Raw genomic sequence first — 57,671 nt, 5'->3', positions numbered from 1 at the left:
ACTTATTCTTTCATAGAGTTTATTTAGAAAATGATGTTATTTTTTTCTTGAAAAAGTTAGCTAAACGTTTATCTTTGTCGGCATTATGGCAAAACAAGAAGATCAATTTAAAAAGGTATTATCGCACGCAAAAGAATACGGTTATGTATTTCAATCATCAGAAATTTATGATGGTTTAAGTGCTGTATACGATTATGCTCAAAATGGAGTTGAGTTAAAGAAAAATATAAGAGATTATTGGTGGAAAGCAATGGTGCAAATGCACGAAAACATTGTAGGTATAGATGCTTCTATTTTAATGCACCCAACTACCTGGAAAGCTTCTGGTCACGTAGATGCTTTTAATGATCCGTTGATAGATAATAAAGATTCAAAAAAGCGATATAGAGCAGATGTTTTAATAGAAGATTACTGTGCTAAAATTGAAGGAAAAATAGATAAAGAAGTTGTAAAAGCAGCCAAACGCTTTGGAGAGGCTTTCAACAAAGAAGAGTTTTTAGCAACCAATGGTAGAGTTTTAGGTTATCAAGAAAAAATAAATACCATTTTAGCAAGAATGGGTAAATCTCTAGAAAATGAAGATTTAGAAGATGTAAAATTGCTGATTGAAGAATTACAAATTGCAGACCCACTAACAGGTTCTAGAAACTGGACAGAAGTAAAGCAGTTCAACTTAATGTTTGGTACTCAAATTGGTGCCTCTGCAGATAGCTCTACGCAAGTATACTTAAGGCCAGAAACTGCCCAAGGTATTTTTGTAAACTTTTTAAATGTGCAAAAAACTGGACGTATGAAAATTCCTTTCGGAATTGCACAAACAGGTAAAGCCTTTAGAAATGAGATTGTTGCAAGACAGTTTATTTTTAGAATGCGCGAATTTGAGCAAATGGAAATGCAATTTTTTGTAAAACCAGGTACACAAAAAAAATGGTATGAAAACTGGAAAGAAACCCGTTTAAAATGGCATTTAAGTTTAGGGATGGGAGCAGAAAACTATCGTTTTCATGACCATGATAAATTAGCACATTATGCGGATGCAGCTGCAGATATCGAGTTTAAATTTCCATTTGGTTTTAAAGAATTAGAAGGAATTCACTCTAGAACTGATTTCGATTTAAAAGCACACGAAGAATATTCTGGTAAGAAATTACAATATTTTGATCACGAAGAAAATAAAAGCTACGTACCTTACGTAGTAGAAACTTCTATTGGTTTAGATAGAATGTTTTTAGCTGTTTTTTCTAATTCTTTACAAGAAGAAGCATTAGAAAACGGAACCACAAGAACTGTTTTAAAATTACCAGCAGTTTTAGCACCTTTTAAAGCGGCTGTTTTACCATTAGTTAAAAAAGATGGTTTGCCAGAAGTTGCTAGAAAAATAATGAACGATTTAAAATGGGATTTCAATGTTTTTTATGATGAAAAAGATGCTGTTGGAAAACGTTACAGAAGACAAGATGCAGCAGGCACACCTTTTTGTATTACAGTAGATCATGATACGTTAGAAGATGATTCTGTTACCATACGTCATAGAGATACTATGGAGCAAAAAAGAGTAAAAATTTCTGAGTTAAAAGAAATGATAAAACAAGAAGTTGAAGTAAAAAACTGGCTTCAGAAAATGTAAGTTAGTCTTTAAAATAAGCTTTCAACTTTGCTTATTTAGATATAAGTTGTTTTTAAATAAAAAAAATCCGTTAGAAAATTTCTAACGGATTTTTTTTATTTTGAGATTTCTCCACAAGGTCGAAATATCAAGTTGATGAATAAATAATTATTTTGCACAACAGTGAAATAATTATTCGAAGCGATTCGCTGTTTACATCATTCCTGGCATTCCACCACCCATTGGAGGCATTGCACCACCTGCAGGAGCATCTTCTTTAATATCTACCAAAGCACACTCAGTGGTTAAAATCATCCCAGCAACAGAAGCTGCATTTTCTAAAGCAACTCTAGTTACTTTTTTAGGATCTATAATTCCAGCTTCAAGCATGTCTACATATTGATCAGATTTAGCATCATAACCAAAATCTTTTTTGCCTTCTAATACTTTATTGATAACTACAGAACCTTCACCACCCGCATTTTCTACGATAGTTCTTAAAGGAGACTCAATTGCTTTGTTTACAATTTGTACACCTGTAGTTTCATCTAAGTTCTCTGTAGTTAACTTTTCTAATACTTTTTTAGAACGTACTAAAGCAACACCACCACCAGCAACAATACCTTCTTCAACAGCAGCTCTTGTAGCGTGTAAAGCATCATCAACTCTATCTTTCTTTTCTTTCATTTCTACTTCAGAAGCAGCGCCCACATACAAAACAGCAACACCACCAGCTAATTTAGCAAGTCGTTCTTGTAGTTTTTCTTTATCATAATCTGATGTTGTACTTTCTATTTGAGTTTTAATTTGAGAAACTCTTGCTTTAATGCTATCTGCATCTCCAGAACCATTTACAATAGTTGTGTTGTCTTTATCTATAGTAATACTTTCTGCAGTTCCTAATAAATCTAAAGTTGCATTTTCTAAAGAGAAACCTCTTTCTTCAGAAATTACAGTACCACCTGTTAAAATTGCAATGTCTTCTAACATTGCTTTTCTACGGTCTCCAAAACCAGGTGCTTTTACAGCAGCAATTTTTAAACCACCACGTAATTTGTTAACCACTAAAGTAGCTAATGCTTGCCCATCTACATCTTCTGCAATAATTAATAAAGGACGACCAGATTGTGAAACAGGTTCTAAGATTGGTAAAATCTCTTGTAAGTTAGAAATCTTTTTGTCGAATAATAACACATACGGATTTTCTAAATCTGCAATCATTTTATCTGCATCTGTTACAAAGTAAGGTGATAAATAACCTCTGTCAAACTGCATTCCTTCTACAACATCTACATACGTGTCTGTACCTTTTGCTTCTTCTACAGTAATCACACCTTCTTTACCTACTTTACCAAAAGCAGTTGCAATTAAATCGCCAATAACAGCATCATTATTTGCAGAAATAGAAGCTACTTGTTGTATTTTTTCTGAAGAATTACCAACTTTTTTAGTTTGTTTTTCTAAATCAGCAACAATTGCTTCTACAGCTTTATCAATACCACGCTTTAAATCCATAGGATTTGCGCCAGCAGCAACATTTTTTAAGCCTTCTTTTACGATTGCTTGCGCTAAAACAGTTGCAGTTGTAGTTCCATCACCCGCTAAATCGTTGGTTTTAGAAGCTACTTCTTTTACCATTTGAGCTCCCATATTTTCTAGCTCATTTTCTAACTCTACTTCTTTTGCTACAGAAACCCCATCTTTAGTTACTGTAGGTGCACCAAAAGATTTAGAAATAATTACATTTCTACCTTTTGGGCCTAAAGTTACTTTTACTGCATTTGCTAATGCATCAACTCCACGTTTTAAGCCATCTCTAGCTTCTATATCAAATTTTATATCTTTTGCCATTTTTATTATGCTTTATGCTAAAGGCTATATGCTGTATGCAAGAAAGCCAAAAGCTGATTTATTTTTTTAATTTTTGTTTTAATGAATAAATTTTTCTTTTAATGATATTAACTTCTTCATTTAAATTTATATGTGAATTTTCATTTATATAATTTAAATCTTTAGAAAGAATTATTAAGTACTCAACTTCTGATGCTGAGCCTAAAGCAATTGTTAAAAAACGATTAAATTCACTATCCGAATCTCTACCACAACCTTCGCAAATATTTGTTGGAATAGAGGAGGATGCTCTTCTTAATTGAGAAATTATTCCATAAATCTCATCTTTTGGATAGTGTTTGGTGATGTCATATACTTTTAAAGTGAATGAATGACTCAATTTCCAAATATCATATTTTCTAAAATCTCTCATAGCTTAAGGCTTACAGCATTTTGCTTAAAGCTTAGATAATTGCTAAAATATCAGATTCACGCATCATTAAATAATCTGTTCCTTCTAATTTTAAGTCTGTTCCACCATATTTACTATATAAAACAGTGTCGCCAACTTTTACAGTTAAAGGCTCGTCTTTTTTACCATTACCAATGGCAACAACAGTTCCTTTTTGTGGCTTTTCTTTTGCATTATCTGGTATAATTATTCCAGATGCTGTTTTTGTTTCTGCTGGAGCAGGTTCTACAAGAACTCTATCTGCTAAAGGTTTAATGTTTAATCCCATTTTATTATAAATTTTGATTAATTAAATTATTTTCTCTTTCAAAATAATCAGAAATTGTGCCAACACAATAAAACTGACAATTTTTCAAAGAAATGTTTTGGTTAGTATTTTATGATAAAAAAAAATGCCAACGTGTCATTTACGTTGGCATTTTTATTTTCTTGAAAAGAAAATTATTTTAAACTATCGTTTGTAGTAGTTTCTTCTGGTTGCGTTGTAGGTGTTGTTTCTACACCATCCAATGTATTATTTAATTGAAAGTTATCATCACCAGCTCTTGGAATAGCAAAGTTGGCTAATAAAATTAAAGCAAACATTGCAATTGCTAAGGTCCATGTTGTTCGGTCTAAAAAGTTGTTTGTGTTTTGAACACCACCTAAAGATTGTGCACCACCGCCACCAAAAGAAGAAGATAAACCTCCACCTTTAGGGTTTTGTACCATAACAATTAATATTAAAGCTACTGCTACAATCAGAATTAGAATTAAAAAAGCTGTATAACTCATGATTTATGTTTTTTGTAAAATTTGTATTCTTTTAATTTGGTCTGCAAAGAAACCACTTTTTTCTGGATATTTCAAACTTAAAATTCGATAAGCTTGTATTGCATTTTCGAACTTTTTTTGCTCTAGATAAACTTTGGCTAAAGTTTCGGTCATTAAAGCATCATTTTGCTTGTTATCTGCAATAGGTACTGTAATAGTTTTTCCTTTTTCTAAAGGTTCTAATTTAGGATTGGTTTCTATAAACTTATCTATTATTTCTAATGCCTTTGCAGTTTTTTTAACAGGCTTTTCTTCTGTATTTCTAACAATAGTTTTTTTAGTAGATAATTGTAGCCACTGGTGAAAAGAGTGACTTTCGTTTGCTGAAAAAGAAATAGGTTTCCCAATCGATAAATCTTTTTTAGCTTCTTCTATATCTTTCTTTTCTTCTTTTTTTGATGTTATTGCGACCTCTGCTTGCGAAGTAGTTGTATCAGCAGGTTTTTCTAAAGCTATTTTTTTTGATATTTCTTCATGAATATCCTTTTTAGAAGTAGTTGTTTTAAAGTTAGTGATATAATCGAATAAAATACTTCTGTCTGTTGAATAAGCTGCAGTAATTTTTAACTCATTATTATATTTAAAACTATCTTGATTTTTAAGTCCCTTTAAATACAGCGCTCTTGCATTTTGAAAATAAGGATATTTTTCTACAACAGCCTTTAATTGGGCAGTTTCTAATTGCTGAATTTCTTTTTTATTTTCTAATAAATCAATAAAACTGTTACTATCCAAAATTGTGTTTTTTTAAACGTCCAACTTTCTACCACTTTCCAACAGAGGCGTTAAAAATATCTTGTGTTATTCTGTCTATTATTTCTTCAAAAGCGGCTTCTTGCACTGCACCTGATAATTGTGATGTTGCTGGATAATCTGAATAAAATGAGAAAGATTTTTCGAAATCTTTCTTTTCATCTAACCTGTTTACATATCTTACATTTACAGTAATTGTAAGTCTGTTTTGCGCAGAGGTTTGGTTAGAAGATGCACTCATAGGCGCAATCCTATAACTTGTAATTTCTCCACTAAAATGCAAATCGCCACTATTAGAGTTTAGTACTAAATTGGTTTGTCTTGTAAATAAGTCTCTTAATTCTTCTGTAAATTGCTGACTTAAGGTGGGTTCTATTAATTGAGCTTGATTAGGGAAAAAATCAATTTGTATTGTTTTTGCATCACCAACATCACCACCTGTAAAAGAGTAGGCGCCACAAGCAACAATGCTTAATGAGGTTATAATAAATGCTACTATTTTAAGTGTTTTTTTCATTTGTGTTATTTAAAATTCAATACATGTAATTTTAAAAAGTTTTCATGAGAATTTTGATCAAAAATAGAAATTTCTCAAAATGATATTTTTTTAAGGATTACACACTTTTTTTACAAATCGTATTGTTTAATTTTTCTGTAAAGCGTTCTTTCAGAAATGCCCAACTCTTTTGCTGCCAATTTACGTTTATTATTATTTTTTTCTAAAGATTTTTTTATCATCTCTATTTCTTTGTCTTGTAAAGATAAAGATTCATCTTCTTCTATAGTCTCTATAAAATCATAATCTTTTTCTTTGCTAGAATTTTGTGGTATGTTTAAAACCTCAATATCATGGTCTTTTAATTTTTGATCGCCATAAATTTTTTGAAGCAAATCATGATTTTCTTCTTCCAATTCTTCTACACTTCCATTTTTCATTAAGTCTAGCGTTAATTTTTTTAAATCGTTGATATCATTACGCATATCAAATAAAATTTTATACATAATATCTCTTTCGCTAGAAAAATCGTTGTCTTTTTTACCTCCTATTATTGCTGGTAAATTGCCTGAAGCATTGGGTAAATATTGTTGAATTTTGTCAGCAGTAATTGTTCTGCTTTCTTCAATCACAGAAATTTGTTCTGCTAGATTTTTTAATTGACGAATGTTACCAGGAAATCTATAATTTAAAAGTACTTTAATGGCAGTTTCTTCTAATCTAATAGACGGCATTCTGTATTTTTGTGCAAAATCTGATGCAAATTTTCTAAAGAGCAAATGAATATCTTCATTACGTTCTCTTAAAGGGGGTAAACTAATTTCGACTGTGCTTAACCTGTAATACAAATCTTCTCTAAAACGCTCTTTTTGTATAGCCTCTTGCATGTTTACATTTGTAGCAGCAACAATTCTAACATTTGTTTTTTGCGTTTTAGAAGAACCTACCTTTATAAATTCGCCATTTTCTAAAACACGTAGTAAACGAACTTGTGTGGTTAATGGAAGCTCGCCAACTTCATCTAAAAAAATGGTACCACCATCTGCAACTTCAAAATAACCTTTTCTGTCTTGTGTTGCTCCTGTAAAAGAACCTTTTTCGTGTCCAAAAAGCTCACTATCTATAGTTCCTTCTGGAATTGCACCGCAGTTTACTGCAATATATTTTGCGTGTTTTCTGTGTGATAAAGAATGAATAATTTTAGGAATATTTTCTTTACCAACACCACTTTCTCCAGTAACTAAAACAGAAATATCTGTAGGCGCAACTCTTACCGCTTTTTCTAAAGCACGGTTTAACTGCACATCATTACCAATAATGCCAAAACGTTGTTTTATTGCTTGTAAATTTTCCATATTGCCCCTTTTAATTTCCCCCAAGGGGAAAAATACTCTTGTGTTATTTTTTTTCTCTAAACTATACTCTGTAAAATTTTTTTATCCCTAATATTGGAGTTCCTTCCCTTTGGGAAGGTTAGGATGGGCTGTTTTTAATTATTATCAGAATAGCCTACTGCAATTCCTTTTAAGGTTGCAGAGGTACAGTCTTCTACTTTTACCATTACAAAATCACCTAATTTATAGTGTTCTTTAGGGAACACAATAACTGTGTTTTGTGTATTTCTTCCTTTCCATTCATTAGGGTTTTTCTTAGAAGTTCCTTCAATTAAAACTTCTTCTGTTTTACCTAAATGTTGTTGTGTTCTATATAAAGAGTGTTCTTGTTGTAAATCGATTACTTCTTGTAAACGACGTTTTTTTACTTCCGCAGGCACATCATCATCCATTTTTTTTCCTGCTAAAGTTCCTGGTCTTTCAGAATAGGCAAACATAAAACCGAAATCGTATTTTACATAACGCATTAATGCTAACGTATCTTGATGATCTTGCTCTGTTTCACCACAAAAACCAACAATCATATCTTGAGAAAGTGCCATTTCTGGTACCATTTTATAGATATTGTCTACCAACTCCATATACTCTTCACGAGTATGTTGTCTGTTCATGGCTTTTAACATAGCATTACTACCACTTTGAACTGGTAAGTGAATGTATTTGCAAATATTTTTGTGTTTTGCCATTACATGTATCACATCTAAACTCATATCTTGTGGATTAGATGTAGAAAAACGAAAACGTGTTTTAGGGAATTTGGTAGCACACATATCTAACAATTCTGCAAAACCTACAGCCGTTGCTTGTGCTATTTCAGAAGCTTTTTTAAAGTCTTTTTTCAAACCACCTCCATACCAAAGAAAACTATCTACATTTTGCCCAAGCAAAGTAATTTCTTTAAAGTTTTTATCTACCATGGTTTGTATTTCCTCTAAAATACTTTTAGGATCTCTACTTCTTTCACGACCTCGTGTGAACGGAACCACACAAAAGGTACACATATTGTCACAACCTCTTGTGATAGAAACAAACGCAGAAACTCCATTTGAGTTTAAACGCACAGGAGAAATATCTCCATAAGTTTCTTCTTTAGATAAAATTACATTTACGGCTTCTCTACCTTCGTAAACTTCTTCTAAAAGATTTGGTAAATCTTTATAAGCATCTGGTCCAACAACAAGATCTACAATTTTTTCTTCCTCTAAAAATTTTTCCTTTAAGCGTTCAGCCATACAACCTAAAACACCAACCTTCATTTTATGATTAGATTGCTGTTTTACTCTATTATATTTTTGTAATCTTTTACGAACTGTAGTTTCTGCCTTTTCACGAATAGAACATGTATTTACCAAAACTAAATCTGCTTCTTCTAATATTTGTGTAGTATTGTAACCTTCTTTATCTAAAATAGAAGCTACAATTTCACTATCATTCATATTCATTTGACAACCATAGCTTTCTATAAAGACTTTCTTATTATTTGTAATCTCTTGATTATCAGTACTTAATAGTGATTTTGGATGGTGGGAACTTTGGTGGTATTTCAGTACTTCACCATTATATTCATTTGGATTTCTCTCTATTTTATCTGTTGTTAAACCTTTCATTGTTTTTAGAAATGGGATTTATGGTGTGAAAAATATTTTTTATTAGTTCCCACCATAATTAATACTCTAACATTTTTAATACAAAGATAATAAATATAAGACAATTTGTCAGGTTATTATTAATCAAATAAGAAGTATACATATTCCCTTTAATACAATCAAATAATTATTATTTATTGATATAGTATTAAGTGTTGATTGTTTGTTATGATCCTATCAAATTTAAATATGATATACTTTTAATTATTTAATCTATTAATCCCACATACTGATAAATTCATAAGAAGTATTGAGATTGAATTGTATTTTGATACATTTAATTATTGAGGTGGTAGAATAGTATTTTTTAGATTTAAATCTTGTTCCTTGTATGAGGTTTTCTCTCTCAAACTTCCATAAAGTTTTATAGCTAATTCCTAATATTTTTAATGTTTGTTCTCTTGTGTGTAGAGGTTCTTTGTTTAGTAGTTCGGTATTTACTCCTATTTTGTTTAGTATATCTTCCATAGTTAGTAAATTACTATTTCCTTATTTATTGTGTTTAGATTACTATTTTTTGTGTTGATATTTTTTTTAATACTTAATTCAATTTCATCTACACAAATTCTCCAACTTTCTAATTCTTCTAATAATTTATTTATATTTTCCTCATCCACATTATTGAGTTTATTTCCCATATTATGGATAATATCCAAATGGTTTTCAATAAATTTACAACTCTTGTTTAAGTGAGTAATAGTTGTTTTATCCATTCTATTATAATTTATATCAGATTAGTGTAATGTTTTATTAGTTAGTTTAAAATATTTATCTTCTTTTTCCATTAATTGATTAAATAATTTTTGATATCCTTCTTTATCTTTTCTTTTTCGATAAGGTTCTAGTTCTTTTGAGAAGTTTTTAATCAGTTCTGATTTTCTGATTAGTTCATTTATGAATTTTTTTGGATTTTCTTTTAACCACTCAATTGATTCAGTATCTAATTTACTTTGATTCATTCTTCATTAAATTTCTAAATTTATATATCACTTTTTTGTTTCTTTAAATTCTTATTATTCGAGGTTGAAATTTCTTTTTTTTATTTGTTACTGATTTGGTAATTGGAACCACCTTTCCCTTAAAAGGAATTTTACTTCCCATTAAGAATCTGTTCTGATTAGTATAACCATTCACACCCTATCCATCAATAGAAAAACTCTAATGAGTTTCATTCCTCAACGAACACCTAAACATACTCTTATGAGCCAAACTTGGTTGTACTTACCCACTCGTACCCATCGTTGATTGGTTTCTTACCAAGAAAATGGTAAAGGAATAGGAACATTATGTTGATGTTCCACTATTATAAATAGAGAGAAGTATCCCAAACGATAAAAAATTGTAAAAAAAAATCAAATTCTGTAAATTTTACTAACGATTTTAAGTGGTTTTAAGAGGGGTTAAATAAATTTTAATATAAGATTCCATTTCATTACTTTTACGTTTGTATGGTATATAAAAACAAACAAATAGGGGAGGTTGTTAGAGTTTCGATAGATTTAATTAAAGAAAATCCAATCAACTATCAGATATATTCTTCTAATCATTCAAAAGAAGATGAAGAATTGGAACAGAGTATAACACTTTATGGTCAGTTGGAACCAGTTCTGGTGAATAAAGAGAATAACCAACTTATATCAGGTCACAGAAGATACAACACAATTAAAAGATTGGGTATTAAAACCATAGATGTTATTTTTAAGTCTGTTGATGTTTTAGAAACTATTGAACTAATACAAAGTAATAAACATAGGGAAAAGAGTTTGGTTGAGAAAATCAACGAATACAGAACTCTTAAATCTCAAATGAAATCTCTTCCCTTGAAAAAAAGGAAAGAACTTATGGGTTCTCTTAAATTGAGAGAATACCTTCATAAAGAAATCGGTATATCTCAAACAAATGATGTGAGATTAAAACAGATTGAAGATAGTAAAGATGAAGAATTGTTAAACTCTGTATTAAGTGGTGAAATATCACTTAAATCTGCATTCAGAATATTAAAATCTATTGGTGATGATGATGAGGTTAAATCAAAATTAAAATATGAGATTAAAAAATCAGTTGAAAATGCAAAAGATAAATTATCTATCCACGATGTAATTTCAATTATAGATGAGATTTACTGGAGAAAGTGATAAATCGGTTTTCACTTTTGTTAAATTTCATTAAAATTTCAATTCTTCTCTATTAATAGAGTAAAGTTTCAGTATTTCATCATCTATTGTATCTTCTATTTCTTTAACTTTAAACTCTAAAGTTTTCTTTTTAACTAATAAATTGGTGATAAATTCTCTCCACTCAATATCCTCTGTAATTGGAGGAATTGATTGTTTGTTCTTCTTTAATACAGATATGAAATCTTCATAATCTTCATAATCAAACTCCTCAATCTGTTTAATTTTATTTAAAATAGATAAACGTGAGTAAATTGATTTAATTGAGTTAGATTTTAATTTATTCAGTTCTATTATTGATATTGAAATTTCATCAAATAGATTTTCATATAAATCACTATTTGTAGGAATTTTGATAGGTATATCCAATAAAGGTTCTTTATCAACTTGAAAAATAGAACCTTGCATTTTACCATTATATTTTAACCAAAACTCAATTAGTTTGGAGTTTAATAAACAAGTAAGAAATTTAAGATTTACCCTTTCTGTTTTAATTATATTATATGATTGAGAAACATATGTAGGGAAATCAGTAAATGTAAAAGTTGGTTCTATACATTTTCTTAAACTTAAAATCTTATCATTATTAAAAAATCTTTCATCCCTTGAACGATGTAATCCATAAGGTTTATTATCACTTGTAATAACAGATTTAAATTTATCTAAATGATTTTTAATAGTTGGGAACTTTTCAATTTCACTTTCAACTTTAAATTTAGATGATGTGTAAATAATCCATAATTTATTAGATTTATTTCCAACATATTTATTTAATTCAAATGATGTAAAAAATGGTTTTATAAGTTCTTTTTCATTTATTGGTATGTTTAGATTATCATATTCATTTTGGGTTAAATTAAAAATACCATCTCCTAAACTAAATCCTTCCCCTAAAATTGAAAGTGATTTTTTATTTATAAAATCTTGTGGAGGAACAATACCTTGTGCTATTTCATTTTTTGTAAGTTTAATTTCCCCTTCTTCTTTTATTCTATTGGATAAATCAATTATTTCTTTACGATTAAATTGTATATAACTATCGTAAAACTCATTCTTATTTATAGTTGAATTAAAAAATTCAAATTTTTGATTTTTTGATTTATTTAAAAATAACTTTACATCACTTGTTGAAGATTTCTTTTCAATCAATTCAGAATATGGGAAGTTATAATTATCATTTTCAGTAGAGGATTTCATTATATAAATCATTGTTTGAATTCCTGCATCCTCAAACACTTTGAAATCTCCAAAATCAACGTAATCAACTAATTTTCCTTTTTCTAAAAAGTAGTTTCTGAATTTGGATGCACCAAAATTTGTAATCCAATTTGTAGGTGCAATATAACCTACAAGACCTACATCTTTTTTAATCAATTCTAATCCTAACCAACCAAAGAAATACCACAAATCCATTTTTCCTTGGTAAATAGGATGTTCATGAAGATTATCAAAAGATGATTTATTAGTGTATTCTTTTACATAAGGGGGGTTACCTATTATCACATCAAATCCTCCTTTATCGAATACTTGTGGAAATTCATTTTTCCAATTAAAATGATTATCAACTTCTACGTTATCAACAAGAGAGTTTCCACATTTAATATTACTATTTAAATTGTTTAGTTTTCTGTTAGGTTGTGCAGTTCGTAACCAAAGAGAAAGTTTTGCAATCTCAACACTTTCTTCGTTTATATCAACTCCAAAAATATTATTTTCTAAAATACTGTTTTCAATATCACTTAAAATCATAGAATCTCCAAAAAGTTTAGATTGTAGTTCATCTATGTACTGATGTTCTAAAATAAGAAAATCTAAAGATTGGTTAAGAAAAGCACCACTTCCACATGCAGGGTCACAGATTGTTAATTGTAATAACCAATTTCTATATTCAGTTAGTTTATCCGATAAATTTTTAATTGTTTTCTTAATTCGTTTTTTATCTGTGGTGTAATCTTCATCATTGATTTGAAGTTCGTTTTTCTTTTCATTACAAAGTTTCCCAATAGTGTTATCTACAATGTATTTGGTAATATACTTTGGAGTATAGAACACACCATCTTTTTTTCTTTTGGTATTTGTTTTATCTACTTCACCATTCTTTAATTCATTTGAAATTTCTTCAATTTCATTTAAGGAGTTTTCAAAGATGTGTCCAAGAATATTTACATCAACTTCACTCTCAAAATCATATTCTGATAATTTTTTAGTGTGATTAAATAATAAAGTATCATCAATCAAAATATTATCTAAAATATTATCCGATTTAAACAATCCACCGTTATAAGGGAACACATCATACCTTTTACCTTTAAAACCTGTATTTAGGTATCCAAAATACTTTTTAAACCTATTATATAGAGGAATTTCCACATCCTTCTCAATTAAATCTTCCCAATCATCTAAAATTAAACGAACCGAGTTCGGTGGGAGTAAAAATTTATCTTCTGCAAAGAATAGAAATAGAAATCTATCTAAAAGTTTTTGAGATTTTTTAAACAATAAGAGTTTATCATAACCTTGATTTAACAAAATAAGATTCTGGTATAGTTCTCTTTTAAATAAGGAGTAATCTTTGTATAATTTTTTAGTAATTAAATCTTCTTGGGATATTGATTCGGATTTTAATTTAAGGGGTAAATCATTTTCAATACTATTTGAACTTAAACACAAATACATTAAGTTGAACTCATCTTGTGTAAGTTCAAATAAATTGAATTCAATAAATTCAGTAGCATCTTGGATATAAAATCTTAATTTTTCGAAATTAGATGTAATAACATACGTACAATTAGGTTGATTAGTTTTGTATGAAAATGCTTGAATCTCAACTTTTCCTAAATCAGTTGTGTTAGTTCCTTTGAGTTCAATTACACACTTAACCGTAGTATTAAAAACTAGTGCTCCATCTACTTTTCTACTATCTTTTACATTTTTTAGTTCTGTTACTAAATTGTAATTTTCATTTGGTGTTATTATATATCCAAATATTTTTACAAACAATTCTTTTAAAAAACCTTCTTGAAATTGTTCTTCCTTTAGTTCACGAATTCTATTCTGATTACCTTTATCATGAAAGAATTCTCTAAATAAATCCCACTTTGTAAGTAGTGAATCTTTACTTTGTACAGAAATATATTTTTTAATTATGGTGTTTTGAAACATAAATCAAATTTAGTGTTTTTTTATTTTTTGATAAACTTTAAGATTGGTTCAACCTTAATATATTTTCCTCTCTCTTCATCGTAATAACGATTATAAATCTTTTCTGTATCCAATCCCAAATATCTCTTCATTTTCATACCAATTTCGTACTTAAACTCAAACCCAATTTCTTCTAAAACACCAAGAGTATCTAATTCAAGAGGGAGTTGTTTTGTATCAGCAATGTTTAGGAGAAGAACCCCATTTGGTTTTAGTAAATCAAAACCGATTTGGAATGTTTCTCTGATATATCCATTTATCCAACTCTTGTAAGTGGGGTAAAGGTTATATGATTGTTCTTTATCTTGAGAATACTGTTCTTGATTAAAATAGGGTGGTGAAGTGAGGATTAAATCAATCTTACCTTTATATTTTTTATAATCATCGGTTTCATTAAATCTTGTGGAACTAATTTGATGAACTTTATAATTTGATTTCCTACCAATTTCTTCTTCAATAAACTCACCAATTCTTTCATAAGAACGATGTTGAAATATATTACTATTCACATCACAACCAATATAATTTATATTTTTATTACAACAAATCGATCCCATCAATCTACCACCCCAACCACTACAAGGATCATATACAATACCATTTTTTTGTGGTAAATACTTTTCAATTAAATATTTTGAAACGAGTGGGGAAAAGTTAATTGGAATATTTGAGAACCCTATACGTAGATTGTGAATAATATGTTTTATTATTCTTTCCTCTTTCTTAAAATATCTTAATACAAAGTGTTTTTCAGTTTCAATTTCTCGACCGAGATTTCTTAAATGGTAATCCTCAATAACGTTACTTTCTAATAATTTATAAATTTCATTTTTGGAAAAGGTTTGTTGAGATTCAAATTTTTGAGATTGAAGAATTAAACCATATTTATTTAAATCAATTTCTGTAAACTCATTTTTTGTTTTCATCAATTTGGAAACCATATACATTTTATCTTGTTTAAGATTTCTTGTAAAAGTTCTAATGAAATTTAATTCTAAAGAGGGTTCTTTTAATAAATCATACATTGAAATATTTGTTGCTCTTGTTTTGTTAATTGAGGGTTGAAACTGATTACAAGATGAACCGTAGTGAAAATCATTTGATATTATATATTCATATATATCATCTCCTTTCTTCCATAATCGTTCACAATCAAACTCAATTAAGTTTTCTATATCATTTATAATTCCTTTTTTATCCTTACCTATATAAGGAGGTATGTTGTTGGTATTCCATTCATTTAATAGAAATGTTCTAACTGATAGAATAAATCTCTTAAACTCCTTGTAATCCATTTTATTCACCTCATCAAAGGTGATATTGTACTTTGGGTTCTCTCCAATGGGGTTTTTACCAAATGGAAGGGTGTGTTTTATATCTAACTTACCTTTATCTATTCGAGTAGAATGGGTGATGTATTTTTTAGTTCCTTTTGATTTATATGTTTCAACATCTAAAATCTCACTTTGTGCACCTTCAAATGCTTCTTTTAATGAAATTTCCCCACTTTCATATAAATGGTGAATATGAGGATATTTAGAGATAAGTTTTATTTTAATTTTCTCTTCTACTTCTTTTTTCCTTTTTTTAAACTCTTTTTTATCCATCTTAGTATCTATATTCACCACCTAGGTTCCAAAAAAGAATTGAACCTTTAATTGTTTTTATATTTTCTTCTAACCATTTCCAACCCTTTCTATCCCAGAATTGGTTTGTAGGAAATGGTGTAATATAATCATCCATTCTATTAGAAAAATCATATTTAGATTTATAAATCTCTACATCGGAAAGTTCATATTTCCTCAATCTTTTACTTATGGTGTTCTCACTTGAAACACAGATTGAGATTACTTTTTGAGATTTTCTTTTCATAAAACCACGGGTTAATCCAATTAATGAAATCCCACTACCACTTGATACAATAAGATTATCAAAGTAATTATATTCTTTAACTCTCTCTTCAAATACAGAAATAAAATCTTCATGTTCAAATCCATAAGGAATTATTTGAGTTCCATTTTTATTACATTTTCCTTTTAAACCATTATACATTATTGAAGTCATATTTGGTTTTAAAGGATTCAATTTGATGTTAGGATACAATGAAACAACATCATCAAGTATATTTTTATTAAACTTTTTAGAGTTTGGAAATGAATAAATGTGTTCTATTCCTAAATCATTACAAATAGATGAAACAACCCATCCACTCCAGGATCCATCAACTGATAATGTTGTAAGAGGTTTAGTTTTATCTATATTATTATCTATATAATTTTTTAATAGCATAAATTTTACCCCATCGAGGTAACTTTATTCCATCTCCTTGTAAATCTTCTCTTTTAACAAAGATTTCTCTCCCAAACATCTCATACTTTTCTAATGGAGTATTTATCATAATTCTAATCTTAATTTATTCTTATGAAAACCAAATCTCTTTTTAAAATTATCTTCAACAACATATCTAAATTGAGTTCTGTTGTTAAAATTTATCTCTGAATCATTTAAAATTAAATCCTCAACAAAATCTTTAAAATTAGTTCCCTTTTGGAACGATCGTTTTTCTTGGAATCTTATTGAGTAAGGTAGTTCTTTAAAACCATTTGATAATGGTATCTTCCAATCTTTACCCTTTGAAATCAACTCATCAGAAAGATTAGTTGTAAAATTTAAAAAATCGGTATCGTAAAATGGACATCGTAGTTCAATAGTTCCATATTTCATAAAAGTATTATTACCTCTTAATAGATTTCCGTAATGTTGTTTTTTAAAAAGTTTTTTTCTTACATCAGACCAATCAGGTTTTTTACTTAACATACGAATCATACCATAAGAACCATAAGATTCATCAGAACCCTCACCACTAAAAGCTACTTTTACACCATCTAACTTCATCCGTTCAGCAATGAAAGATTGAAGTATACATACTTGGGATTGAACTGAAGATGGATATTCAATTATCTCTACACTTTCTAAAAATCTTTTTTTAATTAAATCACTATCTCTTGGAACTTTAACTTCAACAAGTTCAATTCCCATTTCAGAACTAAATAATCTTGATTGTTTCAAATCTTCTGAATCCTCATCAAAATTGATTGTGTATGATTTTATATTAGTTATGTGTTTAGATATCAAAAAAGTTATTATCGATGAATCTATACCACCACTCAAACAAGTTCCAATTGGAACTTCACCAATTATTCTTTTTTTTACTGATTTTTCAAGTAGTAATCTTGTGTGTTTAGAAACATCATCAATTGATTTTTGGTTTGGAACTTTATTAGAGAAATTAAAAAAATAGTTTTTCTCTATTACTAATTTTTTTGTTTTTGTATCTAAAACAGATAATGAGTTTGGGGGTATGATTCTACAAGGTTCTTTTGTTATTTTTTGGATAGATTTAATCTCACTAGCAATAATTGTATTTGATTCATTTATAAATAATGGAGTTTTCCCAACCCAATCTCTACCAATAATAAGTTTATCATTATCCCAAATAATAAAAGAAAACATACCATCTAATTTCTTTAAACTTTTATTTTCATAAAGAGGTAAAATTATTTCATTATCACTTTTTGATTTGAATATATAACCTTTAGATTCATATTCATTTTTCAATTCATTATAATTCCATATTTCACCATTACAAATTGAAAACTTATTATTTAATTTAAAGGGTTGATTACCGTTTTCAGTTAAATCACAAATTGATAATCGGTTATGTCCCAAAACAGTTGATGAACTTACTCTTTGTATAGTTTGGTTATCCATACCTCTATGAATCATTTCATCTAAAATGATTTTAACTTCCTTTTCAGATAAACTGATTGTTGAAACTATTCCACACATCCCAATAAAGATAATAGTTTTTTTGTTTTTTTTAACTCACCATTCATAGTTCCTAAATGTGAAGAACATGATAAAATTGATACTTTCCCTAATTCTAGATTTGATTGATTAGAAAGAAATTTACCTAATTCAACCATAGAATAAAAATCAGCGTATCCACTTTTTGAAACTCGGTTTGAACGAAGAATTGAAGTTAAATACAATTTTCCATTTCTTGGTTTTAAATCAATCATCATTAAACATGGTTGTGAATATGGGTTTTTTGAATCTCTTGATGGATCATAAATAATTAATTCACATCTTTTTACTGATCTACCATTTCTCAATATTTTTATCACATTCTCTACTTGATTAAATTCACCATTCCATTTAATCATTCTACCCCAATAAGTTTTGAACCATTTATCTTTAATGAATTCGTAGAAAATATATCCATTTAACTCTTTTGGTTTAACAAAAGAAACTGAGGATGCAAAATCAATTCTATCATCACCAAAAACACTTCTGAATTTTAAATCAAAATCTTTATCAAATTCAAAAGAATTGATTTCTAACATTAAGTTTAATTCTTCAATAATATTACCAACTCGGGTACCATTAGTTATGAGGTGATTACATACTTTAATCCATCCATTACTTACTGATTGAGATTCAATTAAAACCATAAAAACAAATTTAACGATTAATATTCGTTTTTCTAGTACTTAAAAATCTTTGATATAATTTTAGATAAAAGATAATTAAAACTTAATTTTAAATTTTAATTTTAAATTCACATTTTTAAAAAACTTAAAATATAAAAGTGTACTTCGGTTTTCACTTTTATCTAAAATGAGATTTAGTTTTTTTAATGATTAATTCAGTTTTTAATATTAATATAAAGAATTATATTTTTACAATTATTAAGTTAATTAGTATGTTTTTATCTAAGAGATAAAAAATCTACATCGATAAAAATTTAGATATGGTGTATCAAATACTAAATTGAAAAGTTGGAGCTACAAGAAACCTCTTAGTATATTATTTGAAAATCCTTTCTTTACCAACCATATCCTTTATGTTTTCAATATGTTGTTTTTGGTAATCAGTATTCTCACCCAAAGAAACTAATTGTTTTAATGTATCTACAACCTCTCTTTTATTGGTGTATTGGGTAGGTTCATTTTCTTTTTTAATCAAGTTAAGAACCTCGAAAACCCTATGAGATTTAACTAAATAAGTTCCCTTTGGAACATAGTTTATTTCCTTTAATTCACAATCACCAAAGAATACAATTAATGAGAAAAAGGGAATCTTTTCAAATTGTTTGAGTGTTTTTCTTAACTCTGAAATATGGTTGTTATTTTGTTTGATTGGATTGTAGAATTTATACTTTTTCCTACCATATGAAAGAACTTTTATCCAAATAGTATTGTTTCCACTTCCATATATCCATCCACTATAATCCCTTACTTCAATAACAATGATTCCCTCAGAGGTTACTAAAACTAAATCTATTTGTGAAAACTCACCATTATCTTTTTTAATGATTAAATCGTGGTAAATGGTTACAGGTGGAATTCCACTCTACAATAATTGTAATATCAAAAACTTTTCAGAAGGTGTTCCTCTACTCAATGATGTAACTGAACTAATAAGTTCTCTTTCCTTCTTTCTACGATTGGATTTTATAATACTCGAGATTATAAAAAAACCAATTACTATTGATATTACTATTGTAAGTTCCACGATTGAAAAATACTAAAAACTATTTTAACTACTGAATAAATCTTGAACCCCACCTCACTTCCCTTTAATTTATACAATAAAAGGTATCACTTTATTTGTTTGTCCGAATAAAAAGTGGTATCTTTAAGTGTTGAATATAAAAGGAATCAGTTATGGTAATAAAATACAATAGAACATCAACCATTAACCAAAAAGGTGAGAGGTTTAAGTTAGATAAAGAAAACTATGATTTAACCATCAATGATTTTGGTATAAGTGGTAAAATACCCTTCAATAGAAGAGAAGGTGGCTCTAAACTGATTGAGTTAGTTAAGGAAGGTAAAGTAACTAAGATAGTATTTGAGGATTTGTCAAGATGTGGTAGAACCCTAAAAGATTCCATTAACACATTAGATTACTTTTTTGAGAATAGTGTTATAATCAAGGTTAGAAACATTGGTATTGAATCTCACACTCCTAATGGTGAGAAGAATCCTATGTGGAATATCGTTACTTCAATCTTATCCTCAGTCTATGAGATGGAGAGAGAACGTATTCTTGAGATTACTGAGATGGGTAGAAAACAATATGTTCTTAATGGTGGTAAATTGGGAAGAAAGATTGGTTCTGAAGAATCTGAAATGGTATTCCTTAGAAAACCACAAACTAAATCCATCATTAAGTTTCTAAAGATGGGTAAAACAAATAGAGATATCATTGGGAGGTTGAATTGTTCTCCTAAAACTATAACTAAGGTTAGAAAACTTGTAGAATGTTAAGCAAAGAAAGAAAAAAGGAACTCCGAAGAATCTATGAAGAGAAAATCGGTAAGGAGTATTTAGAGGAGTTGGAGAAACAACCCTCAGTAAGTTGGTTTGAATATGTTGAACTAAAATCTAAGTAGATTGGTTATTTGGATACCGTATCCAAGTATCCATTTTATTTGAACTTTTTCAATAACTCCTTTTGTGATACTTCTTTGAAGTGATTGAATTTTTCTTTCATGTTATCACGGATATAGAATTTCTCCATTGTAACGATATTATGACCTGTGATTTGAGCTATCTGAAATGGTGTTCTATCACTTTTAGTTATTGAATCCGAAACGAAGAATCTTCTCAAATCATGAGAAGAGTTAATTCCCAACCTATCCCACTTGTTTACCAACACCATTTCAGTTTTGAATTCATTCATGTAGTATGTTTTACTTCGTTTTGAATTTGGTGAAGATTTATGATTTGGTGATGGAAATAGGTAATAAGAATCAGGGAATAGTTCCATACATATATCAATGAAGGGTGTATCCCAATATAATGGATTACCTTTTTTATCTAATACACACTCTGAAACTTTTAATAGTTCTTCTGATGGAGGTTTTACCCAAGTTCTAATCTTATCTGTGAAAGGAACACTTCTATCTTTATTTTTAGATTTCTTAATATAAATTACCCATCCATCTTCTTCTTTCTCCCAATAACTAGCCATTTCATTTGGATAGTTTGGGATATGAAAATCATTATAAACATCTCTATTTCTATATGAGTAAAATACTTCCGCCAATCGGAATCCCATTCTGATTTGTAAATACGAAATGAAATAAACAATATCCCTTCCAATCATATGAGGAGGTTGGTTTATTTTTCCATTCTTATCTCTGATTCTATCTAATTTCCCTTGATTTTCACAGTACCCTTGATATATATTCTGAAGTTTCTTATTACAAGTTTGGTAGGCTTCTTTGTAATATGAACTTCTGAATATTTTCACTTCTTTTGGAGTTGGGTCTCCAAGTTTCGTTTTTAGAAGTTCGTTTTGTAATTTAACTGTGATTGGATGGGATGGAAAAATATCAGCTCCATCTATTAACTTATCCATACATAACCAATCAAGGAAGTACCTAAGTGTTTGGATTTGACCTTTGATTGAGGATCTTTGTAAACCTTTATCTTTTAGATATAAGATGTATTTTAGATATACATCCTTCATATCATTGGTTGGAACAATATTTAATCTAATACCGTTCTTTTCACTCCACCTTCCAAATCTTTCAATAGTATTACATCTTCCAGATTTTACTGATGAGGTTAGTGTTTTACTTCCTTCTATATATCCTTTATATTGAGTAATATATGTGTGTAGATAGGATTTATTTCGAATACCCATCACGAATTTAGAACGAAGTTTTTCGGTTAAAACATTTGTAGCATATTCGAAAGAGGTTTCATTTGGTTCTAAATCTTTAGGTGTAACAGAACAAAGATATTTATCTCTCCCTTTAACATTAGTTGATAATCTGTAATACCAAAAATATTTTCCTTTATGTTTTCTCAACATAAAATAGCCTGGATAATCGGTTCTTAAAAGTGAATTTGTTTTGAGGGTAAATTTCTCTAAATCCTCACTCCAACCGAAACTTTCTTTAAGTTGTTTATTGGTTAATTTAACTTCCATCCATTATCTCTGTATAGACACAAAGATAAGTAAAAATTATAAATGGTGGGAACTTGGTGTGAACTATATTTTATAGGTACTTAACTTATTGATTATCAGTACTATTTTGACACAACTAACATCCTATAAAAAGCTTTTTAGTATTTTCCTTTTTATTTTCGGTTACAAGGGCTTTTCCTTGTATTTTTTCGTCTATTACCTTTTCAACTGTTTTCATATCTAAAAAATGAATTGCAAATATACAACCAAAAAAGAAATTTAATGACATATTGGCAGAAAACAAAAACTCCTTTTTAAAATAAAGTGAAATAAAATTTTTTATGTATTCATTCTTTTTTCGGCAGTCATTTATTTGATAATATTAAATTTGATGAAAATATTTGTTCATAAGAATTGTATTTTTGCTTTCTTGTAGATAAAAATTCTTATTCTTAAAAGTAATTATTGTTTTTAGTTTTCTAGAATTTTTACTAATAATTTAATTTAAAATGGCAAACATAAAATCAATACTTTTAACAACATTACTCGTAATAATTACTTTTTTTAATTGTAAAGAATCAGATAAAATGATGGTAAATTCTAGTTTAGATAATCGTATAGAACAAAAAGTAGATTCTGTTTTAAAATTAATGACGCTGCAAGAAAAAATTGGACAAATGGTACAATATGCTGCTGGAGGAGATTTGACAGGGCCATCATCATCTAGAAGTAATAAGACGAAAGCCGAAAAAATAAAAAAAGGATTGGTTGGTTCTGTACTAAATGTAGTTTCTGTTGAAGAAGTTAGAGAAGCACAAGAATTAGCAATGCAATCGCGTTTAAAAATCCCTTTAATTTTTGCTTATGATGTGATACATGGGTTAAAAACAATTTTTCCCATTCCCTTAGCAGAAACAGCTAGTTGGGATTTAGAGTTGATAAAAAAATCTGCATCAATTTCTGCAAAAGAAGCTGCAGCAGTTGGTTTAAATTGGACATTTGCGCCAATGATAGATGTTTCTAGAGATGCAAGATGGGGTAGAGTTATGGAAAGTGGAGGAGAAGACCCTTATTTAAATGCTGTAGTTGGTGTAGCAAGAATAAATGGTTTTCAAGGTGATGATTTATCAGATACAAATACAATTGCAGCCTGTGCAAAACACTTTGCAGGTTATGGTTTTGCAGAAGCAGGTAGAGAATATAATACAATAACTGTTGGAGAATTTGAACTACACAATTCAATTTTGCCACCCTTTAAAGCAGCGGCAAAAGCAGGTGTTGCTACTTTTATGAACGCTTTTAATGATATTGATGGCATACCTGCAACTGGGCATAAAATTTTACAAAGAGATATTTTAAAAGGAGATTGGAATTGGAATGGTTTTGTAGTTTCAGATTGGGGTTCTATTGGCGAAATGGTAATTCATGGTTTTGCAGCCAATAAAAAACATGCTGCAGAAATTGCCTTAAAAGCAGGTTCTGATATGGATATGGAATCTTATTCTTACGAAGGTTATTTGGAAGAATTAGTTTCAGAAAATAAGAGTTATTTAAATTATATAAATGATGCAGTAAAAAGAATTTTACGATTAAAATTTCAATTAGGTTTGTTTGATGATCCTTTTAAATATATTGATAAAGAAAGAGAAAAAAACAATATTTATACAAAAGAGCATTTAACAGTTGCTAGAGAAGCTGCAAAAAAATCGATAGTATTATTAAAAAATGACAACAATCTTTTACCTGTTTCTAAAAGCGTAAAAAGTATTGCAGTAATTGGCCCTTTTGCAGATGATAAAGATAATCCTATAGGTAATTGGCGTGGAAAAGGGGGTTACAATTCTGCTGTATCATTATTAGAAGGAGTAAAAGCAAAAGTGAGTAAAAATACAAAAGTTTATTACGAAAAAGGAATCGACTTAACCATACCTACTGTAAAACCTGGTCAAAATCAATTTATGATTCCACTTAAAATTAATACAGAAAATAAAACAGGAATTGACAAAGCAGTTGCCATTGCAAAAAAAGTAGAAATTGTTTTTTTGGTGATTGGTGAAGATGCTTATCAGTCAGGAGAAGGTAGAAGTGCCACTAATATTGGTTTTGCTGGTTTGCAAAAAGAGTTATTACAAGCAGTTTATAAAGCAAATAAAAATATCGTTTTAGTACTGGCTAATGGTAGACCTATGGATATTTCTGAAGCTAATAAAATTCTTTCTTCAATTTTAGTTACTTGGCATTTAGGCTCAGAGTCTGGTAATGCTATTGCAGATGTTTTGTTTGGCGATTATAATCCGTCAGGAAAATTGCCAGTATCTTTTCCAAGAAATGTTGGGCAAGAGCCTTTTTATTACAATCAAAAAAATACAGGAAGACCTTATAACGATAGGGACGTAACGTATTCAGGCTATACAGATTCTAAAAAAACACCTTTGTATCCTTTTGGTTATGGATTAAGTTACACTACTTTTTCTTATAATAATTTAAAAGTAGACAAAGAAACGATCACTGCAGATGGTACAATCATACTTTATGTTGATGTAAAAAATACAGGAAAAGTGGTTGGAGAAGAAGTTGTTCAGCTTTACATAAGAGATTTAGTAGCGAGTGTTATTAGGCCTGTAAAAGAATTAAAAGGTTTTCAAAAAATAAAATTAAAAGCAGGAGAAACTAAAACAGTTCATTTTACAATCGATAAAGAAGTGCTACAATTCTATACTATCAATAGAAAATGGGAAGTAGAACCCGGAGAATTTTTACTTTTTGTGGGCGGAAATTCGTCAACAGAGATGAAACAAAAGATAGTTGTACAGTAATTTTTGTCTTAAAATTCTTGTAAAAATTAACTAATAAAAAATTAATAAAAAAAAACTGCATACTTTTGCAGTTCAAAAACACGCAGTTTACACTGCCAGAATTACGACAAAAAAATATACATGGCAAAGAATTTAGTAATTGTAGAGTCACCAGCAAAAGCAAAAACCATCGAGAAATTTCTTGGAAAAGATTTTCAAGTAGAATCTAGTTATGGGCATATTGCAGATTTACCTTCTAAAGAATTGGGTATAGATGTAGATGGTGATTTTAGTCCTAAATATATAGTTTCTGAAGATAAAAAACCCGTTGTTAAAAAGTTAAGAACGTTAGCAAACAAAGCAGATATTGTATGGTTAGCAAGTGATGAAGATAGAGAGGGAGAAGCAATTGCGTGGCATTTAAAAGAGCAATTAAAATTAAAAGATGTCAATACAAAACGCATTGTTTTTCATGAAATTACCAAAAAAGCCATCTTAAAAGCAGTCGAAAATCCTAGAGATATAGACTACAATATGGTAAACGCACAACAAGCACGTAGAGTTTTAGATAGGCTTGTTGGGTACGAGTTATCGCCAGTTTTATGGAGAAAGGTAAAAGGAGGCTTGTCTGCAGGTAGAGTACAATCTGTAGCAGTGCGTTTAATTGTAGAAAGAGAACGTAGCATACAAGAATTTAAACCAGAAACACATTATAAGGTAGTTGCAGAGTTTTCAAATAAAGAAGGCAAATCGTTTAAAGCCACCATTCCAAAAAATTTCGACTCTAAAAAAGCAGCAGAAGATTTTTTAAAATCTTGTGCAAATGCTGATTTTTCTATTGCAGATTTAACAAAAAAACCTGCCAAAAAATCGCCAGCAGCACCTTTTACAACATCTACTTTACAACAAGAGGCGTCGCGTAAATTAGGTTTTCCTGTTGGAAAAACCATGCAAGTTGCACAACGTTTGTACGAAGCTGGTTTAATAACTTATATGAGAACAGATAGTGTAAACTTATCTGTAGATGCTAGAAACGAAGCAGAAGAAGAAATCACCAATTATTACGGAAAAGAATACAGCAAACAACGTGTTTTTAAGTCGAAAGCAAAAGGTGCACAAGAAGCCCATGAAGCAATTAGACCAACCAACATGAAAATGCATGCAATAGATACAGAGTATGACCAAAATAGATTGTACGATTTAATTTGGAAAAGAACTCTGGCTTCTCAAATGAGTGATGCACAATTAGAGCGTACTAATGTAAAAATAGAAAACTCAGAAAATAGTAAGCTTTTTACTGCGAATGGAGAAATGATAAAATTTGATGGTTTCTTAAAAGTCTATTTAGAAGGAAATGACGACGAAGATGGAGAAGAACAATCAGGTATGCTACCAAACCTAAAAGTAAAAGATCAATTAAATTATACTTTTATAAATGCAACACAGCGTTTTACAAGTCCACCGTATCGATTTACAGAAGCATCTTTGGTAAAGCAATTAGAAGAATTAGGTATTGGTCGTCCATCTACTTATGCACCAACAATTTCTACCGTACAAAGAAGAGGTTATATAGAAAAAGGGCAAAATGAAGGTATTGAAAGAGAATATCAACAAATTATTTTAAAAGATGCCAATGTTAAAACGCAAACGTTAACAGAAAAAACAGGTTCAGACAAAAATAAGTTGGTACCAACAGATATAGGTAACATTGTAAACGATTTTTTAGTAGCTAATTTTTCTAATATTTTAGATTTTGGTTTTACAGCCAAAGTAGAAAATTCTTTTGATGATATTTCTGAAGGTGATGAAAACTGGACAGAAATGATTAAAGATTTTTATACCAAATTTCACGACAATGTAGAAGATGTGAAAGAAAATGCTGATAGAGAAAGTGGAGAGCGTATTTTAGGCGAACATCCAAAATCGGGTAAAACAGTTTTAGTACGTTTAGGTAAATTTGGCCCAATTGCACAAATTGGGGCACCAGAAGACGACGAAAAACAATTTGCAAGTTTAAATAAAGATCAAAATCTTGGCACTATAACTCTAGAAGAAGCTTTAGAATTATTTTTATTACCAAAAAGTTTAGGAATTTATGAAGGAGAAGAAGTAATTGTTTCTAATGGACGCTTTGGACCTTACATTCGATTTGGAAAAATGTTTGTTTCTCTAGATAAAGGAGAAAACCCTATGGAAGTAGATTTGCCTAGAGCTCAAGAGTTAATTGTTGCAAAACAAAAAGCAGATGCACCCATAGCGCATTACGAAGATTTGCCTGTACAAAAAGGAGTTGGACGTTTTGGGCCTTTTTTAAAATGGAATGGTATGTTTATCAACGTAAATAAAAAATACGATTTTGATAATCTTACAGAAGCTGATATTGAAGAGTTGATAGAAACCAAAAAGCAAAAAGAAATCGACAAAGTAATTCATCATTGGGAAGATGTTGATATTCGTGTAGAAAAAGCAAGATGGGGTCGTTTTAATGTGTTAAAAGGTAAAATTAAAATAGAATTACCTAAAACTACAGCGATAGAAAAACTTACGAAAGACGAAGCTGTTAAAATGATTGAAGCAAAAACACCAAAGAAAAAAGCAACAAAAAGAAAAACATCAACAAAAAAAACCACTAAAAAGAAATAAGGATTTCTTATATTGCAGTTGTTTTATAATATTATATGAACGCAGACTTTTTATCCCCCATAAAAGATTCTGTTGTGGCGCATTTAGCATCACAGCAAGACAAATCTTTGGGTAATTTTATACGTTTTCATACAGAAGAAGGTGGTTTGCCAGATTTAGGAAATGTAGAAATTGCAATATTCGGTGTCCAAGAAGATAGAAATTCTCAAGATAATTTTGGATGTGGAGAAGACTTACACTTCATTAGAAAAAAACTATATCAATTATTTCCTGGTAATTGGCATACAGCCATTGCAGATTTGGGCAATGTAAAAAAAGGAAACACAGTTTCAGATACTTATTTTGCTGTAAAAGAAATAGTTACTACGCTTTTAAAACAAAATGTAATCCCCGTAATTATAGGTGGTGGACAAGATATCACATATGTAAATTATAGAGCTTATGATAGTTTAGAGCAAACCGTAAATATAACTACTGTAGATAGTAGATTCGATTTGGGTAATTTAGAAGACGAATTAACCTCACAATCTTACCTTAGCAAAATCATCATGCAAGAACCCAGTAATTTGTTTAATTATTGCAATGTTGGGTATCAAACATATTTTAACTCGCAAGAAGAAATAAATCTTTTAGATAATTTATTTTTTGATGCCTACAGGTTAGGAAATTCAAAAGAATTAGAAAGTGTAGAGCCCGCTTTTAGAAATTCAGATATTGTTTCTATAGACATTGGTGCAATTCGTCAAAGTGAAGCACCAGCAAATAATAACGCTTCTCCAAATGGTTTTTTTGGTGAAGAAATTTGTGCAATTGCAAGATATGCAGGTATAAGTGATAAAGTTTCGTCTTTTGGAATTTACGAGTATAACTCTAAACAGGATAAAAATCATCAAACAGCCCATTTAATAGCGCAAATGATATGGTATTTTATAGAAGGAGTTAATTTTAGAGTAAAAGATTATCCGTTTTCTGGTAAAGAAAATTATCAAAAATTTACCGTCTTGTTAGAAGATGACGATCCGCTTACGTTTTATAAAAGCAATAAATCTGGCAGATGGTGGATAGAAATAAATATTTTATCAAATAATAAATACAAAAGACATGCGTTAGTACCATGTACATATAAAGATTACACAGAAGCAACAAAGCAGGTTATACCAGAGAAATGGTATAAAGCAATGAAAAAAATGGTGTAATTGATTAAAAAATAAAATCCGATACGTTAAATGCGAATTCAACATTGTTTTTTAAAAAAAAAAATAATAGGTTTACGAACTTTTTAGTAAAGATATATCAGAATATGAAGAAAGCAGCATTATTTGCACTTTTAATAATAGTATTTTACAGTTGTGGCTCTAATGATAGGGGAGAATTGGTAGGTGTAAAAGTCAAGAAAAAATGGTTTTCAGAAAAACCATATGGTATGACTTTAATTCCTGGTGGTTCTTTTACTATGGGTAAGCAAGATCAAGATATTATTGGTACCATGAATGCACCAACAAAAACAGTTACTGTAAGACCTTATTACATGGACGAAACAGAAATTACCAATAGTGAGTACAAAGAATTTGTGCATTGGGTTAGAGATTCTATTGTGAGAACAAAATTAGCGTACCAAGCAGAATTTGCTGCAATGGGTGCAAACCCAAGTCCAGATGACACACCACTTTCTGGGGGTATACACGATTATGCTTTTGCAACAGTAGATACTACAGATGCCTCACCATACCAAAAATATATGTACGAAAATTATTGGAGTTTCGATTCTATTAAACCCTTGAATTGGGAAACAGAATTGGTTTGGAAAAAAGAAGATTATCCAGACATAGATTATGTAGAAGTCATGGACTCTTTATACATTTCTAGAGAAGAAGCAGTAGATGGTATTAGAACATTTAATACAAAATTTTTAAAATACAGATATTCTTGGTTTGATAGAGACAATGCTGCAAGAAAAGGAGGGAATAGAAGAGAGTATATAAAAGATACAACTTTTTATATTTACCCAGACACCACAGCTTGGGTTAAAGATTTTAATTATTCTTACAATGACCCAATGCACCAAGATTATTTTCATCATCAATCATATGGAGATTATCCTGTGGTGGGTGTTACTTGGAATCAAGCAAACGCTTTTTGTAACTGGAGAACAAAAAAGAAAAACGATTATTTAAGAGGTAAAAAAAACGTAACACAAGTTCCAGATTTTAGATTGCCTACAGAAGCTGAATGGGAATATGCTGCAAGAGGAGGTTTAGAATTTGCAACCTATCCTTGGGGTACAGGAAGTACAACAAGTGATAGAGGTTGTTTTTTAGCAAACTTTAAACCAGTAAGAGGTAATTATGCAGTAGATGGTGCTTTATATACCATGGAAGCAAAATCTTTTAACGCAAACGATTATGGCTTATACAATATGGCTGGTAATGTTTCTGAATGGACAAATACAGCTTACAACTTGTCTTCTTACTATATGGCCTCAACTATGAACCCAAATTTAGAAGATAGAAAAAATAAAAGAAAAATTGTACGGGGAGGTTCTTGGAAAGATGTAGCCTATTTTTTAGAAGTAAGTTCTAGAGATTATGAATATGTTGATACAGCAAGAAGTTATATCGGTTTTAGAACCGTACAAGATTACATAGGAACAACTAAAAAATAATAAAAATACCCTAAAAATAAATTAAAAAAAATCATGGCACAATCAAAATCATACAAAAAAATAATGAATTTCGTTTACGGAATGGGAGCAGCAGTAGTAATTATTGGAGCCCTATTTAAAATTCAACACATATCATTTGGGTTTTTAACAGGAGGTGTAATGTTAACTCTTGGATTGGTAACAGAAGCTTTAGTATTTGCAATATCTGCTTTTGACCCACCAGAAGAAGACTTAGATTGGTCTAAAGTTTATCCAGAATTGGCAGATGGAACTCTATCGTCAGAAAAAGAAACGACGAAATTAGGAGCAGATGGTATGTTGTCTCAAAAATTAGACAACTTGTTACAAGAGGCTAAAATTGATTCAAGTTTAATGGAAAGTCTAGGCGCTAGTATGAAGAATTTTCAAAATGCAGTTGAAGGTTTATCTGCAGCATCAGAATCTGTGGCATCTACAAATAAATACAATGAAGAAATGTCTAAAGCTGCCTTACAAATGGAGTCTTTAAATAACTTGTATAAAGTACAAGTAGAAAATACAAGCAAACAAGCAGACTTAAATACAGCTGTTGTAGAAAATACAGAAAAATTAAAAGAACAAATGGATGCTTTGGCACAAAACATGTCTTCTTTAAATGGAGTTTATGGTGGTATGCTTTCTGCAATGTCTACAAAATAATAATTAGTTAAAACAAATGTATAACAACTTAAAAACTAATTAGAATGGCAGGAGGAAAAATGTCCGCAAGACAAAAGATGATTAACTTAATGTACCTCGTGTTTATTGCAATGTTAGCAATGAATATGAGTAAAGAGGTTTTATCAGCTTTTGGTTTTATGAACGAAAAATTGGTAGAGAATAATATTTCTACAATCAAGAAAAATAAAGAAGCTTATGCAAATTTAGATTTGAAAGCATCAGAACAGAAAGAAAAATTTGGACCGTTAAAAGTTCAAGCAGATAAAATTAAAACCTATTCAAATGATTTTTATGATTATTTAGCTGTAATAAAGTCTAAAATGTTGACTGAAATTGAAGATAAATATGATTATGAAGCAATGGACAAAACCGATTGGTTAGATACATATTTCTTTAAAGGAGATTCCTACACTGCAGAAGGTCAAGAATTTTTAGATAGAATAAATACTTACAGAACAAATGTAATAGAAGTCATTGGGAGTGATAGTAAATTTGTAAATGTTTTAAATAAAAGATTTTCTACAAATCCAGTAATAGATTCTGAAACAGAAAAAGAAGTTCCATTTTTAAAAGCTAGATATGAAGGTTTTCCAATGATAGCCTCATTAACAAGCTTTACACAAATGCAGGCAGATATCAGAAATACAGAATCTGATATTGTTACAGACCTTTTAGGAGGTAAGTTAGAAGAAGCTCTATCATTAAACAATTATACGGGTATTGTACGTCTAAATAAAAGTGCATATTTTGCAGGAGAAAAGATTACAGGAGAAGTTGTTTTAGGTAGATACGATGCATCTTTAGTGCCAGATAAAGTTATTTTAAATGGCAAAGACGCAACAGATGCTGTACAAAACGGACAAGTAATTTTAAACATGCCAGCAGGTAATGTTGGTGAGAAAACAATAAAAGGTACAATTTACTTCAGAGAAAATGGAGAGGAAGTTCCAGTACCATTTGAAAGTAAATATTCTGTAATAGCAGAGCCAAGTTCTGCAGTAGTATCTGCAGATAAAATGAATGTGGTTTATAGAGGTGTACAAAACCCGATATCTGTATCTTTGCCAGGTGTAAGTGGTAATAATTTAAATGTTTCTGCCACAGGTGGTAGATTATCAGGTTCTGGTAGTAACTATAATCTAAGTGCAGGCTCTGGAAATACAGCTGTAATAAACGTAAGTGCTAAACTTACTAGTGGTAAAACTGTAAATTCTAAAGCAACCTTTAGAATTAAAGATATACCTGCTGCAATGGGTAGTGCAAGAGGGCAGTTTGGTGTTGTAAGAATGCCAAAAAGTAGTTTAGCAAACACACCAATTGGTGCAGGATTGCCAGATTTTGTTTTCGATTTAAAATTACAAGTTAAAAGCTTTAAGGTTAAAGTTCCTGGTCAAGTAACTGTACTAGTAAATGGTACAAAGTTTAATGCACAAGCAAAAAAAGTATTAGCTAAGGCAAGAAGAGGAGATGTTGTAACCATTTTTGATATACAAGCATCAATCATTGGAAACTCTTCATATCAACTTAAAAAAGTTATACCTGTAAGTATAGAGATTACAAACTAGAAAAACAAAAACATAATTATGATAAAAAATTGTGCATATATATGTATTGCTCTTTTTACTGCAGGATTGGTAAATGCGCAAACAAACTTATTAAATGCAAAATCTGTAGATCAAATTGGTGTTAAAAGCAAGCAACAATTAGCAGCTGATAACGATGGTCCAATACCTTATGGTTATGTACATGATAGAGATGTATTATGGTCTAAAGTAGTTTGGGAATTTATCGATTTGAATCAAAAAATTAATTTACCTTACTATTTCCCTATAGATACTACAAATATATCTTCAGATAGAAGGTCTTTGTTTGATACCTTAATTAAAGGAATCAAACAAGGTAAAATTAAAGAAGCATATACAGATTCTTATTTTACCTCTAAAATTACACAAAGCGAAATAGACCAACGTTTGGTAAATATTAGAGAAGAAAATGGATATACAGATACTTTTAAAATTCAAACGCAAGATGTTGCTGGTTATATGATAAAAGGAATGTGGTATTTTGATAAGCGCCTAGGAGAATTAAAATACAGACTGCTAGCAATAGCTCCAATGAGTAAAGATGTACAAACTTTAGGAGTTCAAGAAATTGAAGACGAAGAGTTGTATGAATTATTTTGGATATTTTTTCCAGATGCAAGAGAAGTTTTGCATGATGCAAAAGTATTCAACCCCAAAAATACTTCGTATCCAATATCATTTGATCACATGTTAAATGCAAGAAGATTTAACTCAGTCATTGTTAGAGAAGAAAACATCTACGGCAACAGAGCTATAGAAGACTATGTTAGAGGGAATTCTTTATTCCAGTTGCTAGAAGCAAACAAAATAAAAGAAGATATTAGAAATAGAGAAATGGACATGTGGAATTATTAAAATCTCACCTATATTTTATAAAAAAACGTTTGCGAAAGCAAACGTTTTTTTATGGGTATCTATTTTTATAAACACGTTGAAAAAATCAAATAAAAAACTTCCTATTTTTGTAGCATGAAAGTAGATTATATAATTGTAGGTTTAGGCTTGGCAGGTTTAGCTTTTGTAGAAGAATTGATCAACGCTCAAAAAACTTTTATGGTTTTCGAGGACAACTCTCAAACCTCTTCTTTAGTGGCTGGAGGGGTTTATAATCCTGTAATTTTAAAAAGATTTACCCCTGTTTGGAACGCTACAGAACAATTAGCAGTAGCACTTCCATTTTATGATGCATTAGAAAAAAAATTTAACAAAAAATTTGATCAAAAATTTATTACAAAAAAAGTATTTAAATCTATAGAAGACCAAAATAATTGGTTTACAGCCTTAGATAAACCCAAATTAACTAGATATTTAGATAAAAAATTAGATAAAAATAATTATGATGGTGTATTAGCCCATTACAATTTTGGCAATGTCACAGAAACAGGAAGAATAGATACTTTAAAGTTAGTAGAAATTTATAGAAACTACCTGTTAGAAAACAAATGTCTGATAAACGAGCATTTTAAATATGATCAATTAGATATTTTAGAAGAAACACTAAACTACAAAGATATAAGTGCAACTAAAATTGTTTTTGCAGAAGGTTTTGGTGTTAAAAAAAATCCTTTTTTTAATTACTTACCACTAAAAGAAGCCAAAGGAGAATTGTTAACCATACAAGCACCAGCATTAAATATTGATTTTTTATTAAAATCTACACTGTTTGTGCTTCCTTTAGGAAATCATTATTACAAAGTAGGAGCAACTTTTAATTGGAAAGATAAAACCTCTAAACCCTCTGAAGAAGGTAAACAAGAATTGGTAGAAAAACTAGAAAAAGTTATAAGTGTACCTTTTAAGATCGTGAACCAAACAGCAGGTATAAGACCTAGTGTAAAGGATAGAAGACCTATGGTTGGTGTGCATCCAAAACATAAGCAATTGTGCGTTTTAAATGGTTTGGGTACTCGTGGTGTAATGATTGCACCTACAGTTGCAAAGAGTTTGTTTTTACACTTAGAACAAGGTAAAGAATTAGACAAAGAAATAGATATTAAACGATTTATTTTTTAAAACTAACAAACATATTTATCCAAAGAATTCTAGACAAACGCAAATTTACAGGCGCTAAAACAATAAGTGTAATAATAATTGCTGCAAAAGATTGTAATAAAGAGAAACCAAAAAATAAAGAAGAAATTATAAAAGTAGCTACAGAAAGTGCTACTGTAATTCCGTAATTTACATACATAGCTCCATAAAAAAATGAAGGTTCCATCATGTATTTTAAATTACACTTTGGGCAATGTGTATGCAATTGTGTAATTTTTGTTGGATGAAATGTGAATTTATATTTAAAAAATTCACCCTCATGACATTTCGGGCATTTGCCATTTACTATGCTATATATTTTTGTTCCTTTTTTAAACATCTGTACCTTAAAAATTATCTACTTTTGCAAAGGTAAATTTTTTACACCTTTAATTAAGTAACAATCATTACATTTCATGTTAAACGTACATAATTTAACAGTTTCATTTATGGGAACTGATTTATTTTCAGGAATAACCTTTAAACTAAATAAAGGAGATAGAATTGGTTTGATTGGTAAAAACGGCGCCGGAAAATCTACATTGCTTAAAGTATTATCTCAAGATATAGAAAGTAGTGGTGGTACCATGGCTTTTGATAAAGATGTGCAAATTGGGTTTTTAAGACAAGATATAGATTTTGTAGAAGGCAGAACTATTTTAGAGGAAGCCTATCAAGCTTTTGAAGAGATTAAACAAATCGAACTGCAATTAGACGAAATTAACAAGCAATTGGCAGAAAGAACCGATTACGAAAGTGAAGGTTACACCCAGTTAATACACGATTTAACAGAAAAAACAGAACGTTACGAACTTTTAGGAGGATACAATTATCAAGGAGATACAGAAAAAATATTACAAGGTTTAGGTTTTCAAAGAGAAGATTTTGATAAACTAACAGATACTTTTTCTGGTGGATGGAGAATGCGAATCGAATTGGCAAAATTATTATTGCAAAATAATGATGTTTTACTGTTAGATGAACCCACAAACCACTTAGATATCGAATCTATAATTTGGTTAGAAAACTTTTTAAAGTCTTATGCAGGTGCAATTGTATTAGTCTCGCACGATAAAATGTTTTTAGACAATGTAACCAACAGAACCATAGAAATCTCTTTAGGACAAATTTACGATTACAAAAAACCTTACTCAGAGTTTTTGTTATTAAGAGGAGAAATTAAAGAAAAACAATTACAGGCACAGAAAAATCAAGAAAAAGAAATAAAACAAAAACAACAATTAATAGATAAATTTAAAGCAAAAGCAAGTAAAGCATCTATGGCACAATCTTTAATGAAACAACTAGATAAGGTTGAGTTGATTGAGGTAGACCAAGATGATAACCAAGCGATGAATGTACGTTTTGCAGTTTCTAAAGAACCTGGTAAAATTATTGTAGAGGCAGAAAATTTATCAAAAAGTTATGGTGATAAACACGTTTTAGAAGGTGTAGATTTATTGATAGAACGAAATAGCAAAATTGCTTTTGTTGGGCAAAATGGTCAAGGAAAATCTACCTTAGCAAAAATGATGGTAGGTGAAATTCCTTTTGAAGGCCATTTAAAATTAGGCCATAATGTACAAATAGGGTATTTTGCTCAAAATCAGTCAGAACATCTACCACCAGAAAAAACGGTTTTAGAAATCATGGAAGATGCTGCTACAGATAGTAACAGAATGCGTGTTAGAGACATGTTAGGTTCGTTTTTATTTGGTGGAGATGCAGTAGATAAAAAAGCAAAAGTACTTTCTGGAGGAGAAAGAAATCGTTTGGCATTGTGTAAATTATTATTACAACCTTTTAATGTTTTAATAATGGATGAGCCTACAAACCACCTAGACATAGCCTCTAAAACTGTTTTAAAAGAAGCTTTAAATAATTTTGATGGTACTTTAATTGTGGTTTCTCACGATAGAGAGTTTTTACAAGGATTAACTACTACAGTCTACGGTTTTAAAGACAAAGAAATAAAAGAATATTTAGGTGATATCGATTATTTCCTAGAACAACATAAGATGGAAAGTTTACGAGATGCAGAAAAGAAAACCGTTGTAAAAGTTGCCAAAGATACTTCTAAAAAAGAAGCACATAAATTATCCAGAGAACAAGAAAAAGCCTTAAAAAAACTAAACAACAAACTTTCTAATATAGAAACAGAAATAGCCGATTTAGAAACCGAAATCGAAAAAATTGATTTAGAATTGGCAAAAAACTATGATGAAGTTTCTTCGAGACCTAATTTCTTTGAAAAATACAAAGCTAAAAAAGCAAAAGTAGAGACTTTAATGGAGCAATGGGAGCAATTAGAAGACCAGATTTCTAATTTCTCCTAACTTTTTTGAGTGAATTAGCAAACTTATTTTAAGCAAATAATCTAGTAAATAAAAACCTGTTAAGTTTTAAAACTTAACAGGTTTGTTTTTTATTTAAAAAATTAAAAGATTAATTTTCTTTTCTAGGTTCTCTTGGTTTTCTGTCATCACGTCTGTTGTCTCTTCCGCGATTATCTCTACCTCTGTTGTTATCTCTTGGGGGTCTAGCAACATAACCTTCGGGTTTTGGTAAAAGTGCTTTTCTAGAAACTTTTTCTTTACGTGTTCTAGGGTCTATACCAAAGTATTTTACATCTAAAACGTCGCCCATTTTAACAACGTCAGAAACATTGTCTGTTCGTTCCCAAGCTAATTCAGAAACATGTAATAATACTTCGTTTCCTGGAGCCTCTACATATTCTACAACAGCACCAAAATCTAGCATTTTAATTACTTTTACTTCGTAAACGCTACCCACTTCTGGTTTAAATAACATTGATTCAATTCTAGCAATTACCTGCTCAATTCCTTCTGGTTTTGTACCTAAAATTTCTATAATACCTTCTTCAGTTACAGCGTCTTCAGTAATTACGATAGTAGTTCCTGTTTCTTTCTGTAATTCTTGTATGTGTTTTCCACCTGGACCAATAAATGCACCAATCATATCATTAGGAATACGTCTTGTAATCATTTTTGGAGCATGTGCTTTAACATCTGTATTTGGTGCAGCAATAGTGTCTGTTAACTTCTCTAAAATATGTAAACGACCATCTCTTGCTTGTTTTAGTGCATTTACTAAAATTTCGTAAGAAAGACCTTTTACTTTAATATCCATTTGACAAGCAGTAATACCATCTTCAGTTCCTGTTACTTTAAAGTCCATATCTCCTAAATGATCCTCATCACCTAAAATATCAGATAAAACTGCATAACGATCACCATCAGAAATTAATCCCATAGCAATACCCGATACAGGTTTTTTTAATTGAACACCAGCATCCATTAATGCCATTGTACCAGAACAAACTGTTGCCATAGAAGATGAACCATTAGATTCTAAAACTTCACTTACAACTCTAACTGTGTAAGGGCAATCAGCAGGAATCATTCCTTTTAAGGCTCTTTGTGCTAAATTACCATGACCTACTTCTCTACGAGATGTTCCTCTTAAGGGACGTGCTTCACCTGTACAAAAAGGAGGGAAGTTATAGTGTAAATAGAAAGTTTCTTCACCTTCGTAAGAAGCCATATCTATTTGGTTTGCTTCTCTAGATGTACCTAAAGTTACAGTTGCTAATGCTTGTGTTTCTCCTCTTGTAAAAATAGAGGAACCATGTGTAGATGGTAAATAATCTACTTCACACCAGATAGGTCTAATATCTATAGTTTTACGTCCGTCTAAACGTAAACCTTCTGCTAAAGTTAATTCTCTAACAGCATTTTTTTGTGCTTTGTTAAAATATTTTCCAATTAAACCACCAAAATCTGCCAATTCTTCTTCAGAAAAAGTAGCTGTAATTTCTTCTTTTACAGCAGCAAAAGCTTCAGAACGTTCTGCTTTAGAAGTCCCTTTTTTAGCAATTGCATAACATTTATCGTACGCTAAATCATTTATTTTTTTAGCTAAATCTTCATCTTCTCTTTCTGGTTCGTACTCACGAGTTTCTTTTTTACCAAAAGCCTCTGCTAAACGAACTTGTGCAGCACATTGTACTTTAATAGCTTCGTGTGCAAATTTAATAGCGTCTGCCATTTCTTCTTCAGAAATCTCATCCATTTCACCTTCTACCATCATCACAGAATCTGCAGAAGCACCAATCATCATATCAATGTCAGATTCTTCTAACTGTGCTCTGTTTGGGTTGATAACGAACTCGCCATTTACTCTTGCAACACGTGCTTCAGAAATTGGAGTTTCGAAAGGAATGTCTGATAATTGAATAACTGCAGATGCAGCTAAACCTGCTAATGCATCTGGCATTACATCTTCGTCATGAGACATTAATTGTATCATCACTTGTGTTTCTGCATGGTAATCTTTTGGAAATAATGGACGTAAAACACGATCTACTAAACGCATTGTTAATACTTCGCCATCACTTGGTCTTGCTTCTCTTTTAAAGAATCCTCCAGGATAACGTCCTGCAGCAGCAAATTTTTCTCTATAATCTACTGTAAGTGGTAAAAAATCAACATCACTTTGTTTGTAGTTAGATACGACAGTACATAATAACATTGCTTTACCCATTTGAACAACAACAGAACCGTGCGCTTGTTTCGCTAATTTACCGGTTTCTAATGAGATGGTTCTTCCATCTCCAAGGTCTATAACCTCTCTAAATACTTTTGGAATCATAAAATTTTAATTCTAAATTTTTAATTTGTTTGTTGTTGCGTTGTTGTTTTGTTGTGTGTTTTCCAATGGAAATTCAAAAATGCTGTTACTATTTTTGATTTTTTATATATAGTCTGTTTGTTAGACAGAATATATTTTTGTTTGTTTTTGGGGTAACCCAAAAGAATTTTAAACAAAAAAAGAGGCGCGTTTATAGCTCCTCTTTTTTAGTGTAAGAATTATTTTCTAATTCCTAATTCTTTAATAATTGCACGGTATCTTGCAATATCTTTTTTCTTTAGATAGTCTAACAAACTTCTACGTTTACCTACCATCATTACTAATGAACGTTCTGTATTATAATCTTTACGATTGTTTTTTAAATGCTCAGTTAAGTGATTAATTCTGTGCGTAAATAACGCAATCTGCCCTTCTGAAGAACCCGTATCGTTTTTTCCTTTACCGTGTTTTTCGAAGATGCTTTCTTTTACTTCTTTAGTTAAGTACATGCCAATATTATTTAAATGATTTTTATGTATTTCAACAGATTTTCTATTGAAGGTGCAAATATAAGATTATTTTTTTATTAAAAAACTTTAATAGCTTACTATTTTATAGTCTAAATTGCTGTTTTTAAGTAAACTTAGATACCAAATTAAAAAAGTTTCTGGTAAATATATAGGCTTGTATTTTTCGACATATATACCAAGTGTTTGTTTTTTTATAAAAATTCATAAATAAATAGCTCTTTATTGCTTTATTTTTAACAAATTGTAAATTTTTATATATTATTATAAATTAAATTTGTATATCTAAATTTAATATCTAGATTTGTAGCTCAAAATAAAGAGCATAAAATGTCAAATAACAATTTTACTCGTTTCTATTTTTACTTTTACTTTTTTAGTAAGAGGAGAGACTTTGTATCATGTTGTTAAAAACATTTCTAAAATATAAAGTCTCGAATTTACTTCGAGGCTTTTTTTTTGATATAATTTAAAAAGTTTGAAAAAAATTATTGCCATACAAGGAGCTCAAGGCTCAAACCACCATAAAGTTGCAAAAGACTTTTATGGAGACAACATTCAATTAATAGAATGTATGTCTTTTGATGCTTTGGTAGATAGCTTGTTAAAAGGAGAGGCAAGTCTTGGGGTAATGGCTTTAGAAAATACCATTGCAGGTTCAATTATACCTAATTATGCTTTAATTGATAGTAATAACTTACATATCATAGATGAAGAGTATTTAAATATTCACCATCATTTAATGGCTTTAAAAGGTCAAGGTATTTCAGATATTAAAGAAGTTTGGTCGCATCCAATGGCATTGTTACAATGTAAAGAATTTTTTAAAAACCACCCACAAATTAAATTGGTAGAAGATGTAGATACTGCTGAGGTTGCTAAAAGAATTGCCAAAGAAAATTTAAAAGGCATTGCTGCAATTGCACCAAAAATTGCTGCAGATATTTTTGGTTTGCAAGTTTTAGAAGATGAAATTCAGACGATTAAACAAAATTCGACAAGATTTGTAATTGTACAAACTACGGAACCCAATCATAGAGTAAATCAAATAAATAAAGCGTCTTTAAAATTTCAATTAGACCATAAAAGAGGAAGTTTAGCAACTATTTTAAATGTACTAAGCGATTGTAAAATGAATTTAACCAAAATTCAATCATTGCCCGTAATAAAAACTCCTTGGAAATATTCGTTTTTTGTAGATATTACTTTTGACGATTACAAAGATTATCAAAAAGCAGAGTCAATTATAGAAATAATGGCAGAAGAATTTAAGATTTTAGGAACTTATAAAAGTGGTAGAAAATGATAGCATCAGCAAAAAGATTAAATACCGTTAAAGAATACTACTTCTCAAAAAAATTAAGAGAAGTTAGGGGGTTAATGGCTGCAGGAAAACCTATTATCAATATGGGAATTGGTTCACCAGATTTAAAACCGCCAACAAAAGTTTTAGAAGCTATTCAAGGGAGTTTAAATGATGTTTCGGCACACAAATATCAATCTTATCAAGGATTACCTGAGTTAAGAAATGCCATCACTAATTTTTATAAAAATAAATTTTCTGTGCTTACAAATCCAGAAAATGAAGTGTTGCCATTAATGGGAAGCAAAGAAGGGATTATGCATATTTCTATGGCTTTTTTAAATGAAGGTGATAAAGTTTTAATTCCAAATCCTGGATACCCAACCTATACCTCTGTTACAAAATTAGTAGGTGCAGAACCCTTGTTTTATAATTTAAGCGATGCTACAAATTGGCAACCTAATTTTACAGAATTAGAGCAACAAGATTTAAGTGATGTAAAAATAATGTGGGTAAACTATCCACATATGCCAACAGGTACCAATGCAACTTTAGAAACTTTTGAAAAGTTGGTTGCTTTTGGTAAAAAGCATCAAATTTTAATTATTAATGACAATCCATACAGTTTTATTTTAAACGATAACCCAATAAGTATTTTACAAGTAGCAGGGGCAAAAGACATTGCTTTAGAGTTAAATTCTTTAAGTAAAACCTTTAATATGGCTGGTTGGCGAGTTGGGATGGTTTTAGGAAATGCCAATTTTATCAACGAGATTTTAAAAGTAAAATCAAATATGGATTCTGGGATGTTTTACGGTATCCAAAAAGGAGCTGTAGAGGCTTTGCAATTGTCTGATAATTGGTTTGTAGCACAAAATAAAGTGTACCAAGAACGCAGAAAACTCATTTGGCAATTGGCAGATAAATTAGATGCAAAATACAGTAAAAATGCAACAGGTTTATTTGTTTGGGCAAAAATTCCTGAAGGAAAAAAATCTGAAGAAGTTACAGATGCAGTTTTATACGATAAAGATATTTTTATAACACCAGGAACTATTTTTGGTTCTCAAGGCGAAGGTTATATTCGTTTTTCGTTATGTGTAACAAAAGAAATAATTAAAGAAGCAATAAATAGGCTATAAGTCATAAGCTTTTAGCTTAAAGTATTATCAATATGAAAAATATATTTTGCATCGGCATTGGTTTAATTGGAGGAAGTTTTGCGATTGATATTAAAAACTACAACCCAGAAGTTATAATTCATGGTATTAGTAGAAAAGCCGAAACCTTAAATAAGGCATTAGATTTAAAACTAATTGATAAAAAAGCAACTTTAGACGATCTTGAAAATGCAGATTTGGTAATTGTGTCTATTCCTGTAGATGCCACTGTAAAATTACTACCAACTATTTTAGACAAAATATCAGATAACACTTTAGTGGTAGATGCAGGTTCTACAAAAGAAGCTATTTGTAAAGAGGTTGAACATCATAAAAGAAGAAGAAACTTTTTAGCATGTCACCCAATTGCAGGAACAGAAAAATCTGGACCCACAGCAGCAATTTCTGGCTTATATAAAGGGAAAACCAATATTATTTGCGAAGTAGAAAAAACAACTTTTAAATTACAAGAAAAAGCTTTAGAGCTTTTTAGAGCTATTGGAATGCGTATTCGTTATATGGACCCAGTTTCTCATGATAAACATATTGCGTATGTTTCGCACCTATCTCACATAAGCGCATTTATGTTAGGTAAAACAGTAATTAATAAAGAAAAAAACGAGCGCGATATTTTTGATATGGCAGGTTCTGGTTTCGAATCTACAGTTCGTTTAGCAAAAAGTAGTCCAGCAATGTGGACCCCAATTTTTAAGCAGAATAAAGAAAACGTAATAGAAACTTTAGAAGAATACATTAGCAATTTGCAACATTTTAAAGAATTGATGCAACAAGATAATTTCTCCGAAATTTTTAACCAAATGGAGAACACAAATTATATAAAACAAATTTTAAACGGCATAAAATAATAGCCAAAATAAGTAGAAAAATGAAGAATACAGCAGCATTAAGAACATGGTTGGATGATATGAAACTTGAACATCCACTAGTAATAGCAGGGCCTTGTAGTGCAGAAACCGAAGAACAGGTTTTAAAAATTGCGCACGAATTAAAAGATTCTGATGTAAACTATTATAGAGCAGGAATTTGGAAACCAAGAACAAGACCAGGAAACTTTGAGGGCGTTGGTGCCTTAGGTTTAGGTTGGTTAAAAAAGGTTAAAGAAGAAACAGGTATGAAAACCTGTACTGAAGTTGCCAATGCTGCGCACTGTAAATTAGCATTAGAAAATGATGTAGATTTATTATGGATTGGTGCAAGAACTGCAGTTTCTCCTTTTATAATGCAAGAAATAGCAGATGCCTTACAAGGGACTGATAAAATTGTATTGGTAAAAAACCCTATAAACCCAGATTTATCATTATGGTTGGGTGGTATTGAAAGATTATATACCGCAGGAATTAAAAATTTAGGAGCAATCCACAGAGGCTTTTCCACCTATGAAAAAACCAAATATAGAAATGTTCCAGAATGGCAAATAGCTATTGAATTTCAAAATCGTTTTCCAGACTTACCTCTAATTTGTGATCCATCGCATATTACAGGAAATAGAGAAATGATTTTTGATGTTTCGCAAGCCGCTTTAGATTTAAACTTTGATGGTTTAATGATAGAAACCCATTGGGATCCAGATAATGCATGGTCAGATGCTGCACAACAGGTTACACCTACAAAGTTAAAGCAGATTATGGAAGATTTAAAAATCAAGAAAACCACAGAAACTGCCCCAGAATACAGAGAGTCTTTAGAGAATTTAAGAGCTCAAATTAATGTGGTAGATGAGCAATTAATTCAATTGCTAGCAAAACGCATGCAAGTTGCTGACAAAATAGGCGAATTAAAAAAAGAAAAAAATGTAGCTGTTTTACAATCTAGACGTTGGAATGAGATTTTAGGAAACATGGTTTTAGAAGGGAGTAGCAAAGGTTTAAGCGAAGAATTTGTTTTAAAAATGTTTAAAGCAATTCACCAAGAATCTATCAATCATCAAGAAAAAATTATTAACGGGTAATTTATGCTGAACTCGATTTAGTATTTTTTTATCAAAACTATTAGCCACAAATTCGTAAATAATTATCGAATTTGTGGCTTTTTTTGTGCGTTACCACAAGGGTAAGGCTTTCGTTACTCGCTTTTTTTGTAAACAACAAAAAAGAGCTCAAACAGGTCACTCAATCCTTAACGCGTATGGCAAACTAAAAAACGGAAGTTTGTAAAACGAACTTTTATCATATTTTCAGACCCTTCAGGTTTTAAAAACCTAAAGAGTCTTCTTTGTTAGTTTAATAAAGTAAACTTTTAACACACTATTACTTCGAATCAAATTTTTTTCAGAAAATTGTATCCAGAAGTTTTCTCAATTTTAACAAGTTCTCGATACAATTTTCTCAAAAAAATCGAAAATCACTCGAACTGACATCCAAATAATTACTTAAAATTCTGCATCTTTGTAATAATGACAGGAACAGTATACAAATCTACAGGAAGTTGGTATTTTGTAAAGGATACTTTAGGAAACTTTCATAAATGTAGAATTAAAGGCAAATTCAGAATCAAAGGCATTAAAAGTACCAACCCAATTGCGGTTGGCGATCAAGTGCAATTTGATATCGAAAAAAAAGGAGATGAAGAAACAGGAGTCATAAAAAAAATATTAGATAGAGAAAATTTTATTGTTCGTAAATCTGTAAACCTGTCTAAGCAAACACATATTATTGCTGCCAATATAGATCAAGTTTTTTTATTAATCACCATAAATAATCCACCTACATTTACCACATTTATAGACCGTTTTTTAGTTTCTGCAAGAGCCTACAGAATAGACGTAATTTTAGTATTTAATAAAATAGACGCCTACGAAATTGAAGAACGAGCAGAAATTTTATACCTCAAAGATATTTACGAAGCTATTGGTTATAAGTGTGTAGAAGTATCTGCAACCGAAAAGAAAAACGTAACTACTGTAAAAGAAATGATGCAAGGTAAAACTTCTATGTTTGTAGGACATTCTGGAGTTGGTAAAACCACATTGGTAAACGCAATAGAGCCCAGTTTAGATTTAAAAACTAAAGAAATTTCAGACCAACACAAACAAGGGCAACACACAACAACCTTTGCAGAAATGTTCGATTTAAGTTTTGACGCCAGAATTATAGATACACCAGGTATCAAAGGTTTTGGAGTGGTAGATATGGATAAATACGAATTGGGCGATTATTTTCCGGAGTTTTTTGCCCTAAAGCAAGACTGTAAGTTTAACAATTGCATCCATTTAAAAGAGCCACACTGTGCTGTAAAAGAAGCGTTAGAAAATGAAGAAGTTTCTTGGTCTCGTTACAAAAGTTACCTGCAAATTATAGAAGGAGAAGAAGAAACAGAACACTTTAGAACCGATATTTGGAACGAAGAAGATAATGACTGATTATGAAAATAGTAATTCAAAGAGTATCAAAAGCAAGCGTTACTATTAATGATGAAAAAGTTGCCAATATAAAAACAGGTTTATTGGTTCTATTAGGTATTGTTACAGATGATAGTCAAAAAGATGTTGATTTTTTGGTTAGAAAAACTGCAAATCTGCGCATTTTTAATGATGAAAATGGCGTAATGAACAACTCTCTAAAAGACTGCGATGGAGAAGTAATAGTAGTAAGTCAGTTTACGTTACATGCAGCAACCAAAAAAGGAAACAGACCTAGTTATATAAAAGCTGCAAAACCAGAAATTGCTATTCCTTTGTATGAGAAATTCGTGTCAACTTTAGAAATAGAACTCGATAAAAAAGTACAAACTGGCGAGTTTGGTGCAGATATGAAAGTAGAATTGTTAAACGATGGCCCAGTAACCATCATTATAGATTCTAAAAACAAAGAATAAAGATTTGGATTTTATAGACATCCATACACATAAAAAACAACTTTCCGAAAACGTATTTTCCGTAGCAAATAAATATCCAGTTTCATTAGATTTTACTTCCCCTTTTTCTATAGGTATTCATCCTTGGTTTATCAATAAAAATAAAATTGAAGCAGAACTTTTAATACTAGCCAAAAAACTACAACATAAAAATTGTGTGGCTTTGGGTGAGTGTGGTTTAGATAAAGTTATAAAAACCGATTTTGAGCTGCAAAAAACCGTGTTTAAAAAGCAAATTCAGTTTTCAGAAAAATACCAAAAACCTTTAATAATTCATTGTGTAAAAGCGTATCAAGACATTGTAGAGTTAAAAAAAGAGCTAAAACCAACACAAGTTTGGCTTGTTCATGGTTTCAATAAAAATTGTCAAGTTGCCCAAAGTTTATTAAAAAACGGAATTTTACTATCTTTTGGGACAGCCATTATCAACCATAAAAAATTACAAGAAGTGGTTGCAAAAGTGCCTTTAGAAAAACTTTTTTTAGAAACCGATGATAAAGACGATGCCATTGTAGAGGTTTACGTAAAAGTGGCAAAACTAAAAGGTGTGCCTTTGGAAATTTTACAGCAAAAAATCCAAGAAAATTTTAAACAATTATTTTTAAAAACAACTTAATGGGCATAAACACAAGTAAAACCTTCAAACTCTAAAAAGGCTATTTTGTAAGTCATTTTTTCACCATTATATCTAATTTCTCCACTTGTTTTTTCATCAGCAAACTTAAAATCCTCAATATAAATGTGATGCAAGAATCGTAGTTTTTTCTTTCCGTAAATTTTATATAAACTCTCTTTAGCTCCCCAAACAATGGTTAATTTACTAATTAAAGCATCATGGTTTGCAATGGTTTTATATTCTTCTATTGGCGTAAATTTATGCGCTATTTTTAAAATTTTATCTCGCTGTTTTTCAATGTCTATACCCACATGCAAATCATCAGAAATAATAATAGCAGTAAAAGTAAAAGAGTGCGTAATAGAAATGTATTTACCATCTTTTAAATGCGGTTTTCCAAAGGCATCATAAACTAAATCAAAATCTGTATAACCTACGTTTTTTAGCAAATGTCTAATGCTTAAAAAACCTTTTTGGTGCAACTCAGACCTCATAGAATTTAAGCGAGTTTCACTTTTTTTAGAAAGTTGGGTGTTTTCTTTTAATTCAGCAATAGATTCTTCAATCTTCCAAATCAGTACTTTAGTAGTTTTGTTAACCGTTAATGTTTTGTAAAGAGCCATATATTTTAAAATCTAAGTCGTATCTTTGCACCTCTAAAAAATAGAATATAAAGATACAAAATATGAGCACAAATACAGCTTACGTACCATTTAAAGTAAAAGATATTTCTCTAGCAGATTGGGGAAGAAAAGAAATTGAGTTAGCAGAAGCTGAAATGCCAGGTTTAATGGCGTTGAGAGAAGAATATGGAGATGCACAACCTTTAAAAGGTGCAAGAATTGCAGGTTGTTTACACATGACCATTCAGACTGCAGTTTTAATTGAAACCTTACAAGCTTTAGGTGCAGAGGTTACTTGGAGCTCTTGTAATATTTTTTCTACACAAGACCAAGCAGCTGCTGCAATTGCTGCAACAGGTACACCTGTGTATGCGTGGAAAGGAATGAATGAAGAAGAATTTGACTGGTGTATAGAGCAAACCTTATTTTTTGGCGAAGACAAAAAGCCATTAAATATGATTTTAGATGATGGTGGAGATTTAACCAATATGGTTTTAGATAAATATCCAGAATTGGCTGCAGGCATTAACGGATTATCAGAAGAAACTACAACAGGAGTTCATAGATTATACGAAAGAGTAAAAAACGGCACACTACCAATGCCAGCAATTAATATTAACGATTCTGTAACCAAATCAAAATTTGATAACAAATACGGTTGTAAAGAATCTGCTGTTGATGCAATTAGAAGAGCAACAGATATAATGTTAGCTGGTAAAAGAGTAGTAGTTTGTGGTTATGGAGATGTTGGTAAAGGTACAGCAGCTTCTTTTAAAGGTGCAGGTTCTATTGTTACAGTTACAGAAATAGACCCAATTTGTGCGTTACAAGCGGCTATGGATGGTTTTGAAGTTAAGAAGCTAGAAACAGTTATGGGGAATGCAGATATCATTATTACTACAACAGGGAATAAAGATATTGTAAAAGAAGAACATTTTAAAGGTGTAAAAGACAAAACAATTATCTGTAACATAGGGCATTTTGATAACGAATTAGATATTGCTTGGTTAAACAATAATTATGGCGATACTAAAGTAGAAATCAAACCTCAGGTAGATAAATATACCATAGATGGTAAAGATCTTATTATTTTAGCAGAAGGGCGTTTGGTAAACTTAGGTTGCGCAACTGGGCACCCAAGTTTTGTAATGTCTAACTCATTTACCAACCAAACGTTGGCACAAATGGAGCTTTGGAACAATGCAGACGCTTATCAAAATAAAGTATACATGTTACCAAAACATTTAGATGAAAAAGTAGCAAAATTACACTTAGAAAAAATTGGTGTAGAGCTAACAGAATTACGTAACGACCAAGCAGATTATATTGGAGTTACTGTAAAAGGCCCTTATAAGCCAGAACATTACAGATACTAGACTTTAGTTTTTAGTTACTAATTCTAATAGATGTTATTATTTTTGCGCAGTCAAGAATCTAACTATAAAACTTAAAAACTCTTTCATTTGAACTGAATTTATTTCAGTTTCTTTGAAAGAGTTTTTTATTTGAGCGTTTTAATAGGCCGGAATTTATCTTGAGAAAAGACGAAATACGTACTCTTTTTATCTTTTTTCTGATTTTATTTCAGCATCTTCTATTGAGAGTTTCCTAAAATTAAAATTTGTTAATTACTTCTTTAAAATTAACATTTATCAATTCCTTTTTCTTGTAATTTTAAAGTGTGAAATTAGGAGAGACAAAATTGGTGCAAAAAACCAAAAAAAGTTACAGAGTTGCGCGTCCAAAACAGACGGGTTTTTCTAGTCCTGCCACACATTACACAGAACCCAGAATAGATTTAAACGATGTTTTAATAAACAATCCTTCCGCCACTTTTTACGTACGCGTTATCGATAATAGTTTTGCTGAATTTGATATTTTAGAGAAAGATGTTTTGATAATCGATAAATCTCTATCGCCTAAAAATAATCAGTTAGCTGTAATTGCAAAAGAAGGTGCTTTTCAAATTACAAGAATAGATACCAACTCTAAAGAAGAAATTCAACTTTGGGGTGTAATTACCTACATTATAAAATCTACTTTGTAGTAGATAAAAAAAACACTCATAAAAAGTACCTAATTAAGTACTTTTAATTATATTTGTAGTATGGAAATAGTAAACTACACAGATTTTCGTGGCAATTTAAAACATTGGTTTGAAAAAGTAATTAATGACGTGAGTGACGTTGTTATCAAAAGAAAAAATGGTAAAGATTTGGTTTTAATTTCTTTAGACGAATACAATTCGCTTAAAGAAACCAATTATTTACTTTCAGGAAAAAATAGAGATATTTTACTAAACTCTATAAAAGAGCTAGAAGATGGAAATGGGATTGAAAAAAAATTAGTAGAATAGATGCAGTTAATTTGGTCTACTGCTTCTTGGAATGATTATTTATATTGGCAAAAAGTTGATAAAAAGGTTGTAAAACGGATAAATGAATTAATCAAAAACTGTATTAGAACCCCATTTGAAGGAATAGGGAAACCAGAAGCTTTAAAAGGTGATTTGCAGGGTTACTGGTCTAGAAGAATTACTTCTGAACACAGATTAGTGTACAAATATGAAAATAAAAAGTTGTTTATTGCTGCTTGTAGATATCATTATGGTAAGTAAATAATTAAGCCTCTCTTTAAAATTTTAAAATGATAGCTTTAGTAGATTGTAATAGCTTTTATGCGTCTTGCGAACAAGTTTTTAGACCCGATTTACAAGGCAAGCCAGTAGTAGTTTTAAGCAATAACGATGGTTGTATTATTGCAGCCAATAAAGAAGCAAAAGCATTGGCACATATACCAATGTTTCAACCAGTTTTTAAAATTAAAGACATTTTAAAAGCGAATAATGTTACCTGTTTTTCTTCTAATTATACATTGTATGCAGATATGTCTCAAAGAGTAATGGATACGTTACGAGAATTTTCACCAATGGTAGAAGAATATAGTATAGATGAAAGCTTTGTAGATTTATCACACTACCCAGCAGATAAAATTGAAGAAATTGCCCATAAAATAAAAAATAGTGTACATAAAAACACGGGAATTCCTGTTGGAGTAGGAGTAGCAAAAACAAAATCGCTCTCTAAAATTGCAAATAAATTTGCAAAGAAAATTCCAGAAAACAAAGGAGTTTTAGTAATAGACACCGAAGAAAAAAGAACCAAATTATTACAAGTAGCAAAAGTAAAAGATATTTGGGGTATTGGGCGTAAACACACCATTCGTGTAGAAAATACAGGAGCAAAAACAGCTTTAGATTTTGCAAATATGCCTTTGGCTTGGGTGCGTAAAGAAATGACAGTTGTGGGAGAGCGCTTATGGAGAGAGCTAAACAATTTTCCTTGCCATAATTTGGTAGACATTGTAAAACCCAAAAAAGGCATTGGTACAGCAAAATCTTTCGGAAAAAAGTTAACAGACTACAGTATCATTTCAGAAGCTACTAGTTTTTACGTTGCAGAAGTGGCAGATTTGTTGCGTCAACAAGGTTCTGCAGCAGGTTGTATAGAAGTTTTTTTACACACCAATTCTTTTAGCAATCTAGATAATCAGTATCGCAATAAAATAATTATCACTTTAGATACGCCTACAAACAATACTATAAAATTAACCAAAGAAGCTTTAAAAGGATTAAAAAAAATATACAAACCTGGGTACCGTTACAAAAAAGTAGGTGTTCATTTATTTCATTTAATTCCAGAAAACCAAGTGCAAATAAGCCTTTTTCATCAAGAGCATAAAGCAGAAAGTAAAAAACTATCTGATGTTATAGACCAGCTTAATAGCAAGTTTGGTAAAAACAAGGTAAAATTAGCAACCGTGGGTAACAGAGAAAAAGAATGGGGATTAATAAAAAAGCATAGAAGCCCAAGATTTACTACACAGTGGAATGAGCTTTTAACAATTGGAGAGAAAGTATCGAAGTAATTTTATTTTTTGGGCGTTTTAACGGGCTTTCCATTATATCTTTTTTTTTTATGCTTAAGTGGTTTTAGTAGCTTTTAATGCAACAAGGTTTCTTCTATAAAACTACATTGCTTAATTTTATAAAAAAAAAAAAAGGATGCCATTTCAATCCCTAACGCAGCCTATTAATTTAGTGCATAGCATAAAATTAAAAAGCCTTACATATTTATATTGGTAAGGCTTTTTAGACACTTAATTCTTTACCTTTTTTACATCACCTTCATGATCTAAAACAATTTTTTCATCCCTATATTTACAACAAGGATGCACAGAATTATAAGCTTCTTCTGATGCTACTAATTTTTTATCTTTGTCTAATAAAACATCATGCCCAACTGCTGTAATGTTTTTTTGAACTGTGGCTACATCTGTTTTACGCTCGTCCATAATTAGATTTAACTGGTGAGATTTTACATCCCAAATAGCAAATTTTACACCTCTTGTTTTTAATGCAGCAGTTTCTATACGTTTTTTACACATACCACAAATACCATCTACTTTAAAAGTAACTTTAGCATTTTTGTTTTTCTTCTGAATTGCCTCTTGTGCTTGTATAGAAAAGCCAAATAAGAATAGACTAAGTATAAATATTATTTTTTTCATTTTTATGTTATTTAATTAATTTTGAATCGTAAACCTGCATAAATGGCGCGACCAAAAATTGGTTGATACACAATGGTAGTATCAAAATAGGGGTCAAAAGGATTATCACTTGCTAAAATAGGATTTTTTTGTTGAACATTGGTTAAATTTTCTGCACCTACATACACTTCAAATTGATTAGAAAACACTTTAGTTACTTGACTATTTAACAATTGAAAAGGATCTGAAAATTCCACTATTTGATATTGGCTTGGGTTGCTACTTGTATTTGGTAAACGCTGTTTTCCAATATTATTAAAAGTAGTATCAAATTTCCATTGTGCACCATTTTCTTGTAAACTAGTTTCGTAAGATAGATTTGCAAAAAATCTATTTTTAGGCTGAACAGGTTTTTGCAAATTACCGCTTTTATAATCGGTAGCTACATTAAAATATTTGTAGGCGGTTCTTAAATTAAAACCTTTGCTTAATTGATAATACAATTCAACCTGAAAACTATTGGCAATACTTTTACCATCTAAATCGTAAAAAGAAATTTCTTGTGGGTTTTCCCAATCTACAACAACTTGGTTGCTAAAATTGGTTCTGTAAAAATCGAAGGTTAAATCTCCTTTTTGCTCAAAAAGTTTGAATTTTTGCATATAAGAAACACCGTAATTCCATGCTATTTCAGGATTTAAACCATAAATATTTCCACCTACATTGTCAATATTAATTTGTCTAGAACTTGCAAATAATTGCTGATTTTCAGTAAAAATATTAGCGCTTCTTTTACCTCTTCCTGCAGAAGCTCTAAAAACCCCATTTTCCCAAGGTGCATATCTTAAATGTAATCTTGGTGTTATAAAGTTACCTAACAAATTATGTGTATCTACTCTTAAACCAGCAGTAAAACTAAAATTGTCTAAATTATCGAATGCATATTCGAAAAAAGCACCAAAAGAATGTTCTTTTCTATTTAAATTTTCATCAAAAGGTCCTACTTCAACAAGTTCCTCATAATTATCAGATGTAAAACTAATTCCTGTTTTAAACTTGTTTCTAGTATCACCAATTATCGAATTAAATAATAGGTTAGCATATAAACTTTCGTGCTTTATATCGTAAACATTCAATCCAAAATAAGAACCTTGTTGATGGTTGCTATAAGCAAATTGAAGTCCAAAACTTTGAAACGGAAGCTCAGGAAAAACATAGCCTAACTTTGCAGAGGTTTCAAAACGTTTGGTGTCAATTTCACTTCCCCAAGCATTGGCGGTTCCTTTATCTGTTTCAGGATTATAGTTTAATTCGCCCGTTTGTTTTTCATCATTTAAAAATCTAAAATTTATAAAACTAACCCAGCCATTTTGTGCATCTGTATATTGCCAACGATTCATTACATTTATTTGATTTGCCAATGGTGTATCTAAAAAATTATCGTGGTTTCTATCAAATTTTTGCCCTCTATAATTTCCATGAATATACAAGCCAGCTTGCCATTTATCAGAAATTTTTTCATTAAAATGGGTGTTAAGTTCTAAGCGTCCATTTAAAGAACTGTAAGCGTTTATAAATAATTTGTTGTCAGAAAAAGGTTTTACCAATTCAGCATTAATTTGTCCAGAAATACTTTCGAAACCATTGGCTACAGAACCTGCACCTTTGGTAATTTGAATGCTTTCTACCCAGGTTCCTGGAGTAAAAGTTAATCCAAAAGCTTGTGCAGCTCCTCTTACAGAAGGCACATTTTCTTGAGTTATTAATAAATATGGGCTTTTTAATCCCAACATTTGTATTTGTCTTGTGCCTGTTAAAGCATCAGAAAAACTAACATCTATAGATGGATTTGTTTCAAAACTTTCTGCCAAATTACAGCAAGCAGCTTTTAACAACTCATCATTATTTACTGTAAATATATTTGTGGTAGCAAATAAAGATTTTTGTACAGCATCTCGTTTGCTTTTTATGGTAATTTCTTCTAAATTATTTTCAGGAGTAATAAAATGATGAATAGGCTCTAAACTAGTAATGGTTATGGTATCTGTTTTGAAGCCAATGTAGCTTATAACTAGTTTTTTATATTCAGGTTTGTAGGGTATTGTAAACCAACCTTTTTCATTGGTAACTACACCAATACTAGTATTTAGCCAATTTACTGTGGCGCCAGGAACACCTAATTGATTTTTAGGGTTTTGTTTGTCCATAATCATTCCTTTTAAGTTGGTTTGTGCAAGAATAATTATTGGGAATAGTAGTAAAAAACTACTAGATATAATTTTTTTCATTGATATTGATTTTTAATAATAAATAACCATTACTTCTAGTTTAAGAAGTGATTTTGATAGTTGATAATATTAAAAAATCAAATTAAAAAAGATTGATGTAAAATTTGATAATCTCTTGGGATATCAGGTGGAGAAAAGTCTTTGTAAAAAATGTTTTTCGATGCCTTTTCTACAAATAAATCTTGGTAAGAAATTAAAAAAGCAGTTACAAACTGTTGTTTATCAAAATCTAATTTTAACTCATTAAATTGTTGTAACTCATCTTGCCCTTTTGCAGTTATTACCTCGTCTTTACAGCAGTTTTTCTTTTTGTAAAATGATTTTTTTTCCATTTCCATACCACAATCATCAGCATGACCAATAAAAGAAATATCCATTAAAAAATCGCCACAATAATGCGTCTCTACCGTAAAAGAAAAGGTAGAAAGTAGTACTAAAAGGGCTAGTAATAAAGATGTTATTTTAGTAAACGCTTTTTTCATTAATGATACAAATTTACAAATTTCGAATTACAATATATATTTATAGGAAATTTTATTACAAAATGAGGGTGTTTTCATGTCTTTTTACAATAGAAAATCATTTAAATTTGCAACTTATTTATTAAATGAAGATACAAAAATGGAAATTGATATTTTAAAAAATAAAGTAGCAACAATTATTGCAGAAAAAACAAACGTAAGTAATAGGTTACAGGCAATCTGCGACTTGTTGGAAAATGAAATTTCTTATTATGATTGGGTAGGTTTTTATTTTAAAAATGATGATAAAGAAGAGCTGAAATTAGCACAATATACAGGCGAAGAAACAGCGCATACTATTATTCCTTTTGGAAAAGGTATTTGTGGGCAAGTAGCAGTTTCTAATACGAACTTTGTGGTACAAGATGTTTCAGAGCAAGATAACTACATTTCTTGTGGTTGGAAGGTGAAATCAGAAATTGTAATTCCTATTTTTGTAAATGGAGAAAATATTGGACAAATAGATATAGATTCAAATACAGCAAACACTTTTACAACAAAGGACGAAGAACTTTTAGAATACGTATGTAAAAAAGTGTCAACAATTTTATAATAAAGTTATAGATTTATAATATTTACCATAGGCAAAAAAGAAAAAATAAGTGAGAAACTATTCACCTTTGGTAGAAAACTTTAAAACAAAAGTGTAAGTGCAATAGATGTTAATTACTTTTGATTTTTGTTACTATCTTTTATTGTCTTAGTAGGTTCAATTTACTAAATTTGTGTGCTTAACAACACAACACTAAATGAGCACTTCAAAAATAATTAAATCTGCATTAATTTCAGTATTTCACAAAGATGGTTTAGAGCCAATTGTGAGAAAGTTAAACGAATTAAACGTAACAATTTATTCTACAGGAGGTACAGAGAAATTTATCAAAGATCTTGGTATTTCTGTTGTTCCAGTAGAAGATGTTACTTCTTATCCTTCTATTTTAGGAGGTAGAGTAAAAACATTACATCCAAAAGTTTTTGGTGGTATTTTAAACAGACAAGATCACGCAGGTGATGTTGCTGAGTTAAAAGAATATGATATTCCGCAAATAGATCTGGTAATTGTAGATTTATATCCGTTTGAAAAAACAGTAGCTTCTGGCGCTTCTGAGCAAGATATTGTAGAAAAAATAGATATTGGCGGTATTTCTTTAATTAGAGCCGCAGCTAAAAACTTTAAAGATACGTTTACTGTTTCTTCTATGGATCAATATGATGATTTTCTAACAATCTTATCAGAAAGTAAAGGAAAAACTACTATTGCTCAAAGAAAGAAATTTGCAGCAAAATCTTTCAATATTTCTTCTCATTACGATACTGCAATTTTTAATTATTTTAATGCAGACGAAGAACCAGCGTTAAAAGTTAGCGAAACAAAAGCACAAGTTTTACGTTATGGTGAAAACCCTCATCAAAAAGGATATTTCTTTGGCGATTTAGAAGATATGTTTGATAAGTTGCATGGTAAAGAATTAAGTTATAACAACTTACTAGATGTAGATGCTGCTGTAAATTTAATTGAAGAATTTAAAGGAGAAGCACCAACTTTTGCCATTTTAAAACACAATAATGCTTGTGGTTTTGCTCAAAGAGATACTATAAAACAAGCCTATGTAGATGCTTTAGCTGGAGATCCAGTTTCTGCTTTTGGTGGTATTTTAATTGCAAACACACAAATTGATGCTGCAACTGCAGAAGAAATTCATACCTTATTTTGTGAGGTAGTTATTGCGCCAAGTTATTCAGATGAAGCTTTATCAATTTTAAAGGGAAAAAAGAATAGAATTATATTAATTCAGAAAGATGTTGCCTTACCAAAAACAACAATAAGAACTTGTTTAAATGGTAATTTAGTACAAGATAAAGACAACGTAACAGATCAATTAGAAGATTTAAAATACGTAACCAACCATAAGCCAACAGATAGCCAGTTAGAAGATTTGTTGTTTGCATCTAAACTCTGTAAAAACACAAAATCAAATACCATTATTTTAGTAAAAAACAAACAGTTATTAGCAGGTGGTACAGGACAAACAAGTAGAGTAGACGCTTTAAACCAAGCCATAGAAAAAGCAACTAGTTTTAAATTTGATTTAAATGGTGCAGTAATGGCAAGTGATGCATTTTTTCCATTTCCAGACTGTGTAGAAATTGCTGGCAAGACTGGTGTAAAAAGTGTAATACAACCTGGTGGATCTATAAAAGATCAATTAAGTATAGATTATTGTAATGAGAATAATTTGTCTATGGTAATGACAGGTACAAGACATTTTAAACATTAATAATTTATAGTGTATTTACAATCAGAAATTTAGTAAGTTTGTAATACAGTAGTTAAAATAATACAACAAAGATATTTTATGGGTTTTTTTGATTTCATGACGGAAGATATTGCGATTGATTTAGGGACTGCAAACACGTTGATAATTCACAATGGAAAAGTGGTTATAGACAGTCCTTCAATTGTTGCAAGAAATAGAATTAGCGGAAAAATCATTGCAATTGGTAGAGAAGCCAATTTAATGCAAGGAAAAACCCATGAAAACATCAAAACAATTCGTCCGTTAAAAGACGGTGTAATTGCAGATTTTCAGGCCTCTGAAGAGATGATTAAAGAGTTTGTAAAGCAAATTCCATCAATTAAAAAGAAGTTGTTTCCACCAGCTTTGCGTATGGTAATTTGTATTCCTTCTGGAATTACAGAAGTAGAAAAACGAGCCGTTCGTGATTCTGCAAAGCACATGAATGCCAAAGAAATTTATCTAATTTACGAACCGATGG

General features: G+C 30.2%; 51 protein-coding genes and 1 pseudogene (1 of these 52 only partly in view). 27 read left to right on the top strand and 25 right to left on the bottom strand.

Features of this window, described 5'->3' with window-relative positions:
- The first annotated feature begins 85 nt into the window (after positions 1-85).
- Complete coding sequence (locus AC2D6T_RS09745) at positions 86-1,627, top strand: glycine--tRNA ligase (RefSeq protein WP_438989131.1); 1,542 nt, start codon at positions 86-88, stop codon at positions 1,625-1,627.
- Between the two features lie 192 nt (positions 1,628-1,819).
- Here the strand turns inward: AC2D6T_RS09745 and groL are convergent, their stop codons facing one another.
- From groL to AC2D6T_RS09695, 10 genes are all read right to left on the bottom strand, one after another.
- A complete protein-coding gene (gene groL / locus AC2D6T_RS09740) occupies positions 1,820-3,457 on the bottom strand; it encodes a chaperonin GroEL (protein WP_298947525.1) in 1,638 nt (545 codons plus the stop codon).
- Positions 3,458-3,515: 58 nt separating this feature from the next.
- Positions 3,516-3,869 carry a four helix bundle protein gene (locus tag AC2D6T_RS09735; protein ID WP_484681354.1) on the bottom strand — a complete coding sequence of 118 codons (354 nt, stop codon included), beginning with the start codon at positions 3,867-3,869 and terminating at the stop codon, positions 3,516-3,518.
- A 31-nt stretch (positions 3,870-3,900) separates the two neighbouring features.
- Positions 3,901-4,176, bottom strand: coding sequence for a co-chaperone GroES (locus AC2D6T_RS09730; protein WP_298947529.1), 276 nt, complete (start codon positions 4,174-4,176; stop codon positions 3,901-3,903).
- 173 nt (positions 4,177-4,349) lie between these two features.
- Complete coding sequence (gene secG / locus AC2D6T_RS09725) at positions 4,350-4,682, bottom strand: preprotein translocase subunit SecG (RefSeq protein ID WP_298947531.1); 333 nt, start codon at positions 4,680-4,682, stop codon at positions 4,350-4,352.
- A gap of 3 nt (positions 4,683-4,685) precedes the next feature.
- A complete protein-coding gene (locus tag AC2D6T_RS09720) occupies positions 4,686-5,456 on the bottom strand; it encodes a hypothetical protein (RefSeq protein WP_484681353.1) in 771 nt (256 codons plus the stop codon).
- Between the two features lie 28 nt (positions 5,457-5,484).
- Positions 5,485-5,991 carry an LptE family protein gene (locus AC2D6T_RS09715; protein WP_438989134.1) on the bottom strand — a complete coding sequence of 169 codons (507 nt, stop codon included), beginning with the start codon at positions 5,989-5,991 and terminating at the stop codon, positions 5,485-5,487.
- 110 nt (positions 5,992-6,101) lie between these two features.
- On the bottom strand, positions 6,102-7,325 hold the full coding sequence (locus tag AC2D6T_RS09710; protein WP_484681352.1) for a sigma-54 interaction domain-containing protein: 1,224 nt from the start codon (positions 7,323-7,325) through the stop codon (positions 6,102-6,104).
- 134 nt (positions 7,326-7,459) lie between these two features.
- A complete protein-coding gene (gene miaB, locus AC2D6T_RS09705; protein WP_484681351.1) occupies positions 7,460-8,971 on the bottom strand; it encodes a tRNA (N6-isopentenyl adenosine(37)-C2)-methylthiotransferase MiaB in 1,512 nt (503 codons plus the stop codon).
- Positions 8,972-9,480: 509 nt separating this feature from the next.
- Positions 9,481-9,723, bottom strand: a complete 243-nt coding sequence (locus AC2D6T_RS09700) for a hypothetical protein (protein WP_484681350.1) — start codon at positions 9,721-9,723, stop codon at positions 9,481-9,483.
- A 21-nt stretch (positions 9,724-9,744) separates the two neighbouring features.
- Positions 9,745-9,969 (bottom strand): hypothetical protein, encoded by a 225-nt coding sequence (locus AC2D6T_RS09695; protein ID WP_484681349.1) that lies wholly within the window; start codon positions 9,967-9,969, stop codon positions 9,745-9,747.
- Between the two features lie 489 nt (positions 9,970-10,458).
- On the opposite strand from AC2D6T_RS09695, the gene AC2D6T_RS09690 reads away from it, so the two are divergent.
- A complete protein-coding gene (locus tag AC2D6T_RS09690) occupies positions 10,459-11,145 on the top strand; it encodes a ParB/RepB/Spo0J family partition protein (RefSeq protein WP_484681348.1) in 687 nt (228 codons plus the stop codon).
- Positions 11,146-11,175: 30 nt separating this feature from the next.
- Here AC2D6T_RS09690 and AC2D6T_RS09685 read toward each other — a convergent pair whose 3' ends face one another.
- From AC2D6T_RS09685 to AC2D6T_RS09655, 7 genes and pseudogenes are all read right to left on the bottom strand, one after another.
- Positions 11,176-14,346, bottom strand: coding sequence for an Eco57I restriction-modification methylase domain-containing protein (locus AC2D6T_RS09685; protein WP_484681347.1), 3,171 nt, complete (start codon positions 14,344-14,346; stop codon positions 11,176-11,178).
- Between the two features lie 20 nt (positions 14,347-14,366).
- Positions 14,367-15,992: a DNA methyltransferase gene (locus tag AC2D6T_RS09680; RefSeq protein ID WP_484681346.1), complete on the bottom strand. Its 1,626-nt coding sequence runs from the start codon at positions 15,990-15,992 to the stop codon at positions 14,367-14,369.
- A 1-nt stretch (position 15,993) separates the two neighbouring features.
- Complete coding sequence (locus AC2D6T_RS09675; protein ID WP_484681345.1) at positions 15,994-16,674, bottom strand: hypothetical protein; 681 nt, start codon at positions 16,672-16,674, stop codon at positions 15,994-15,996.
- 105 nt (positions 16,675-16,779) lie between these two features.
- Positions 16,780-18,234 (bottom strand): asparagine synthetase B family protein, encoded by a 1,455-nt coding sequence (locus AC2D6T_RS09670; RefSeq protein WP_484681344.1) that lies wholly within the window; start codon positions 18,232-18,234, stop codon positions 16,780-16,782.
- A complete protein-coding gene (locus tag AC2D6T_RS09665) occupies positions 18,222-18,899 on the bottom strand; it encodes a thymidylate synthase family protein (protein ID WP_484681343.1) in 678 nt (225 codons plus the stop codon). The genes AC2D6T_RS09670 and AC2D6T_RS09665 overlap by 13 nt, the downstream gene beginning before the upstream one ends.
- A gap of 355 nt (positions 18,900-19,254) precedes the next feature.
- Positions 19,255-19,413 carry a hypothetical protein gene (locus AC2D6T_RS09660; RefSeq protein ID WP_484681342.1) on the bottom strand — a complete coding sequence of 53 codons (159 nt, stop codon included), beginning with the start codon at positions 19,411-19,413 and terminating at the stop codon, positions 19,255-19,257.
- 99 nt (positions 19,414-19,512) lie between these two features.
- A pseudogene (locus tag AC2D6T_RS09655) lies at positions 19,513-19,779 on the bottom strand (nuclease-related domain-containing protein); the annotation flags it as partial.
- Positions 19,780-20,114: 335 nt separating this feature from the next.
- On the opposite strand from AC2D6T_RS09655, the gene AC2D6T_RS09650 reads away from it, so the two are divergent.
- Positions 20,115-20,720 carry a recombinase family protein gene (locus tag AC2D6T_RS09650; RefSeq protein WP_484681341.1) on the top strand — a complete coding sequence of 202 codons (606 nt, stop codon included), beginning with the start codon at positions 20,115-20,117 and terminating at the stop codon, positions 20,718-20,720.
- A gap of 160 nt (positions 20,721-20,880) precedes the next feature.
- Here AC2D6T_RS09650 and AC2D6T_RS09645 read toward each other — a convergent pair whose 3' ends face one another.
- Positions 20,881-22,392, bottom strand: coding sequence for a hypothetical protein (locus AC2D6T_RS09645; protein WP_484681340.1), 1,512 nt, complete (start codon positions 22,390-22,392; stop codon positions 20,881-20,883).
- A 488-nt stretch (positions 22,393-22,880) separates the two neighbouring features.
- Between AC2D6T_RS09645 and bglX the strand changes: the two genes are divergently transcribed.
- The 8 genes from bglX (at position 22,881) to AC2D6T_RS09605 (ending at position 34,766) form a co-directional block, all read left to right on the top strand.
- On the top strand, positions 22,881-25,187 hold the full coding sequence (gene bglX / locus AC2D6T_RS09640; protein ID WP_484681339.1) for a beta-glucosidase BglX: 2,307 nt from the start codon (positions 22,881-22,883) through the stop codon (positions 25,185-25,187).
- A gap of 120 nt (positions 25,188-25,307) precedes the next feature.
- Entirely contained in the window at positions 25,308-27,809 is a 2,502-nt protein-coding gene (topA, locus tag AC2D6T_RS09635) for a type I DNA topoisomerase (RefSeq protein WP_484681338.1), read from the top strand.
- 35 nt (positions 27,810-27,844) lie between these two features.
- On the top strand, positions 27,845-29,005 hold the full coding sequence (locus AC2D6T_RS09630) for a formimidoylglutamase (RefSeq protein WP_484681337.1): 1,161 nt from the start codon (positions 27,845-27,847) through the stop codon (positions 29,003-29,005).
- Between the two features lie 104 nt (positions 29,006-29,109).
- Positions 29,110-30,471 (top strand): T9SS ring complex lipoprotein PorK/GldK, encoded by a 1,362-nt coding sequence (porK, locus tag AC2D6T_RS09625; protein ID WP_438989139.1) that lies wholly within the window; start codon positions 29,110-29,112, stop codon positions 30,469-30,471.
- 33 nt (positions 30,472-30,504) lie between these two features.
- Positions 30,505-31,149: a type IX secretion system motor protein PorL/GldL gene (gene porL / locus AC2D6T_RS09620; protein WP_484681336.1), complete on the top strand. Its 645-nt coding sequence runs from the start codon at positions 30,505-30,507 to the stop codon at positions 31,147-31,149.
- Positions 31,150-31,193: 44 nt separating this feature from the next.
- Entirely contained in the window at positions 31,194-32,735 is a 1,542-nt protein-coding gene (gene porM / locus AC2D6T_RS09615; protein ID WP_484681335.1) for a type IX secretion system motor protein PorM/GldM, read from the top strand.
- 18 nt (positions 32,736-32,753) lie between these two features.
- Positions 32,754-33,608: a type IX secretion system ring subunit PorN/GldN gene (gene porN, locus AC2D6T_RS09610; RefSeq protein ID WP_484681334.1), complete on the top strand. Its 855-nt coding sequence runs from the start codon at positions 32,754-32,756 to the stop codon at positions 33,606-33,608.
- Between the two features lie 114 nt (positions 33,609-33,722).
- Positions 33,723-34,766, top strand: a complete 1,044-nt coding sequence (locus AC2D6T_RS09605; RefSeq protein WP_484681333.1) for an NAD(P)/FAD-dependent oxidoreductase — start codon at positions 33,723-33,725, stop codon at positions 34,764-34,766.
- Here AC2D6T_RS09605 and AC2D6T_RS09600 read toward each other — a convergent pair.
- Complete coding sequence (locus AC2D6T_RS09600; RefSeq protein WP_298947555.1) at positions 34,756-35,124, bottom strand: DUF983 domain-containing protein; 369 nt, start codon at positions 35,122-35,124, stop codon at positions 34,756-34,758. The genes AC2D6T_RS09605 and AC2D6T_RS09600 overlap by 11 nt on opposite strands.
- A 76-nt stretch (positions 35,125-35,200) precedes the next feature.
- Here AC2D6T_RS09600 and AC2D6T_RS09595 point away from each other — a divergent pair, with 76 nt between their 5' ends.
- Positions 35,201-37,120 carry an ABC-F family ATP-binding cassette domain-containing protein gene (locus AC2D6T_RS09595; protein WP_484681332.1) on the top strand — a complete coding sequence of 640 codons (1,920 nt, stop codon included), beginning with the start codon at positions 35,201-35,203 and terminating at the stop codon, positions 37,118-37,120.
- A 109-nt stretch (positions 37,121-37,229) separates the two neighbouring features.
- Here AC2D6T_RS09595 and AC2D6T_RS09590 read toward each other — a convergent pair whose 3' ends face one another.
- Together AC2D6T_RS09590 and rpsO are read right to left on the bottom strand one after the other, a co-directional pair.
- Positions 37,230-39,455, bottom strand: a complete 2,226-nt coding sequence (locus tag AC2D6T_RS09590) for a polyribonucleotide nucleotidyltransferase (RefSeq protein WP_484681331.1) — start codon at positions 39,453-39,455, stop codon at positions 37,230-37,232.
- Positions 39,456-39,673: 218 nt separating this feature from the next.
- Entirely contained in the window at positions 39,674-39,943 is a 270-nt protein-coding gene (gene rpsO, locus AC2D6T_RS09585; protein WP_438989144.1) for a 30S ribosomal protein S15, read from the bottom strand.
- Between the two features lie 496 nt (positions 39,944-40,439).
- On the opposite strand from rpsO, the gene AC2D6T_RS09580 reads away from it, so the two are divergent.
- From AC2D6T_RS09580 to AC2D6T_RS09550, 7 genes are all read left to right on the top strand, one after another.
- On the top strand, positions 40,440-41,267 hold the full coding sequence (locus tag AC2D6T_RS09580) for a prephenate dehydratase (protein ID WP_484681330.1): 828 nt from the start codon (positions 40,440-40,442) through the stop codon (positions 41,265-41,267).
- On the top strand, positions 41,264-42,406 hold the full coding sequence (locus tag AC2D6T_RS09575; RefSeq protein WP_484681329.1) for a pyridoxal phosphate-dependent aminotransferase: 1,143 nt from the start codon (positions 41,264-41,266) through the stop codon (positions 42,404-42,406). Before AC2D6T_RS09580 ends, AC2D6T_RS09575 begins: the two co-directional genes overlap by 4 nt.
- Positions 42,407-42,438: 32 nt before the next feature.
- A complete protein-coding gene (locus AC2D6T_RS09570; RefSeq protein ID WP_484681328.1) occupies positions 42,439-43,290 on the top strand; it encodes a prephenate dehydrogenase in 852 nt (283 codons plus the stop codon).
- A 20-nt stretch (positions 43,291-43,310) separates the two neighbouring features.
- Entirely contained in the window at positions 43,311-44,393 is a 1,083-nt protein-coding gene (locus AC2D6T_RS09565) for a chorismate mutase (protein ID WP_438989147.1), read from the top strand.
- Positions 44,394-44,837: 444 nt separating this feature from the next.
- Positions 44,838-45,803, top strand: a complete 966-nt coding sequence (gene rsgA, locus AC2D6T_RS09560) for a ribosome small subunit-dependent GTPase A (protein WP_298947574.1) — start codon at positions 44,838-44,840, stop codon at positions 45,801-45,803.
- Positions 45,804-45,805: 2 nt separating this feature from the next.
- On the top strand, positions 45,806-46,258 hold the full coding sequence (gene dtd, locus AC2D6T_RS09555; protein WP_298947576.1) for a D-aminoacyl-tRNA deacylase: 453 nt from the start codon (positions 45,806-45,808) through the stop codon (positions 46,256-46,258).
- A 4-nt stretch (positions 46,259-46,262) separates the two neighbouring features.
- Positions 46,263-46,913 (top strand): TatD family hydrolase, encoded by a 651-nt coding sequence (locus tag AC2D6T_RS09550; protein WP_484681327.1) that lies wholly within the window; start codon positions 46,263-46,265, stop codon positions 46,911-46,913.
- Here AC2D6T_RS09550 and AC2D6T_RS09545 read toward each other — a convergent pair.
- Complete coding sequence (locus AC2D6T_RS09545; RefSeq protein WP_484681326.1) at positions 46,910-47,536, bottom strand: 4'-phosphopantetheinyl transferase family protein; 627 nt, start codon at positions 47,534-47,536, stop codon at positions 46,910-46,912. The genes AC2D6T_RS09550 and AC2D6T_RS09545 overlap by 4 nt on opposite strands.
- A gap of 62 nt (positions 47,537-47,598) precedes the next feature.
- Between AC2D6T_RS09545 and ahcY the strand changes: the two genes are divergently transcribed.
- The 5 genes from ahcY to AC2D6T_RS09520 all read left to right on the top strand — a co-directional run bounded on the left by ahcY (position 47,599) and on the right by AC2D6T_RS09520 (position 51,463).
- Entirely contained in the window at positions 47,599-48,912 is a 1,314-nt protein-coding gene (gene ahcY / locus AC2D6T_RS09540) for an adenosylhomocysteinase (RefSeq protein WP_484681325.1), read from the top strand.
- 305 nt (positions 48,913-49,217) lie between these two features.
- Positions 49,218-49,583 carry a S24 family peptidase gene (locus AC2D6T_RS09535; RefSeq protein WP_484681324.1) on the top strand — a complete coding sequence of 122 codons (366 nt, stop codon included), beginning with the start codon at positions 49,218-49,220 and terminating at the stop codon, positions 49,581-49,583.
- Between the two features lie 60 nt (positions 49,584-49,643).
- Complete coding sequence (locus tag AC2D6T_RS09530) at positions 49,644-49,892, top strand: type II toxin-antitoxin system Phd/YefM family antitoxin (RefSeq protein WP_484681323.1); 249 nt, start codon at positions 49,644-49,646, stop codon at positions 49,890-49,892.
- Positions 49,893-50,153 carry a Txe/YoeB family addiction module toxin gene (locus tag AC2D6T_RS09525; RefSeq protein WP_484681322.1) on the top strand — a complete coding sequence of 87 codons (261 nt, stop codon included), beginning with the start codon at positions 49,893-49,895 and terminating at the stop codon, positions 50,151-50,153. It abuts the gene before it with no gap.
- Positions 50,154-50,182: 29 nt separating this feature from the next.
- Positions 50,183-51,463: a Y-family DNA polymerase gene (locus AC2D6T_RS09520; protein WP_298947586.1), complete on the top strand. Its 1,281-nt coding sequence runs from the start codon at positions 50,183-50,185 to the stop codon at positions 51,461-51,463.
- Between the two features lie 231 nt (positions 51,464-51,694).
- Here AC2D6T_RS09520 and AC2D6T_RS09515 read toward each other — a convergent pair whose 3' ends face one another.
- The 3 genes from AC2D6T_RS09515 to AC2D6T_RS09505 all read right to left on the bottom strand — a co-directional run bounded on the left by AC2D6T_RS09515 (position 51,695) and on the right by AC2D6T_RS09505 (position 54,854).
- A complete protein-coding gene (locus AC2D6T_RS09515; RefSeq protein WP_484681321.1) occupies positions 51,695-52,105 on the bottom strand; it encodes a heavy-metal-associated domain-containing protein in 411 nt (136 codons plus the stop codon).
- A gap of 11 nt (positions 52,106-52,116) precedes the next feature.
- On the bottom strand, positions 52,117-54,372 hold the full coding sequence (locus AC2D6T_RS09510) for a TonB-dependent receptor (RefSeq protein WP_484681320.1): 2,256 nt from the start codon (positions 54,370-54,372) through the stop codon (positions 52,117-52,119).
- A gap of 77 nt (positions 54,373-54,449) precedes the next feature.
- Positions 54,450-54,854, bottom strand: coding sequence for an HYC_CC_PP family protein (locus AC2D6T_RS09505; protein WP_438989152.1), 405 nt, complete (start codon positions 54,852-54,854; stop codon positions 54,450-54,452).
- A gap of 139 nt (positions 54,855-54,993) precedes the next feature.
- Here AC2D6T_RS09505 and AC2D6T_RS09500 point away from each other — a divergent pair, with 139 nt between their 5' ends.
- The 3 genes from AC2D6T_RS09500 to AC2D6T_RS09490 all read left to right on the top strand — a co-directional run.
- Positions 54,994-55,446 carry a GAF domain-containing protein gene (locus AC2D6T_RS09500; protein ID WP_484681392.1) on the top strand — a complete coding sequence of 151 codons (453 nt, stop codon included), beginning with the start codon at positions 54,994-54,996 and terminating at the stop codon, positions 55,444-55,446.
- Positions 55,447-55,642: 196 nt separating this feature from the next.
- The gene (purH, locus tag AC2D6T_RS09495; RefSeq protein WP_484681319.1) at positions 55,643-57,172 is read left to right on the top strand and encodes a bifunctional phosphoribosylaminoimidazolecarboxamide formyltransferase/IMP cyclohydrolase; all 1,530 of its coding nucleotides are present in this window, start codon (positions 55,643-55,645) and stop codon (positions 57,170-57,172) included.
- A 78-nt stretch (positions 57,173-57,250) separates the two neighbouring features.
- On the top strand, positions 57,251-57,671 hold the 5' end (the start) of the coding sequence (locus AC2D6T_RS09490) for a rod shape-determining protein (RefSeq protein WP_298947595.1). 608 nt of this gene lie beyond the right edge of the window; 421 of the gene's 1,029 nt are visible here — the first part of the coding sequence; it begins with the start codon at positions 57,251-57,253; the stop codon falls past the right edge of the window.

The organism is Polaribacter sp. YIW18 (assembly GCF_057219325.1).
This window is presented reverse-complemented; position numbering and strand designations above follow the sequence as displayed.

Coding starts and splice junctions, on each gene's coding strand:
- AC2D6T_RS09745 (WP_438989131.1), top strand. CDS start 86: ATGGCAAAACAAGAAGATCAATTTAAAAAGGTATTATCGCACGCAAAA.
- groL (WP_298947525.1), bottom strand. CDS start 3,457: ATGGCAAAAGATATAAAATTTGATATAGAAGCTAGAGATGGCTTAAAA.
- AC2D6T_RS09735 (WP_484681354.1), bottom strand. CDS start 3,869: ATGAGAGATTTTAGAAAATATGATATTTGGAAATTGAGTCATTCATTC.
- AC2D6T_RS09730 (WP_298947529.1), bottom strand. CDS start 4,176: ATGGGATTAAACATTAAACCTTTAGCAGATAGAGTTCTTGTAGAACCT.
- secG (WP_298947531.1), bottom strand. CDS start 4,682: ATGAGTTATACAGCTTTTTTAATTCTAATTCTGATTGTAGCAGTAGCT.
- AC2D6T_RS09715 (WP_438989134.1), bottom strand. CDS start 5,991: ATGAAAAAAACACTTAAAATAGTAGCATTTATTATAACCTCATTAAGC.
- AC2D6T_RS09710 (WP_484681352.1), bottom strand. CDS start 7,325: ATGGAAAATTTACAAGCAATAAAACAACGTTTTGGCATTATTGGTAAT.
- miaB (WP_484681351.1), bottom strand. CDS start 8,971: ATGAAAGGTTTAACAACAGATAAAATAGAGAGAAATCCAAATGAATAT.
- AC2D6T_RS09700 (WP_484681350.1), bottom strand. CDS start 9,723: ATGGATAAAACAACTATTACTCACTTAAACAAGAGTTGTAAATTTATT.
- AC2D6T_RS09695 (WP_484681349.1), bottom strand. CDS start 9,969: ATGAATCAAAGTAAATTAGATACTGAATCAATTGAGTGGTTAAAAGAA.
- AC2D6T_RS09690 (WP_484681348.1), top strand. CDS start 10,459: ATGGTATATAAAAACAAACAAATAGGGGAGGTTGTTAGAGTTTCGATA.
- AC2D6T_RS09685 (WP_484681347.1), bottom strand. CDS start 14,346: ATGTTTCAAAACACCATAATTAAAAAATATATTTCTGTACAAAGTAAA.
- AC2D6T_RS09680 (WP_484681346.1), bottom strand. CDS start 15,992: ATGGATAAAAAAGAGTTTAAAAAAAGGAAAAAAGAAGTAGAAGAGAAA.
- AC2D6T_RS09675 (WP_484681345.1), bottom strand. CDS start 16,674: ATGCTATTAAAAAATTATATAGATAATAATATAGATAAAACTAAACCT.
- AC2D6T_RS09670 (WP_484681344.1), bottom strand. CDS start 18,234: ATGTGTGGAATAGTTTCAACAATCAGTTTATCTGAAAAGGAAGTTAAA.
- AC2D6T_RS09665 (WP_484681343.1), bottom strand. CDS start 18,899: ATGGTTTTAATTGAATCTCAATCAGTAAGTAATGGATGGATTAAAGTA.
- AC2D6T_RS09650 (WP_484681341.1), top strand. CDS start 20,115: ATGGTAATAAAATACAATAGAACATCAACCATTAACCAAAAAGGTGAG.
- AC2D6T_RS09645 (WP_484681340.1), bottom strand. CDS start 22,392: ATGGAAGTTAAATTAACCAATAAACAACTTAAAGAAAGTTTCGGTTGG.
- bglX (WP_484681339.1), top strand. CDS start 22,881: ATGGCAAACATAAAATCAATACTTTTAACAACATTACTCGTAATAATT.
- topA (WP_484681338.1), top strand. CDS start 25,308: ATGGCAAAGAATTTAGTAATTGTAGAGTCACCAGCAAAAGCAAAAACC.
- AC2D6T_RS09630 (WP_484681337.1), top strand. CDS start 27,845: ATGAACGCAGACTTTTTATCCCCCATAAAAGATTCTGTTGTGGCGCAT.
- porK (WP_438989139.1), top strand. CDS start 29,110: ATGAAGAAAGCAGCATTATTTGCACTTTTAATAATAGTATTTTACAGT.
- porL (WP_484681336.1), top strand. CDS start 30,505: ATGGCACAATCAAAATCATACAAAAAAATAATGAATTTCGTTTACGGA.
- porM (WP_484681335.1), top strand. CDS start 31,194: ATGGCAGGAGGAAAAATGTCCGCAAGACAAAAGATGATTAACTTAATG.
- porN (WP_484681334.1), top strand. CDS start 32,754: ATGATAAAAAATTGTGCATATATATGTATTGCTCTTTTTACTGCAGGA.
- AC2D6T_RS09605 (WP_484681333.1), top strand. CDS start 33,723: ATGAAAGTAGATTATATAATTGTAGGTTTAGGCTTGGCAGGTTTAGCT.
- AC2D6T_RS09600 (WP_298947555.1), bottom strand. CDS start 35,124: ATGTTTAAAAAAGGAACAAAAATATATAGCATAGTAAATGGCAAATGC.
- AC2D6T_RS09595 (WP_484681332.1), top strand. CDS start 35,201: ATGTTAAACGTACATAATTTAACAGTTTCATTTATGGGAACTGATTTA.
- AC2D6T_RS09590 (WP_484681331.1), bottom strand. CDS start 39,455: ATGATTCCAAAAGTATTTAGAGAGGTTATAGACCTTGGAGATGGAAGA.
- rpsO (WP_438989144.1), bottom strand. CDS start 39,943: ATGTACTTAACTAAAGAAGTAAAAGAAAGCATCTTCGAAAAACACGGT.
- AC2D6T_RS09575 (WP_484681329.1), top strand. CDS start 41,264: ATGATAGCATCAGCAAAAAGATTAAATACCGTTAAAGAATACTACTTC.
- AC2D6T_RS09570 (WP_484681328.1), top strand. CDS start 42,439: ATGAAAAATATATTTTGCATCGGCATTGGTTTAATTGGAGGAAGTTTT.
- AC2D6T_RS09565 (WP_438989147.1), top strand. CDS start 43,311: ATGAAGAATACAGCAGCATTAAGAACATGGTTGGATGATATGAAACTT.
- rsgA (WP_298947574.1), top strand. CDS start 44,838: ATGACAGGAACAGTATACAAATCTACAGGAAGTTGGTATTTTGTAAAG.
- dtd (WP_298947576.1), top strand. CDS start 45,806: ATGAAAATAGTAATTCAAAGAGTATCAAAAGCAAGCGTTACTATTAAT.
- AC2D6T_RS09545 (WP_484681326.1), bottom strand. CDS start 47,536: ATGGCTCTTTACAAAACATTAACGGTTAACAAAACTACTAAAGTACTG.
- ahcY (WP_484681325.1), top strand. CDS start 47,599: ATGAGCACAAATACAGCTTACGTACCATTTAAAGTAAAAGATATTTCT.
- AC2D6T_RS09530 (WP_484681323.1), top strand. CDS start 49,644: ATGGAAATAGTAAACTACACAGATTTTCGTGGCAATTTAAAACATTGG.
- AC2D6T_RS09525 (WP_484681322.1), top strand. CDS start 49,893: ATGCAGTTAATTTGGTCTACTGCTTCTTGGAATGATTATTTATATTGG.
- AC2D6T_RS09520 (WP_298947586.1), top strand. CDS start 50,183: ATGATAGCTTTAGTAGATTGTAATAGCTTTTATGCGTCTTGCGAACAA.
- AC2D6T_RS09515 (WP_484681321.1), bottom strand. CDS start 52,105: ATGAAAAAAATAATATTTATACTTAGTCTATTCTTATTTGGCTTTTCT.
- AC2D6T_RS09510 (WP_484681320.1), bottom strand. CDS start 54,372: ATGAAAAAAATTATATCTAGTAGTTTTTTACTACTATTCCCAATAATT.
- AC2D6T_RS09505 (WP_438989152.1), bottom strand. CDS start 54,854: ATGAAAAAAGCGTTTACTAAAATAACATCTTTATTACTAGCCCTTTTA.
- AC2D6T_RS09500 (WP_484681392.1), top strand. CDS start 54,994: ATGGAAATTGATATTTTAAAAAATAAAGTAGCAACAATTATTGCAGAA.
- purH (WP_484681319.1), top strand. CDS start 55,643: ATGAGCACTTCAAAAATAATTAAATCTGCATTAATTTCAGTATTTCAC.